Genomic DNA, 57,671 nt, shown 5'->3' with positions numbered 1-57,671 from the left:
GGTAAGCGTCACGCTCACACCCGCCACCAGCCCGCCCTGAAGGAACGAGCGCCGGGATATTTCACGGTTGGACATGGATCATCCTCTGGGCGGTTATGGGTCCGCCCTTCTGGTTATGTTCTGGGGATCTCGAGTCTTGCAGAAGCCCTTTTTGACGAGGCAAAGGGCTGTGTTGACAGTGCAAAGCTGACCGAAAGGTTAACTTTATAGATTTATGCGCTTTTAGAAAACAACGGGTAACAAAAATCTGACCAAAGAATCAAAAAGCCGCCGCTTTTCGACGGAGCAAATCGATGAACAAACCCAACTCTCGGCTGATGTGTTCGCCCTTGCGCAGCAGCAATCCGAACGGCGCCAGCTTCACATCCAGCTCTACGGGAAGCGCCACCACCAGACCCATTTTCAGGTAGTCGCGCAACGCGGTTTCCGAGAGCACCATGATTGCGTCGGTCAGTTGAATCAGTTGCTGCATGGAATACACCGAGCTGCATTCGATGATGTCGGCGGGCGTCGGCAAGGCCAGTCGTTGCAAGGCTTGATCCAGCCCGATGCGCGCCGGACTGGTTTCCGGCTGCAGGATCCACGGCCAGCCGCTGACCAGTTCCGAGAGTTCGAGTGTTTCCCGTTGCACCAAGGGATGACCGGCGTGAACGACAACCAACAACCGTTCGTTGCCCAGCTGTTCGAACTCGTAATGTTCGCTGTCGGTGGCGGCGTTGCGACGGGCAATGGCGAGGTCGATGCGGCCCTGTTCCAGGAGCTGGATCACCTGGTCGCTGGTGTCGCCCATGATGCGGATGCGCAACTGCGGATTGAGCGCCTTGATTTCAGCGATCGAGTCCATCACCAGGTCCGGCGCAGCGCCCATGATGGTGCCGATGGACAGATACCCGTAACCGCCCTGCTGCCGCGCGATCAGGTCTTCGGCGCAGCGGTCGAGGCCGCTGATGGCGGATTCGGCGAAGCGAATCAACTCACTGCCCAGCGCCGTCGGCCGCATGCCGCGCGGCAGGCGCTCGAACAGGTCGCAGCCGAACATGTCTTCAATCTCATGCAGCATCCGGGTCGCCGCCGGTTGCGACATGTTCAGGCTTTGCGAGGCGCGGTGCAGATTCTGACTGCTGCTGAGCGTCACCAGCATGTGCAAATGCTTGTAGCGCAGGCGGTTGAGCAGGCTGCGGGAGATGATCGGCGTGGTCATGACGGGCCTTTTGTATCGATACCTTGAAGGTATCAGTTGTGAGCTAGATTCGATTTGTAACGCATCGATCCACGGCCGTACAGTCTTTCCCATAAGAACAAATGCCCTACCAAAGGAAAACTGCGATGAAGACTCTACCCGCGCCTCTGCTCGCCAAAATTTCCTGGCGGCTGCTCCCGTTTCTGCTGCTGATGTACATCATGGCCTTCCTCGACCGCGCCAACGTCGGGTTCGCCAAGCAAGCCTTTCAAGCTGACACCGGTATCGGTGACGCCGCCTTCGCCTTCGGCGCCGGGGTGTTCTTCGTCGGTTACGCGCTGCTTGAAGTGCCGAGCAATCTGATCCTGCACCGCGTCGGCGCCCGTCTGTGGATGTGTCGGATCATGGTCACCTGGGGCCTGGTCTCCGCCGCCATGGTCTTCGCCCACAACGAAACCACTTTCTACGTCCTGCGCTTTTTGCTGGGCGTAGCCGAAGCCGGTTTCTTCCCCGGGGTCATCCTCTACCTCACTTATTGGTTCCCCAGCGCCGCTCGCGGCAAAGCCATGGGCTTCTTTTACTTCGGCGCGCCGCTGGCGTTCATCTTCGGCAGCCCGTTGTCCGGCCTGCTGCTGGAAATGGATGGCTTTGCCGGTTTCCACGGCTGGCAGTGGCTGTTTGCGGTGGAAGGCTTGATGGCGACGGTGGTGGGCGTCTGGGCCTATTGGTATCTGGACAATCGCCCGGCCGACGCGAAGTGGCTGACGGTTGAAGAACGCCAGCAAGTGCAAGGCATCCTCGATCAAGAAGACAGCCACAAACAGAATCACGGCCGCAGCCTGCTTAACGTTCTGTGCCAACCCTCAGTCCTGTACTTGTGCCTGATTTATCTGCTGATTCAGGCCAGCGTCTACGGCGTGGTGTTCTATCTGCCCACCCAGGTCGGCGGACTACTGGGCACCAAAGTCGGGTTCATGGTCGGACTGGTCACGGCGATTCCATGGATCTGCGCGATAGTCGCGGCGTACCTGATCCCCGGCTACAGCGACCGCACCGGCGAACGTCGCCGCACCGCCTGCCTGACTTTGCTGATGTCGGCAGCCGGGATCGCCTGCTCGGTGACCTTCGCCAGCCCGTTCCTCGGCATCGTCGCCCTGTGCTTTGCCGCGTCCGGCTTCATCGCCGTGCAACCGGTGTTCTGGACCTTCCCTTCCAGCTACCTCGCCGGCAGTGCCGCTGCAGCCGGGATTGCGTTGATCAACTCCTTCGGCGCCCTCGGCGGCTTCATCGCCCCGGTCCTGAAAAACTGGGCCGAAGGCGCCTTCCATTCACCGGCCGCCGGTTTATACGTGCTGGCCGGCACCACCGTCATCGCCGCGTTGCTGGTGCTGGGCATCCGTTCACCCGTCCAGAAGCCTTCCAACACACCGGCCACCGTTTAACCTGAGGAGTCACACCATGGGCATTCCAACCATCAAACACGTCCGCGCCTTCACGTTGAGAGGCGGCGGCGCGGATTACCACGATCAGGCGGACGGCCACTGGATCGACGATCACATTGCTACGCCAATGAGCAAATACCCCGAGTACCGCCAGAGCCGCCGCACCTTCGGCATCAACGTGCTCGGGACCCTGGTGGTCGAGATCGAAGCCAGCGACGGCACGGTCGGTTTTGCCGTCACCACCGGTGGCGAGCCTGCCGCGTACATTGTCGAAAAACACTTGGCGCGTTTCCTCGAAGGCGCTCGGGTGACCGACATCGAGAAAATCTGGGACCAGATGTACCAATCGACCCTGTATTACGGCCGCAAAGGGATCGTGATCAACACGATCTCCGGCGTCGATCTGGCGTTGTGGGACTTGCTCGGCAAGATCCGCAAAGAGCCGGTGCATCAATTGCTCGGCGGTGCGGTGCGCGACGAGTTGCAGTTCTACGCCACCGGCGCCCGTCCGGACCTGGCGCAGAAAATGGGTTTCATAGGCGGCAAGATGCCCTTGCACCACGGCCCGGCCGAAGGCGAGGAAGGCCTGCGCAAGAACCTCGAAGAACTGGCGACCATGCGCGAACGGGTCGGCCCGGACTTCTGGCTGATGCTCGATTGCTGGATGAGCCTGGACCTCAACTACGCCACCAAGCTTGCGGTCGGCGCCCACGAATATGGCTTGAAATGGATCGAAGAAGCCCTGCCGCCGGACGATTACTGGGGTTACGCGGCCCTGCGCAATAACGTGCCCAAAGGCATGTTGGTGACCACCGGCGAACACGAAGCGACCCGATGGGGTTTCCGCATGCTCCTGGAAATGGGTTGCTGCGACATCATCCAGCCGGACGTCGGCTGGTGCGGCGGGATCACCGAACTGGTGAAGATTTCCGCCCTGGCCGACGCCCACAACACCCTGGTCATCCCACATGGATCGTCGGTCTACAGCTACCACTTCGTCGCCACCCGGCATAACAGCCCGTTCGCCGAGTTCCTGATGATGGCGCCAAAGGCCGACGAAGTGGTGCCCATGTTCCACCCGCAATTGCTTGGCGAACCGGTGCCGGTGAATGGCCGCATGCGCCTGTCGGCACTCGACCAGCCAGGTTTCGGCGTGACCCTCAACCCAAAATGCCAACTGCATCGGCCGTATAACCGCTGAGAAAGGACACCGCCATGAACATGCCTCACAACGCTTTCAAGGCCGCGTTGAAAAACCCGGCGACCCAGTACGGTATCTGGGCCGGTTTCGCCACCGGCTACGCCGCCGAAATCGTCGCCACCACCGGTTATGACTGGATGCTGATCGACGGTGAACACGCGCCAAACACTGTGCCCGGCGTACTCGCGCAATTGCAGGCGGTGGCGCCCTACTCCACGGCGCCAGTGGTGCGTGCGGTGACGGGCGATGCCAATCTGATCAAGCAACTGTTGGATATCGGTGCGCAGACGCTGATGATCCCGATGGTCGAAACCGCCGAACAAGCGGAGGCGCTCGTCCGCGCCATGCGTTACCCGCCCCATGGCATTCGCGGGGTCGGCGGCGGCTTGACCCGCGCCACGCGCTGGGACGGCGTGCCGGACTACCTGAACACCGCCCATGAGCAGTTGTGCCTGATTGTTCAGGTGGAATCGCGAATTGGCGTGGAAAACGTTGAAGCGATCGCCGCCGTCGATGGCGTCGACGCGGTGTTTATCGGCCCGGCGGATTTGTCTATCGGCCTCGGCCATGCCGGCAACCCGGGACATCCTGAAGTTCAGGAACGCATTCAGCACGCAGTGAAAGCAACGCTCGCAGCCGGCAAGGCTTGCGGCATCCTCGCGCCGAACGAAGAAGACGCGCGCCGCTATCAAAGCTGGGGCTGCCAGTTCATTGCCGTGGCCATCGACATCAGCCTGCTGCGCCAAAGCGCCACGGCCACCCTCGCCCGTTACCGCGCACCGGCCACCGAACACGCGCCGTCGCGCACTTACTGATCAGCCAAGGAGTCGCCCCAATGTCGTCCGTGCCTGTGTACGAAAACTTCATCAACGGCCAGTTCGTGGCCAGCGCTGCCCATCTCGATGTGATCAACCCGGCCACCGGTGTCGTGCTGTCGAAAGTCCCGGCCTCGACGGCCGAAGATGTCGACCGCGCCCTTGCCGCCGCGCGCGCCGCGCAAAAAGACTGGTCGCGCAAACCGGCGATTGAACGCGCCGGGCATCTGCGCCGGATCGCCGCCAAGCTGCGGGAGAACGTCCAGCACTTGGCACGCACCATCACGCTGGAACAAGGCAAGATCAGCAGTCTGGCGGAGGTCGAGGTCAACTTCACCGCTGATTACCTCGACTACATGGCCGAATGGGCCCGGCGTATCGAAGGCGAGATCATCACCAGCGACCGTCAGAACGAAAACATCTTTCTGTTTCGCAAACCACTGGGCGTGGTCGCCGGGATTCTGCCGTGGAACTTCCCGTTTTTCCTGATCGCCCGCAAGATGGCGCCGGCCCTGCTGACCGGCAATACCATCGTGATCAAACCCAGTGAAGAAACCCCGAACAACTGCTTCGAATTCGCCCGGCTTTTGGCCGAAACCGATCTGCCGCCCGGCGTATTCAACGTGGTCTGCGGCGATGGTCGAGTGGGCGCGGCGCTCAGTGCGCACAAGGGCGTGGACATGATCAGCTTCACCGGCAGCGTCGACACCGGTTCGAGAATCATGGCCGCCGCGGCACCGAACATCACCAAACTCAATCTGGAACTGGGCGGCAAGGCGCCGGCCATTGTGCTGGCGGATGCCGACCTTGATCTGGCAGTAAAAGCCATTCGCGATTCGCGGATCATCAACAGCGGCCAGGTGTGCAATTGCGCCGAGCGGGTGTACGTCGAACGCAAGGTCGCCGATCAGTTTATTGAACGCATCGCAGCGGCAATGAGCGCCACCCGCTACGGTGATCCGATTGCCCAGCCAGAGGTGGAAATGGGGCCGCTGATCAACCGTCAGGGCCTGGACAGCGTCAACCGCAAAGTACGCACAGCGTTGAGCCAGGGCGCGAGCCTGATCAGCGGAGGGCAGATTGCCGACCTACCGAACGGCTTTCACTTCCAGCCCACGGTATTGGCCGGTTGCAGCGCTGACATGGAAATCATGCGCGAAGAGATTTTCGGCCCGGTGCTGCCGATCCAGATTATCGACGACCTCGACGAAGCCATCGCCCTGGCCAACGATTGCGATTATGGCCTGACCTCGTCGATCTACACTCGCGACCTGAGTAAAACGATGCAGGCGATGCGCGAGCTGGATTTTGGCGAGACTTACGTCAACCGGGAGAACTTCGAGGCCATGCAGGGCTTTCATGCCGGGGTACGTAAATCCGGGATTGGTGGGGCGGATGGCAAGCATGGGTTGTATGAGTACACCCATACCCATGCGGTTTACTTGCAAGGCTGAGTCTTGCATTGAACCTGTGGCGAGGGAGCTTGCTCCCGTCTGGGTGCGAAGCACCCCCTAAGGGGCCTGCTGCGCAGTCCAGCGGGAGCAAGCTCCCTCGCCACAAGTTGCTCTGCGCTTAAAAGTCGACCGTTGCCGAAAGCAGGTAGGTCCGCGGCGTCGAAAGCGTCAACCCAGGCTCGCTGTCATCCGACGCACCGGCCGAACTCCAGTAGCGTTTGTCGGCCACGTTCTCGATGTTGGCGCGCAATGTGATGTTCTTTTCCTCGACCTTGAACGCGTAGCGTGCGCCCACGTCGAATCGCTCCCACGAGTCGATCTCCTTGTTGTTCGACTGATCCAGGTATTGCGAACTGGAATAGATGCCGCGGCTGGTGAGGGTCAGGCCCTGCACGGTCGGCACGTCCCACTCGGCGCCCAGGTTGACGTTGTATTTCGGCGTGGCCGGCGCCCGGTTGCCGTCGAAGGTGCCATTGGTGGTGCTGGTCAACTCGCTGTCGATGTACATGACACCGCCAAGCAGGCGGAAACCCTCGAGCGGTTCACCGAACACGCTCAGCTCCACACCCGTGTTCTCACGCTTGCCGTTCGGACCGAAGACCCGCGTTGTGGCGTTGGTCTCGTAGGCCGGCTGCTTGATCCGGAACACCGCCGCGGTGAGGGCAAACGCGCCAGCGTCATACTTGGCGCCGACCTCGACCTGGCGGCTGATGAACGGCGGGAAAATCTCGTCTTCGTTGATAGAGGTCGACGGCGCGATTTTGCCCTGGCTCAGGCCTTCCATGTAGTTGGCGTACAGCGACAGCTTATCGGTGGCCTTGAACAGGATGCCGCCCGAGGGTGAGACCTTTTCCTCGTCGTAGGCGGTGTCGCCTTTGACGTTATCCGACCAGTCGTCAACCTTCACCCGCTGCCAGCGCGCGCCGAGAGTCAGCAGCAGCCGGTCATCGAAGAACCCCAGGGTGTCGGACAACGCCACGCCGCTGAAGCGGTTTTCGGTATAGACCTTCGGATCCTGTCGCGTCGGCCTCACCGGCGTCGGTGTTTCCACGGGGTTGTAGAGGTTGCTGGGGGCCGCCGCGTAACGTGCGCCGCCATTCTCGAAGTCCATGTAGAAATAGCTGGCCGCCAGGTTGACCTCATGGCTCACCGGGCCGGTATGAAACCAGTTACGCACTCCAGCCGTGGCCGTCCGGACGTTTTCGTCGCGGGTGAAATCACGGGGTTGAACGCTGAAATCGCCCTTGTCGTTGGTGACCGCCACGGCATGCCGGAGGAAGTCATGATTGCTTTTACGCGCGCCCACACCGCCATACAACATGACGGAATCGCTGACATCGAATTCGCCGTTCACCGTGCCGAAGGTGTCGTTGGTGCTCGCCTTGCTCCACGGCTGCGCATAGTTGTTGCGCACATCACTGGCACGCGGAACCTGCGCGTTGGCGTTGACCTGCACGCGTTCCTGCGGCGCATCGGTATCACGCTCGGTGCGGCCGATGTCCGTCGAGAGACGCAGGCGTTCACCGCGAAAGTCCAGGCCCAGCACGGCCATCTCGCGGTCGACATTCTGCTGATCCCATTCGGTGTCGCCGGACTGCTTCACGCCGTTGAAGCGAATGCCGAATTTGTTGTCTTCACCAAAGCGCCGGCCGACATCCACGGCACCGCCGACCTGGCTGTCGGAAGCGTACATACCGGTAAACGAAGTGATGGGCTTGTCGGTGGCGCGCTTGGGCACCACATTGATCCCGCCACCCACGCTGCCCCGCGGCGAGATGCCGTTAATCAGCTGGCTCGGACCTTTGAGGACATCGACACGATCGGCCATCTCCATGTCGATCGTATAAGTCGGCAACACGCCGTAGAGACCGTTGTAGGCAACATCACTGTTGAACAGGCTGAGCCCGCGAATGGTGAACTGCTCGTAGCGCCCACCCGCCGGGTTGGTGGCGCGAACCGACGGATCGTTGGCGATCAGGTCGCCCAAGGTCCGCGCCTGTTGGTTCTTGACCACCTCGCTGGTGTAGGTGGTCATGCTGAACGGCGTTTCCATGAAATCCTTGGAGCCCAGCAAGCCTTGCGAACCGCGACGCGCGACCTGGCCGCCGGCATACGGATCGCCATCCACCGGGTCGATGGACCCGAGAATCGAGGTCGCGCCGAGTTGCAGACCGCTGCCTTCGGGTGCCGGGGTCAGGATGTAGGCCTGCTCGCCCACCGGTTGCAATTGCAGGCCGGAACCCTGCAACAGCCGGGCAAAGCCCTCCTCCACGGCGAATTCGCCGGACAGACCAGGGCTGTTACGACCGCTCACCAGCGCCGGGTCAACCGAAAGGTTGACGCCGGCCAGACCGGCAAAACGGGTCAGTGCTGCACTGAGGCTGCCTGCCGGCACCTGATAACTGCGTCGTGGCGCGTCTTCGGCCCAACCAGCGGTGATGAACAACGGACAGGCACTGAGGCTCAGCAACAGACTCAAGTGCATTAACGGGCGCAGGCGGGATGAAGCCAGACGCGGACTCGATGGGAACACTGCGGGCATTGAAGAAGCTCTCTTATTTCGTTCACTTGCCTTGAATGACAAGCGACGCGAAAAAAGGGGACACACTTCAAACACTATTTTTGCGCGGCAGCAGCGTGACCCAATAACGAGTACGCGAATGCACCTCCAGCGGCAAGCTGGCCGCCAGCAGCGCCAGGATACGATCAGTGTCTTCCAGGCGAAAACTGCCGGTGACGCGCAGGGATTCCAGTTCTGGCTCCCAGCGCAGCACGCCCGGGCGATAGGTGCTGAGTTCGCGCAAAAAATCCCCCAGCGGTTGGTTCTGTGCCATCAACACACCGTCTCGCCAGCCTGGAGCAAGCACGTCGAAGGGTTCCACAGCGCCGGCACCTGCCGCCTGAAGGCTGACTTGCTGGCCTGCGCGCAATGAAAAGACCGATCCGCGCAAAGGCTGCAACTGCACCGCGCCGTTGAGTACCGACACCCGGCAACCCGTCTGCCACTGGCGAACACACACTTCGCTTTGACTGACGACCACCTGGCCGAAGTGGGTCTGGATTGTCAGCGGCGACGTACCGGGGACTTTCAGGGCTATTTCGCCCTCCAAGAGCTTCATTAGCCGGGCGTTCAGATCGATATCGACGGCGCTCGCGGTGTTCATTTGCAGCGAGCTGCCATCGGCCAACCGGACCTTCTTGCCCTCCCCGGTCGCCGTCCTGAGGTCGGCGCCCCAGACATCCAAAGGCAACTGCCGACTGATCAGCCAAGCGGTCGGCACCAACGCCACCGCTCCCACGGCGCGCTTGAGCACCGTGCGCCGGCTCGGCTGCGGCCGATCCAGACTGGCCATCGCCAATGCTGACGGCAGGTCGGCGAAGCGTTGACGCAAGAGTTGCGCTTTCTGCCAGGCTTGTTCGTGGCTGCAATGGGTGTCGCGCCAACTCTGCAACTCGGCACGGTCCCGCTCATTGGCAGTACCCGACTCCATGAGCGCCAGCCATTGCGCGGCAGCCCGTATGACTTGGCTAGCGTCGGCCGACAGTGCGGAACGGCTCATAGCGCCACCAACAGGCAGTGCTCGTAGGCTTGGGCCATGTAGCGCTTGATCGTGCGCTCCGAGACTTGCAGGCGTTCGGCGATCGCCTGGTAACCCAGGCCTTCCAGTTGGCTCCAGAGAAACGCTCGTCGAACCGGGGTCGGCAACCCATCGAGCAATTCGTCGAGGGCCTGCAGGGTTTCCAGCAGGATCCAGCGCTGCTCGGGGGATGGCACGCAGTCTTCAGGCAGCAACGCCAGTGCATTGAGGTAAGCCTGTTCGAGGCTGCGGCGCTTGTAGAAGTTGGTCAGCAGCCGTTTGCCCACGGTCGCCAGGTAGGCGCGGGGCTCTTGCAGATCAGCAATGTGCTGGGAACTGGCGAGCACGCGCACAAACGTATCCTGGCTCAGGTCCGCGGCATCGTGACCATTGCTCATGCGCTGTCTCAACCAGCTTTCGAGCCAGCCGCGATGGTCGCGGTACAAGTCATGGAAGGTTTGCTCCTCCGGCATCGCTGCATCGCTCATGTCAAGAAGCCCTGTGCCAAGGAGTTATCGTAAATGAGAGTGATTCTAATTAATGTCGGACGTGTGAAGGAAGCCCTTTATGCATCGGCTGAGCAGAAAGGTTTGATTGGGGGGGCATGGAGGGAGGAAAAGCCAAATCGCAGACACAAAAAACCCCGGTCTTTCGACCAGGGTCTTTGCTATCGACTCGAAGATTGCCAGCGGCTTTCTTCGTAGCTCCAAGGCGTTCAGTGGGCCTTGGGGCAGATATGGCGCAGCGGACGGGACTCGAACCCGCGACCCCCGGCGTGACAGGCCGGTATTCTAACCGACTGAACTACCGCTGCGTATCGCTTTGAGCTGACGCTCAATTAACTCGTCTGATTGAAAGCTCCGAGACTTTTCAATCTCTCTTTCAATCTCGAATCAGGGCAAGCCTGACTCGGAAAATATGGCGCAGCGGACGGGACTCGAACCCGCGACCCCCGGCGTGACAGGCCGGTATTCTAACCGACTGAACTACCGCTGCGCGTCGGTGGAGGCTTTTAAAGGCTTCCATCTTGCTTTCGCAAGACTCTCGGATTTGGTGGGTGATGACGGGATCGAACCGCCGACATTCTGCTTGTAAGGCAGACGCTCTCCCAGCTGAGCTAATCACCCGTTTGCATCTCCGAGGCCGCGAAATTTACGCAGGTAGCGAACCTAAGTCAATAGCAGGATTGAAGTTTTTCTGAAAAAGACAGAATCGTGTCATTCGGCACCGGTGTTGCAAACCGTCAGGCCGCCTGCTCGCGAAGGCAGCGGCACACTCAACCTCAATGCCGAAGACAGCCCCTGCCCCGTTACTTGCTGTAAATCATCTTCTTGGTCATGCCGCCATCGACCACAAACTCCTGGCCCGTGACGAAACCGGCATTCTTCGACAGCAGCCACGCCACCATCGCCGCAACGTCTTCGACAGTCCCTACCCTGCCCGCCGGATGCTGGGCATGGTCGGCATCGGTCAGGGGTTCGGCACGCCGTGCCGCCGGGTCACGCGCATCGATCCAACCGGGGCTGACCGCGTTAACGCGAATTTCCGGCCCAAGGCTGATGGCCAACGCGTGAGTCAGGGCCAACAGGCCGCCCTTACTTGCCGCGTAAGCCTCTGTGTCCGGCTCGGACTGCCCGGCACGGGTCGAGGCCAGGTTGACGATCGCACCGCTGTGAGCGCGCAGATACGGTGCACAGTGTTTGGCCAACAGCATCGGCCCACTGAGATTGACCGCCAACACCCGGTTCCAGTAAGCCAGATCGAGGCTTTCCAGGGTGATGTTGTGTGGGTCGGCCACCGCTGCGTTACACACCAGCGCATCCAGGCGCCCGAATTGCCCCAGCACCTCGGCGACGCCCAGCGCCACTTGCCCCTCGTTCGAGACGTCCATGGCGATGAACCAGGCGTTTGCGCCCAGCACTTTAGTCACTTTCGAACCACGCTCTCGATCAAGGTCGGTCAGCACCACCTGCCAGCCTTCGCTGATCAGCCAGGCCGCGATCCCCAACCCGATGCCGCGAGCGGCACCGGTGACCAGTGCAACGCGGCCATGGGTGCCGGTACCCGGCGTCGCCAACTCGATCACAAGGCCGCCAACCCGCGTGCCAGATCGGCTTGCAGGTCAGCGACATCTTCCAGACCGACCGCGATGCGGATCAGGCTGTCACGAATGCCCGCCGCTTCACGTTCTTGCGGCGCCAGTCGGCCGTGGGAGGTGGTGCTCGGGTGCGTGATCGTGGTTTTGCTGTCGCCCAGGTTGGCGGTGATCGAAATCAGACGGGTCGCATCGATAAAGCGCCAGGCGCCCTCTTTACCACCCTTGACCTCGAAACTCACCACGGCACCGAAACCTTTCTGCTGGCGCAGGGCCAGCTCATGTTGCGGATGGCTCTTGAGGCCGGCGTAATGGACTTTCTCGATGCCGTCCTGCTGCTCCAGCCACTCGGCCAGTTGCTGAGCGTTGGCGCAATGCGCCTTCATGCGCAGGCTCAGGGTTTCGAGCCCCTTGAGGAAGATCCAGGCGTTGAACGGGCTCAGGGTCGGCCCGGCGGTGCGCAGAAAGCCCACCACTTCTTTCATCTGCTCACTGCGACCGGCGACAACGCCACCCATGCAACGGCCCTGGCCGTCGATGAACTTGGTCGCCGAGTGCACGACGATGTCCGCGCCCATCTTCAGCGGTTGCTGCAACGCAGGGGTGCAGAAGCAGTTGTCGACCACCAGCATCGCGCCTTTGGCGTGAGCGATTTTCGCCAGCTCGGCGATGTCCACCAGCTCTGCCAATGGATTGGACGGCGACTCGACGAACAGCAATTTGGTGTTGGCCTTGATCGCCGTGTCCCAGCCGGACAAGTCCGCCAAAGGCACGTAATCAACTTCGATGCCGAAGCGCTTGAAGTATTTTTCGAACAGGCTGATGGTCGAGCCGAACACGCTGCGCGACACCAATACGTGATCGCCGGCGCTGCACAGGCTCATGACCACTGCCATGATCGCCGCCATGCCGGTGGCCGTGGCTACCGCCTGCTCGGCGCTTTCCAGCGCGGCAATCCGCTCTTCGAACGCGCGCACGGTCGGGTTGGTGTAGCGCGAGTAAACGTTGCCCGGCACTTCACCGGCAAAGCGCGCGGCCGCGTCGGCGGCAGTACGGAATACGTAGCTGGAAGTGAAGAACATCGGATCACCGTGTTCGCCTTCCGGCGTGCGGTGCTGACCGGCGCGAACGGCCAGGGTATCGAACGCTACGCCTTCGAGGTCGCTGTCCAGCCGACCGGCATCCCAATCCTGACTCATGCTGTCACTCCTTGCCTTGCTCGGTAGTAGATACAAAACCGGCCTTGAGGCAGGACACCATTGTAGGAGCGAGGCTTGCCCGCGAAGGGGTCGTCACATTCAACATTATTGTTGCCTATGACACCGCCTTCGCGGGCAAGCCTCGCTCCTACAGTACAGGCCGGTTCTTACTCAGTTGTTATACAGATCGATGATCGCGCTGACTGCCTGCGTCTTGACCTTGGAGGCATCGTTACGGGCCTGCTCGATCTTGTTCAGGTAAGCCTCGTCGACGTCGCCGGTGACGTACTTGCCGTCAAACACCGCGCAATCGAAGTTTTCGATCTTGATCTTGCCGCCACCGACCGCTTCGATCAAGTCAGGCAAGTCCTGATAGATCAACCAGTCAGCGCCAATCAGATCAGCAACGTCCTGGGTCGAACGGTTGTGGGCGATCAGCTCGTGAGCGCTCGGCATGTCGATGCCGTAGACGTTCGGGTAGCGAACGGCCGGGGCTGCAGAGCAGAAGTAGACGTTTTTCGCGCCGGCTTCACGGGCCATCTGGATGATCTGCTTGCAGGTGGTGCCGCGAACGATCGAGTCGTCCACCAGCATCACGTTCTTGCCGCGGAATTCCAGTTCGATGGCGTTGAGCTTCTGGCGCACGGATTTTTTCCGCGCCGCCTGGCCCGGCATGATGAAGGTCCGGCCGATGTAGCGGTTCTTCACGAAGCCTTCGCGGAACTTGACGCCCAGGTGGTTCGCCAACTCCAGCGCTGCGGTGCGGCTGGTGTCCGGGATCGGGATGACCACGTCGATGTCGTGTTCCGGACGCTCGCGCAGGATCTTCTCGGCGAGTTTCTCACCCATGCGCAGACGGGCCTTGTAAACCGACACGCCGTCGATGATCGAGTCCGGACGCGCCAGGTAGACGTGTTCGAAGATGCACGGGGTCAGGGACGGGTTGGTCGCGCACTGACGGGTGTGCAGCTTGCCGTCTTCAGTGATGTAGACCGCTTCGCCCGGTGCCAGGTCGCGAATCAGGGTGAAACCGAGCACGTCCAGGGAGACGCTTTCAGAGGCGATCATGTACTCGACGCCTTCGTCGGTGTGACGCTGGCCGAAGACGATCGGGCGAATGCCGTGCGGGTCGCGGAAACCGACGATGCCGTAACCGGTCACCATCGCCACGACCGCATAACCACCGACGCAACGGTTGTGCACGTCAGTCACCGCGGCGAACACGTCTTCTTCGGTAGGCTGCAACTTGCCGCGCTGGGCCAGTTCGTGCGCGAACACGTTGAGCAGCACTTCCGAATCGGAGTTGGTGTTGACGTGGCGCAGGTCAGATTCGTAAATCTCCTTGGCCAGCTGTTCAACGTTGGTCAGATTACCGTTGTGCGCCAGGGTGATGCCGTAAGGCGAGTTGACGTAAAACGGTTGAGCTTCGGCCGAGGTCGAGCTGCCCGCGGTCGGGTAACGCACATGGCCAATGCCCATGTGACCGACCAGGCGCTGCATGTGACGCTGATGGAACACGTCACGCACCAGGCCATTGTCCTTGCGCAGGAATAACCGGCCATCATGGCTGGTCACGATACCGGCAGCGTCCTGGCCGCGGTGCTGGAGGACGGTTAGCGCGTCATACAGCGCCTGATTGACGTTCGACTTACCGACGATACCGACGATGCCACACATGCGACGCAACCCCTACTTAATGGATCTGAACTGAACACAACTCACTGAGGCGTTTTGGCCGTCGGCAAGAGGTGCTCCTTGAACGGTATCTCAGCGGGTACGCTGATACCGCTGGCAAGCCACTGACTGCTCCACCCGAGGATCAGGTTTTTGGACCAGTCTGCGACCAATAGAAATTTTGGCACGAGCTGTGACTGTTGCCACCACCCGTCCTGCTGTACCGGCCCCAGGCTCAACAGCCCGACCGCCACGACCACCAGCAGCACGCCACGTGCGGCGCCGAAGGCCATGCCGAGGAATCGATCGGTCCCGGACAACCCGGTGACGCGAACCAACTCGCCGATAAGATAATTGATCATTGCGCCCACGATTAAGGTGGCGACAAACATGATGGCACAGCCCGTGATCACACGAGCCGATGGCGTTTCGATGTATCCGGCGAGGTACTCGGACAATGAACCACCGAACATCCAGGCGACGACTCCTGCGATGATCCAGGTCACCAGCGATAATGCTTCTTTGACGAAGCCGCGGCTCAGACTGATCAATGCGGAGATGGCGACGATTGCAACGATCGCCCAGTCAACCCAGGTAAATGGCACAGTGCAGCCTACAGACGGATAAGGCGGCGCATTTTAGCAGAGCGCATGGCTGTCGGTAAGCTGCGATTGTCAGTGCATTTCAAATCGGGGCGATAGTTTTACGCCTATCGAAGCTGCACCCGCCCCTGTAGCAGCTGGCGAAGCCTGCGTCCGGCCGCGTAGCGGCCGTAAAATCAGACAATTCGGTCTATCCGGCACACCGTGCAAGCAGGGTTTGCGGCCGCTTCGCAGCCGGACGCAGCCTCGCGGGCTCGGCAGCTGCTACACGGCGCCGATTGATTCGTTAGTTGCGCTCAGGCTGGAAACGCACCACAAACCCCTTGAGGTTCTTCTGGCGGCCCAACAAGTCGCGCAGACGATCGGCTTCGGCGCGCTCGATCAGCGGTCCGACAAACACCCGATTCTTGCCATCGGCTGTGCGGATATAGGCGTTATAGCCCTCACTGCGCAGGGTTTTCTGCAGGCTTTCGGCACTTGCACGGCTCGACAGGCTGGCCAGTTGCACTGACCAACTGACCGACAGGCCATTGGCATCGACGCGGCTTTGAGTCGTGTCCGGTTTGCCCGGTGCAGCCGCAATTGGCTGGGCAGGCGGCGTAGTCGGTGTGGCAGGCTTGGCGACAGGTGCGGGAGCGACCGGCTTGGCAGCAGGAACAGGCACAGGCACCACTGGCGCACTCGGTGCAATCGGCGTGGACGGCGCGGCTTCTTGCTGAGCGATTTCATCATCACTCGGCACAGGTTCCTGAGGCAGCGCTTGTGGCTCGGGCACCACCACTGGCTCGACCTGCACTGGCGGCACCGAGGGTGCTTGCGGCGCAGCCGGCGCTTCGACCGTCACCTGACGCTGCTCATCCTGACGGGAAAACAGCATCGGCAGGAAAATAACCGCCAGCGCCACCAGAACCAGGGCGCCAACCATGCGCTGTTTGTATGCCTTATCCAGCAATGCCATTTGCCGCTTCCTCCGTGGAGCGCCGGGCCAGCCATTCAAGGGCCTCGGCGACACAATAAAATGATCCGAACAACAGAATCTCGTCGTCGCTCGTCGCCAGTGCGCACTGCCCTTCCAGGGCAGCGGCCACACTGTCATAGGACGTTACCGCAGCGCCAAGGTTCTGCAGCGCCGCCTGCAAATCGGCCACCGGGCGCGCACGTGGTGAATCCAGCGGCGCGACAGCCCATTGCTGGACACTAGCATTCAACTCACTGACAACACCATCCAGATCCTTGTCCGCCAACAATCCAAACACTGCCAGACGCTTGCCGACCGGCGGACGGCTGGCCAGACGGCGTGCCAGATACTCGGCCGCATGCGGGTTATGACCCACATCCAGCAACAAGTTCAGACGTTTGCCCTGCCAGTCGAACTGACGGCGATCAAGACGACCGACCACCCGCGTTGCTGTCAGCGCATTAACAACTTGCGTATCGACCCACGGCAAACCGAGCAACAAGTAAGCCTGCAAGGCCAGTGCGGCGTTTTCCATCGGCAGATCGAGCAACGGCAAATCGTGCAGCTCGACCACACGCCCTTGAGCGTCCACACCACGCCATTGCCAATGGTGATCGGTCACACCGAGGTCAAAATCGCGCCCACGCAGGAAGAACGGGCAATTGAGCTCGCGGGCTTTATCCAGCAGAGGTTGCGGAGGATTCAGGTCACCACAGAGCGCAGGCGCGCCCTGGCGGAAGATGCCGGCTTTCTCAAAGGCCACGGATTCGCGGGTATCGCCCAGGTAATCGGCGTGATCGACGCCAATACTGGTGACCAGCGCCATGTCGGCATCGACCACGTTGACCGTGTCCAGACGCCCGCCCAGGCCGACTTCCAGCACCACGGCATCGAGCCCTGCCTGTTGAAACAGCCAGAACGCCGCCAGGGTGCCCATTTCGAAGTACGTCAGGGAAGTATCGCCACGGCCCGCCTCGACCGCAGCAAAGGCTTCGCACAACTCGGCATCAGTCGCTTCGACGCCGTTGACCTGCACCCGTTCGTTGTAACGCAGCAGGTGAGGAGAATTGTAGACACCAACGCTCAGGCCCTGCGCCCGCAGCAACGAAGCCACGAATGCACAGGTAGATCCCTTGCCGTTGGTGCCGGTGACCGTGATCACCCGAGGCGCCGGCTTGCCCAGTCCCATGCGGGACGCTACCTGTTGCGAGCGCTCCAGGCCCATGTCGATGGCCGAAGGGTGCAACTGCTCAAGGTAGGCGAGCCACTCGCCAAGGGTACGTTCGGTCATAGGTTGGCAGGTACCGGTGGAACCACGATCGGCTCGATGGGTGCGGCAACGAATTTCGGCGTCGGCAGGCCCATCATTTGTGCCAGCAGGTTACCCAGGCGCGGACGCAGTTCCTGACGGTGAATAATCATGTCGATTGCACCGTGTTCCAACAGGAACTCGCTGCGCTGGAAGCCTTCCGGCAGCTTTTCACGCACGGTCTGTTCGATCACGCGTGGACCGGCGAAGCCGATCAGGGCTTTCGGCTCACCGACGATCACGTCGCCGAGCATGGCCAGACTGGCGGAAACGCCGCCGTAGACCGGATCGGTCAGCACGGAGATGAACGGAATGCCTTCTTCACGCAGACGCGCCAGTACCGCAGAAGTCTTGGCCATTTGCATCAGGGAGATCAGGGCTTCCTGCATCCGCGCACCACCGGAAGCGGCGAAGCAGATCATCGGGCAACGGTTTTCCAGCGCGTAGTTGGCGGCGCGGACAAAACGCTCACCCACGATGGCGCCCATCGAACCACCCATGAAGGAGAATTCGAAGGCCGACACCACCACCGGCATACCCAGCAGGGTACCGCTCATGGAGATCAGCGCGTCTTTTTCGCCGGTCTGCTTCTGGGCAGCGGTCAGGCGATCCTTGTACTTCTTGCCGTCGCGGAATTTCAGACGGTCAACCGGCTCCAGGTCCGCGCCCAGTTCGGCACGGCCATCGGCGTCGAGGAAGATGTCGATGCGCGCACGGGCGCCGATACGCATGTGGTGGTTGCACTTGGGGCAAACGTCCAGGGTCTTTTCCAGTTCCGGACGATACAGCACAGCCTCGCAAGACGGGCATTTGTGCCACAGACCTTCAGGCACCGAGCTCTTCTTGACCTCGGAACGCATGATCGAAGGGATCAGTTTGTCTACTAACCAGTTGCTCATGCTTTCTTTCTCCAGTACCGGCGGCCCGAACGCTCTGGTTCGCAGCCCCGCGTATGCCCTTGAGCTAAATTCATGTGTGTGGCGATGATCGGTGGATGGCCGGGTCAGTGAACGTGACCTGCGTACAACCCCTCGATCCTCAGCCGTGCCTGCTTTGTGCAGCGCAGTGCATTTTGGGACGGCGGCAGTCTGCCAGCCGTCACATCAACTACGTGCTACTACGTACCGCCTTGATGAATGCCTGAATCTTTGCGTGATCCTTGATGCCCTTGCTCGCCTCTACCCCGCCGCTGACGTCCACCGCGTAAGGCCGAACCCGGGCGATTGCCTCAGCCACGTTATCCGGCGTAAGGCCGCCGGCGAGGATGATCGGTTTGCTCAAGCCTTGCGGTATCAGAGACCAGTCGAACGCCTCACCGGTTCCGCCGGGAACACCTTCGACATAGGCATCGAGCAGGATACCGCTGGCACTTGGAAAAGCATCGCAGGCTGCCGCGATGTCGTCGCCGGCCTTGACCCGCAGCGCCTTGATGTACGGGCGGTGCCAGCCTTCACAATCGGCTGCGGTTTCGTCGCCATGGAACTGCAACAGGTCCAGCGGCACGGCGTCGAGCAGTTCGCCCAACTCGCAGCGGCTGCTGTTGACGAACAACCCCACGGTGGTCACGAACGGCGGCAGCAACTTGATAATGTCGCGCGCCTGCTGGAACGTCACCGCCCGCGGACTCTTGGCGTAAAACACAAACCCGATGGCATCCGCCCCGGCCTCGACCGCCACCAACGCATCTTCTATGCGGGTAATCCCACAAATCTTGCTGCGAACGGCTGACATGTCGATAAAACCTCAGGGCAAATCCGAGAAAGTCCCGGATGGTAACAAATGCGTTCGAGGGCGTCAGCCGTCAAGTTCAGAGAAGCCGGTGAGGAAGTGTGGGCCGATGTAACGCTCGGGCAATTGAAACTCGTCGCGATACTCGACCTGCACCAGGTACAGGCCGAACGGGTGCGCCGTCACCCCTCCAGAACGACGGATCCGGCTCTCCAGCACTTCTTTCATCCATTCCACCGGGCGCTCGCCGGCACCGATGGTCATCAAGACACCGGCGATATTGCGCACCATGTGGTGCAGGAAGGCACTGGCGCGGATATCCAGCACGATCATCTTGCCGTGACGCGTGACACGCAGGTGATGCAATTCCTTGATCGGCGACTTGGCCTGGCACTGACCGGCGCGGAAAGCGCTGAAATCGTGCGTGCCGACCAGATACTGGGCAGCCTCGGCCATGCGTTCGACGTCGAGCGGACGGTGATTCCAGGTGATTTCTTCGTTGAGGTGCGCCGGGCGGATCTGATCGTTGTAGATCACGTAGCGATAACGGCGGGCGATGGCCTTGAAACGCGCATGAAAATGCGCCGGCATGACCTTGGCCCAACTGACGCTAACGTCGTGGGGCAAGTTGATGTTGGCCCCCATGACCCAGGCCTTCATCGAACGCTCGACCGGCGTATCGAAATGCACCACTTGGCCGCAGGCATGCACGCCCGCGTCAGTGCGCCCGGCGCAGAGCAGCGACACCGGTGAATCGGCGACTTTGGACAAGGCCTTTTCGAGAGTTTCCTGCACGGTGAGCACACCGGAGGCCTGGCGCTGCCAGCCGCGGTAACGCGAACCTTTGTATTCAACGCCCAACGCGATCCGGAAAAAGCCGTCGGCCACCATTTCGGCGGCCGGGTTATCTATATTTGCCAAGGAGTCACAGCCTGCTGATGTGCGCAAAGGCGGGCATTATAAGGCCGCCGCAACGGGACGCCAGTGCAACAGTCGATACGGTGCTGAATGTGACGCCCCATCGCACACCCAGAAAAAAAACGGCAGCCTCACCGGGCTGCCGTTCTGTTTATTGCCTACCGATCACTCAAGCCAGATGCGAAAGCATCTCCTTGGCTTCACTCTTCTGGCCCGCATTCCCCTCGGACACCACCTCGTTGAGGATGTCCCGAGCGCCATCGTTGTCGCCCATGTCGATGTAGGCCTGGGCCAGATCGAGTTTGGTGGCGACTTCGTCGGTGCCGGAGAGGAAGTCGAAGTCCGGCTCGTCCGCTGCAGAAGCCATAGCGTCTTCCGCAGTGAAGGTCGGCTCACTCATGCTCTGGGACAGACGATCCAGCTCGGCGTTGACGTCATCCAGCTCAGCGGCAAAGGCGTCCTTGACCTCAGGTTCGGCCGGGGTGGCATCCATTTCATCGGCCAGCGACAAGTCGAAATCCGCGGGCAACTCCAGGTCGTCCTGCGGAGCTTCAGGTTTCACAGGCTCAACAGGCAAGTCCTTCACGCCTTCGTCGAGATCCAGCAGGAAGTCATCTTCCGCGAGCATCGCCGGTGACGGGTCTGCCCCCAGATCCATGTCCAGGTCGAAGTCCGACAGGTCGTCGAGGTTTTCCTTGATTTCGGTCTGCTCTTTCAACACCGATTCGAAGCTCAGGTCGTCGTCCAGCGGGAATTCTTCAAGGTCAGCGACAGATTCCGGTTCTGTTGACACCACCGCCGGAGAAGCATTTTCCAGATCATCCAGGCTCAGGTCGAAGGCACTGTCCAAGTCATCGGCCGGTGCTTGCGGCTCGTCCAGCAGCAAGTCTTTGACATATTGCGCGTCAAGCTCGGCAGCGATGGCGGCAGCAGCAAGACCACCGGCAGCCGCGACAGCCATTGCAGGGAAGCGGGTTTTCAGCTTTTCGACCTGGGCGAAGTTATCACCGTTGGCGACCAACTGACGCTCCTGGGCAACAAATGCATCGCGATCGCCCTGCTGACCGTAGACTTCCATCAGCTTCAGGCGCAGGTCGCTGCGTTGTGGCTCTTGTTTGATGCCGTCTTCGAGCAGCGCAGCCGCCTGGTTCAGACGACCGGCGGTGATGTGCGACTGAGCCTTGGTCAGTACGTCGTCATCGCGCTCGGCAGCTGGCGATACCAGCGGCGCGGCGATTGGCGTCGTCATTACATCCGGAACTGGAGCTGGAGCTGGGGCTGGGGCAGGCGCAGGGGGTGGCGTTGGTATCGGCGCGGTGGCGAGCTTCACACTCGGCGGCGGCACTTCCAAACCTTCGAAGCTGCTTTCCGGCAGGTCCTGCTCAGCGGAGAATTCCTTCTCTTCTTCCAGGGCTCGCGCCATGCGCAGGTGTTTCTCGGCTTCTTGCTGGGCCTTGCGGCGACGCGCCAGCAACAGCAGCAAGAGCAGCAGAACCACCGCACCACCGCCTACCAGGCCCAGCAGGACCGGATTAGTCAGCAGTTCATTGAATTTCTGATCGTCAGCGGCGACTGGCGTCGGCTCGACTGCCGGCTCGGCAGGCACGGGTGCCGGAGCGGCTTCAGGTGCCGCCGCCTCGGGCGCAGGCGCTGCCGGAGCAGGAACCACTTCAGTCGGTGCCGCCGCAGGGTTGGCGGCCAGTTCAGCAGAGATTGCCGGAGCGGTCGCTGCTGGAGTCGAAGCCGGTGCTCCCGCTGCGCCTTCAGCCTGCAACTTGGCCAGTTGATTATTCTTCAGCTCGATCAGGCGTTGCAGCTTATCCAGCTGACTTTGCAGATCGGTCATGCGGCTTTTCAGTTCGGCGTTGTCACGACGGGTCGTGTCGAGGCTTTCCTGGGTGACTGCCAGCTTGTTGTTCAAGGCCTTGGCATCACCTGCCGCACCTTTGCTACCGCCTTTACCGGTTTCGGCAGAGACCAGGCTCAGGTTGTCTTTCGCCGCTTGCGACGGCGCGGCGTCAGCGCGGCCACGCTTGGTGGCATCGAGTTGCTGCTGCCCGGTGCCGGGCTTCGCCACATAACGACGACCCTGGCGCCATGCGGTGTTCTGCGCAGCGACTTCAGCGATTGCCTTGGGTTGCGGCAGGTTGGTGCTCTGCGCCTGATCCGGCATGCGCAGCACCTGACCGGTTTTCAGCCGGTTGATGTTGCCGTCGATGAAAGCATCCGGGTTCAGCGCCTGGATGGCCAGCATGGTTTGCTGGACCGACCCGCCATTACGCGCCTTCTCGGCGATTTCCCACAGGGTATCGCGCGGCGTGGTGGTGTATTGGGACGGCTTGGCGGCACCGGTCACCGGCGCAGTGACCGTTTGGGTCGGTGCAGGCTGCGCAGCCGCTTCAGCGGTCTGCGGGGAGAATTTGGACGGATCGAGCAGCACGCTGTAATCGCGCAGCAGACGACCGTTGGGCCACATCACCTGAACCAGGAATTTCACCATGGGTTCGGACAGTGGTTTGCTGGACGTTACACGCAGGATGCTTTTGCCGCTGGCGTTGAGCACGGGCGTGAAGGTCAGGTCGTTGAGAAACGCCTGGCGATCGACACCGGCCTTGGCGAAATCTTCGGGCGAAGCCAGGCTCGGGACCACTTCTGCGGCGGTGAGGTCCTTGACGTCGAGCAGCTCGATTTCCGCCACCAAAGGTTGGTTCAGCGTCGACTTCAGGGTCAATTCCCCGAGCCCGAGGGCATGCGCCATACCGGAGGAAAGCGCCGAGGCGGCCGCTATTGCTAACACCAGTTTGCGAACTTGAACCATAGCCTCATCCTTTGTTTGAACATTCCTCGGCCAGCGAGAAGGTGTTGATAGCCGCTGCCGTAAGGCATTGCGCGCGGCGACGAAGGGTCGTCACGCGCGATCATTTCATTGATGCCCCGGAAAGCCCCGAAGGGTGGCTCACCATCAGCAATCCGGCCAAGCATAGCGCTCGACCGGACTCATTCGAAAAATTGTTGCCAAGTATCTTTTACAGCAGGTCTTTTATCAACAATTCAGCCACCTGCACAGCATTGAGCGCGGCGCCTTTACGCACGTTATCTGACGTCAGCCACAAATTAAGTTCCGACGGGTCGTCTATTCCGGCGCGAACCCGACCAACGTAGACCACGTCCTGCCCTACCGCATCGCCTACCGCCGTCGGGTAATCGCCGGCTTCCACCAGTTCGATACCCGGTGCGTCTTCCAGCGCCGCGTTGACTTTCGCCAGGTCCACAGCGCTCGCCGACTGCAAGGTCACGCTAAAGCTATCGCCAAAAAACACCGGGGCTTGAATGCAAGTGACCGAAATCTTTAATAAAGGCAGCGCCATGACCTGACGCAGCTCACGCACCAGGCGTTTTTCCAGCAGCGTATGACCCTGCTCATCAGGCTTGCCGACCTGAGCCAACAGGTTGAAGGCCATCTGCCGATCGAAGAAGGTCGGCTCCAGCGGACGCACGTTGAGCAGCTCGGCGGTTTGCCGAGCCAGTTCGGTCACGGCTTCTCGGCCCTGAGCGGAGACGGCCAGGCTGGCGGTCAGGTTGATGCGTTGCAGGTCGAGCAAACCGAGCAACGGCGCCAATACCACGGCCAGCGTTGTGGCCGACGGGCTTGGGCTGCTGACCTGGAATGGTTTTTTCAAACCGGCCAAAACGTCGGCGTTGGCTTCCGGCACCACTTGGGGCGCCTGATCGGCCGGCAAGGCGCCGGACAGGTCGATCAGCGAGCACCCGGCGGCGGTGGCGCGCGAGGCGAAACTCAAAGTCACTGCCGGACCGGCAGCGAAGAACACCAGCTGAACCTTGCTGAAATCGAATTCGTCGACTTCACGCACCCGCACGTTCTTGCCGCGAAACGGCACCGAATGCCCGGCGGATTCGCTGCTGGCCAACAGGTGCAGGTTGCCGACCGGAAAGTCGCGTTCTTCGAGAATCTGCACGAGCGTTTCGCCGACAGTACCGGTGGCGCCGATCACGGCAATATCAAAGGACTGGCTCATGGTTCTACCTCTGGCGAAACGGGGGGGAGCGGCACTTTACCGGGTGGTGGGCATGCAGGCAATTCGGCCGGGATTTGGGGCGCCTGTGCCGGCCTCTTCGCGGGCAAGCCTCGCGCCTAAGGGTTTTGTGTCGGTCGCGAAATTTTGAAACAACCGCGATACCTGTAGGAGCAAGGCTTGCCCGCGAAGAGGCCCTTCCTGACAACACACCGGGCATAAAAAAACCCGCACCTCTTTCAAGGCACGGGTTCTTTCATCGCTTCAATCGATCAACGCTCAAGCAGGATCCGCAGCATGCGACGCAGCGGCTCGGCCGCGCCCCACAACAGTTGGTCGCCGACAGTGAACGCGCCGACGTACTGCGTGCCCATGTTCAGCTTGCGCAGACGGCCAACCGGTACGTTCAGGGTGCCGGTGACTTTCGTCGGGCTCAGTTCCTGAATGCTGGCTTCGCGGTTATTCGGCACCAGCTTGACCCAAGGGTTGTGCTGGCTGATCAGCCCTTCGATGTCGGCAATCGGCACGTCTTTGTTCAGCTTGATGGTCAGCGCCTGGCTGTGGCAGCGCATGGCGCCGATGCGCACGCAGATGCCATCGACCGGGATCGGGCTCTTGAAGCGACCGAGGATCTTGTTGGTCTCGGCCTGGGCCTTCCACTCTTCGCGGCTCTGACCGTTCGGCAGTTCCTTGTCGATCCACGGGATCAGGCTGCCGGCCAACGGTACGCCGAAGTTTTCGGTCGGGTACGCGTCGCTGCGCATGGCTTCGGCCACACGACGGTCGATGTCGAGTATGGCGCTGGCCGGGTCGGCCAGTTGATCGGCGACAGCGGCGTGAGTCGCGCCCATTTGCTTGATCAGTTCACGCATGTTCTGCGCGCCGGCACCGGAGGCCGCCTGATAAGTCATGGCGCTCATCCACTCGACCAGACCGGCTTCGAACAGACCGCCCAGGCCCATCAGCATCAGGCTGACGGTGCAGTTGCCGCCGATGTAGTTCTTGGTGCCCGCGTCGAGCTGCTGGTCGATGACCTTGCGGTTCACCGGGTCCAGCACGATCACCGCGTCATCCTGCATGCGCAGGCTGGAAGCGGCGTCGATCCAGTAACCCTGCCAGCCGGCTTCGCGCAGTTTCGGGAAGACTTCGCTGGTGTAGTCGCCACCCTGGCAGGTCAGAATCACGTCGAGGGTTTTCAGCTCTTCAATGCTGTAAGCGTCCTTGAGCGGAGCAATGTCCTTGCCCACCGACGGGCCTTGGCCACCGACATTGGAAGTGGTGAAAAACACCGGCTCAATAAGATCGAAATCCTGCTCTTCCAGCATCCGCTGCATGAGCACGGAACCGACCATACCGCGCCAACCGATCAGACCTACACGTTTCATCGCAACTACACCTTCTTTAAAAAGTGGGCCGCTGCTTTCAAGAGTGAAAGTTGCAGCGGGCCGGAGAGATTACAGATTCCGCAGCGCGGCGACTACTGCATCGCCCATTTCCTGCGTACCGACTTTAGTGCAACCGGCCGACCAGATGTCGCCCGTGCGCAGGCCCTGGTCCAATACCAGACTGACGGCCTTCTCGATGGCATCGGCCGCATCCTGCAGGTTGAAGCTGTAACGCAGCATCATCGACACCGACAAAATGGTCGCCAACGGATTGGCAATGCCTTTGCCAGCGATGTCCGGCGCCGAACCGTGGCACGGCTCGTACATGCCCTTGTTATTGGTATCCAGGGATGCCGACGGCAGCATGCCGATGGAACCGGTGAGCATCGATGCCTGGTCAGACAGAATGTCGCCGAACAGGTTGTCGGTGACGATCACGTCGAATTGCTTCGGTGCACGCACCAACTGCATGGCGGCGTTGTCGACGTACATGTGGCTCAGTTCGACTTCAGGGTAATCCTTGGCCACTTGCTCGACGATTTCACGCCACAGTTGGCTGGACGCCAGGACATTGGCCTTGTCCACCGAGCACAGCTTCTTGCCGCGCACCATGGCCATGTCGAAACCGACACGGGCGATGCGGCGGATTTCGCTCTCGCTGTACGGCAGCGTGTCGTAGGCCTGACGCTCGCCGTTTTCCAGGGTGCGGGTGCCGCGTGGTGTACCGAAATAGATGCCGCCGGTCAGCTCACGGACGATCAGGATGTCCAGGCCCGAAACGATTTCAGGCTTCAGGCTCGACGCCTCAGCCAGCTGCGGGTAGAGGATCGCCGGGCGCAGGTTGCCGAACAGGCCCAGTTGCGCACGAATCTTCAGCAGGCCGCGCTCTGGGCGGATGTCACGCTCGATGGTGTCCCATTTCGGGCCGCCCACGGCGCCCAGCAGCACAGCGTCGGCTGCGCGCGCACGGTCGAGGGTTTCGTCCGCCAATGGCACGCCGTGCTTGTCGATGGCGGCGCCGCCGATCACGTCGTGGCTCAGTTCGAAGCCCAGGCTGTACTTGTCGTTGGCCAGTTCCAGAACCTTGACGGCTTCGGCCATGATTTCCGGGCCAATACCGTCACCTGGGAGAATCAGAATCTGCTTGCTCATGCTTTCCTCATGTCATCAGTCGGTGCGCCCAAGGGCGCACCCGGGAAAATTCTATCGTCCGGAGCCTATCTTTCTGCAATCAGCACCAGCACATCGGTACTGAACGAACCATCGGCCTCAATCTCAAAATATTCGCGCACTTCATTGCCCATCGATTGCTGCAACTCGCGGATCGCCGCGCGCATCACTTCTGGCGTGCGCATGCGCTCGACCCAGGAGTTGTACTCCAGCCGCAAACGTTGACGGGTGGTGCTGCGGGTATGCAACCCCGCTTCGCTGACCTGACGCAACCACTCGCCGGCGGAATAATCGCGCACATGGCTGGTGTCGCGCAGCACTTCGACGCTTTGCAGGTAAGTGTCAAACAACGGACTGCCCGGTGACAACACGTCAATGAACGCCGCCACCCCACCCGGTTTCAGTACCCGGCGAACTTCGCGTAAGGCCAGGCCGAGATCGCTCCAATGGTGCGCAGAATAACGACTGAAGACGAAGTTGAACTCACCATCGGCAAACGGCAGGCGCTCGGCGGCACCGTTGACCGTGGTCACATTGCTCAAACCACGGTCGACAGCGGCGGCGGTGACCACGTCGAGCATCTGCTGGGACAGGTCGTAGGCCACCACTTCCTTGACCAGCGACGCCACGTGAAAACTGACGTGACCGGCGCCACAACCCAGGTCCAGCACCCGTGCATCGCCCTGCCCGGCCAGTTCGGCCTGTAGCAGCGCGAATTCGGTGCCTTGAGCGTGTACGGCGCTGCTCAGATAGGCCGAGGCCTGTTCACCGAATTGCTTTTGGACGACCTGGCTGTGCTGGGCGGTGCGGGTCATGGGGACTTCCTTTTTGGGGTGAGTCTTGGGGTGTATGGGCGGGCCTCTTCGCGGGCAAGCCTCGCTCCTACAGGGGGTCGCATTTCAACCGTAGGAGCGAGGCTTGCCCGCGAAGGCGTCATCACGCCTTACGCAAACTTACGCATCGCGAAACAACCACGGCTGGCTCGCCCGATGCTTGGCTTCAAACGTCGCAATCGCCTCATGGTCCATCAACGTCAGGCCGATATCGTCCAGTCCGTTGAGCAGGCAATGCTTACGGAAGGCGTCGATTTCAAAGCTCAATACCTTGCCATCCGGACGGGTCACGGTCTGGGCTTGCAGATCAACCTGCAACTGATAACCCGGGGTCGCTTCCACCTGCTGAAACAGCTCATCCACTTCAGCGTCGCTCAAGATGATCGGCAGCAAGCCATTCTTGAAGCTGTTGTTGAAGAAGATATCGGCGTAGCTCGGCGCGATGATGCTACGGAAACCGTATTCTTCCAGCGCCCACGGCGCGTGTTCACGGCTGGAACCGCAACCGAAGTTTTCTCGGGCCAGCAATACGCTGGCGCCTTGATAACGCTCGGCGTTGAGGACGAAGTCCTTGTTCAACGGGCGCTTGGAGTTGTCCTGATACGGCTGCCCGACATCGAGGTAGCGCCACTCATCGAACAGGTTCGGGCCGAAACCCGTGCGTTTGATCGACTTCAAGAACTGCTTCGGGATGATCTGGTCGGTGTCGACGTTGGCACGATCCAGAGGCGCGACAAGACCAGTGTGCTGGGTAAAAGCTTTCATGCTGCGCTCCTTTAGATCAATTCACGGACGTCGACGAAACGACCGTTCACCGCAGCGGCGGCGGCCATGGCCGGGCTCACGAGGTGGGTACGACCACCGGCGCCCTGACGGCCTTCGAAGTTGCGGTTGGAGGTCGAGGCGCAATGCTCGCCCGACTCCAAACGGTCCGGGTTCATCGCCAGGCACATCGAGCAACCCGGCTCACGCCATTCGAAACCGGCGTCGAGGAAAATCTTGTCCAGGCCTTCCGATTCAGCCTGGGCCTTCACCAGACCCGAGCCCGGCACCACGATGGCCTGCTTGATGGTCGAAGCGACTTTGCGGCCTTTGGCGATTACTGCCGCAGCACGCAAATCTTCGATCCGCGAGTTGGTGCAGGAACCGATGAATACGCGGTCCAGCTGGATATCGGTGATCGCCTGATTGGCGGTCAAACCCATATATTTCAAGGCGCGTTCGATGGAACCACGCTTGACCAGGTCCATTTCCTTCGCAGGGTCCGGCACGTTCTGATCCACGGCCAACACCATCTCGGGCGAAGTGCCCCAGCTGACTTGCGGCTTGATCTGGGTGGCGTCGAGTTCGACGACGGTGTCGAACGTAGCGTCTTCATCAGTCACCAGATCTTTCCAGGCTTCGACGGCCAAGTCCCATTCCGCGCCTTTCGGAGCGAACGGACGGCCCTTCACGTAGGCCACGGTTTTTTCGTCAGCGGCCACCAGGCCTACGCGAGCGCCAGCCTCGATGGACATGTTGCAAATGGTCATGCGGCCTTCGACCGACAGATCACGAATCGCGCTACCGGCGAACTCGATGGCATGGCCGTTACCGCCAGCAGTGCCGATCTTGCCGATCACGGCCAGGACGATGTCCTTGGCGGTCACGCCGAACGGCAATTTGCCTTCGACCGACACCCGCATATTCTTCATTTTTTTGGCGACCAGGCACTGAGTAGCGAGCACGTGCTCGACCTCGGACGTACCGATACCGTGAGCCAACGCGCCAAACGCGCCGTGGGTCGAGGTGTGGGAGTCGCCGCAGACCACAGTCATACCCGGCAAGGTCGCGCCCTGCTCCGGGCCGATGACGTGGACGATGCCTTGGCGAACGTCGTTCATCTTGAATTCGACAATGCCGTATTCGTCACAGTTGTCGTCGAGGGTCTGAACCTGCAAACGCGAGACCTGGTCGGCAATGGCTTCGATGCCGCCCTTGCGTTCCGGGGTGGTCGGTACGTTGTGGTCCGGGGTCGCGATGTTGGCATCGATGCGCCAAGGCTTGCGCCCGGCCAGACGCAGGCCTTCAAAGGCTTGCGGCGACGTCACTTCGTGAATGATGTGACGATCGATGTAAATCAGCGCGGAGCCATCGTCGCGCTGTTTGACCAAGTGCGAATCCCAGAGCTTGTCGTAGAGCGTTTTGCCGGCCATCAGACGGTTTCCTCATCAGCTTGTTTCTATGCCCCGGGCCGTTTGCATAACCCTTTGGCTTGTGAGGTCGATCCTAGGGGGTTACATTAAATAACTCAAATTCATATTTTTCATGCTTTGGATAACCAACTGGAATACCGCAATGGACCTCGCCAACCTCAATGCTTTCATCGCCATTGCAGAGACCGGAAGCTTCTCCGGCGCGGGAGAACGCCTGCACCTGACGCAACCGGCGATCAGCAAGCGCATCGCCGGGCTGGAGCAGCAATTGAAGGTCCGGCTGTTCGATCGCCTGGGCCGTGAAGTTGGCCTGACCGAAGCCGGTCGCGCCCTGTTGCCACGGGCCTATCAGATTCTCAATGTGCTGGATGACACCCGCCGCGCCTTGACCAACCTGACCGGCGAAGTGACTGGGCGCCTGACCCTGGCCACCAGTCACCACATTGGCCTGCACCGTTTACCGCCCTTATTAAGGGAGTTCACCCGACGCTACCCACAAGTTGCGCTGGATATTCAGTTTCTCGATTCGGAAGTGGCCTACGAAGAAATCCTCCATGGCCGCGCGGAACTGGCGGTGATCACCCTCGCCCCGGAACCTCATTCCTTGGTCAAAGCCACGCCGGTGTGGGACGACCCCCTGGATTTCGTGGTCGCCCCGGAGCATTCGCTGATCAGCAACGGCCCGGTCAACCTGGCGGACATTGCCCTGCATCCGGCGGTGTTCCCCGGAGGCAACACGTTCACTCATCACATCGTTCAGCGCCTGTTCGAGGCTCAGGGACTGACGCCGAACATCGCCATGAGCACGAATTATCTGGAAACCATCAAGATGATGGTCTCGATCGGCCTGGCCTGGAGCGTTTTGCCGCGAACGATGCTCGATGATCAAGTTGCGCGAATACCCTTGCCGGGCATACAACTGACTCGCCAGCTAGGCTATATCCTGCACACCGAACGGACGCTGTCGAATGCGGCACGGGCCTTCATGGCCTTGCTGGATGCGCAAATCGATCTGCCAGGGACTCTCGGCTAAGCTGTGCTACTTCTATAGAGCCTCGAGTCACTAAATCTGACACCTCACTCAGCCAAGGCTTGCCAATGCCGAAATCTGTTGACCGTATTCCGCCGATGCCACGTATACAGGCGCTTGACCCGAAACGGTCCGAGCAGAGCTGGGAAAGCGCGCCGCAGTTGCTGGCAGCCCTTAACGGCGCGCGTCTGGGCGCCTGGTATTGGGACATTGAGCGCGGGCAGATCAGCTGGTCGCGGGGTACTCAGGCGTTGTTCGGCTTCGATCCCCGGCAACCGCTGCCGGCGGATCTGGAATACCTCGACTTGCTGCCGCCAGAGGATCGGGCGAAAACCATTCGCGCCTTCGACGCGGTGATCGCCGGCGCCCCGCTCGAACAGGCGATGCACCACCGCATCCGCTGGCCCGACGGCAGCCTGCACTGGCTGGAGATCAACGGCAGCCTGCTGCCGGATAAAGACGGCCGGCCACGGATGATTGGGGTCATTCGCGAAATCACCCATCAGCGCCAGCGCGAACAGGCGCTGAGCAGCTCGGAAAAGCGCTTTGCCACGCTGTTTCACTTGTGCCCGAACATGGTGCTCCTGACCCGCCAGGAAGATGGCCTGATTACCGAAGCCAATCAGTATTTCGAAAGCCTGTTCGGCTGGCCGGTGCAGGACGCGATTGGCCGAACCACCGTCGAACTGGGCCTCTGGGTGCACCCGGAACAACGGGACGTGCTGGTCAAGGCGACCAAGGCCAAGGGCGAACTGATCAGCATGGAGGTGCAGTTTCGCGCCAGCAATGGCCAGATCCACGACGGCATCCTCAGCGCACAAAAGGTCGAACTCGAAGGCCAGCCGTACCTGCTGAGCACTTTCCTCGACACCACGGAACGCAAAGCCGCCGAACACGCGCTGAAAGACAGCCAGGAACGCCTCGACCTGGCGCTGGATTCGGCGCAACTCGGCACCTGGGACTGGCACATTCCCAGCGGCATGCTTTACGGCTCGGCGCGGGCCGCGCAGTTGCACGGACTGGAAGCCAAACCCTTCCATGAGTCCTTCGACGCGTTTTTCGAAGGTGTGCCCGACGAAGAGCGCGGCAGCATGCGTGACGCTTACCGCAGCCTGCGCGAAGGGCCCGCCGGCAATTATCAGCTGACCTATCGCGTGCAGCTACCGGACGGCAGTTCACGCTACCTGGAAAGCCGTGCCCGCCTCTACCGAGATGAAAACGGCACGCCGCTGCGCATGGCCGGCACCTTGCTGGACATCACCGATCAAGTGGAGCGCGAACAACGGCTGGTGGCCTCCGAGGAGAAATTCGCCACGCTGTTTCAGGTCAGTCCTGACCCGATTTGCGTCACGCGCCAGGACACTGGCCAGTTCATCGAGATCAACTCCAGCTTTACCCAGACCTTTGGTTGGACCGCCGCCGAAGTGATTGACCGCAGCGCCGACGAAATCGGCCTGTGGGACGCGTCGGCGAAAAGCCAGCAACGGATCGAACAGGTCATCCGCGAACAGGGGCTGAGCAATGTCGCGATCGTCGCCCAGCACAAAGACGGGCAGTCTCTGACCTGCGTGATTTCCAGCCGGCAGATCAGTGTCGGCGACGAGCCGTGCATCGTCACGACCCTGCGCGACATTACCCAGCAGCAACGCTCCGAAGCGGCACTCAAGGCCAGCGAAGAGAAATTTGCCAAGGCGTTCCACTCAAGCCCCGATGCGATCACCATCACCGAGCGTGACACCGGGCGCTACCTGGAGGTCAACGATGGTTTCTGCCGCCTGACCGGCTACCGCGCCGACGAAGTGGTGGGCCGCACGGTGTATCAGGTCGGCATCTGGGCTGAAGAAAAACAACGCTCGGCGCTGTTGGCCGAGTTGCAACTCAAGGGCCGGGTGCACCATCAGGAGATGCTCGGCCGCAATAAGCGCGGCGAACTGCTGACCGTCGAAGTCTCCGTGGAGCCGATTACCCTCAACGAGACCGCGTGCCTGCTGCTGACCGCCCGGGACGTCAGTCTGCTGAAAAATGCCGAAGCGCAGATCCGTCATCTGGCCTACCACGACCCGCTGACCAACCTGCCGAACCGCGCGCTGTTGATGGATCGCCTGAGCCAGCAGATCGCCCTGCTCAAGCGCCACAACCTGCGCGGTGCGCTGCTGTTCCTGGACCTCGATCACTTCAAGCACATCAACGATTCCCTCGGTCACCCGGTGGGCGACACGGTGCTGAAAATCATCACGGCGCGCCTTGAAGCCAGCGTGCGCATGGAAGACACCGTCGCGCGCCTGGGTGGCGATGAGTTTGTGGTATTGCTCAGCGGCCTTGAGGGCTCGCGTAACGAAGTCAGCGCCCAGGTTCGAGAGTTGGCGGACACGTTGCGTGAACTGTTGTCGGAGCCGATGTTCCTCGACGGCCAGCGCCTGCAAGTGACGCCGAGCATCGGCATCGCGCTTATTCCCGACCACGGCTCGACGCCGACCGACCTGCTCAAACGCGCCGACATCGCGCTTTACCGCGCCAAGGACTCGGGCCGCAACACCACGCAGATGTATCACAACACAATGCAGAAGGCCGCCAGCGAACGCTTGCGCATGGAAACCGATCTGCGCCTGGCCCTTTCCCGCGGCGAGTTTCATGTGCATTACCAACCCCAGGTCGACGCCCGGGGCAACCGCATTGTCGGCGCCGAAGCACTGGTGCGCTGGAACCACCCGGAACTCGGCCCGCAATCGCCCACCGAGTTCATCAAGGTGCTGGAGGACAGCGGGCTGATTCTGGAAGTGGGCACCTGGATCATCGACGAAGCCTGTGGGGCCTTCAAAAAACTGGTTGCCAAGGGCCTGGTGAACCCGCTCAGCTTCAGTCTCTGCGTCAACATAAGCCCGAGGCAATTTCGTCAAAACGATTTCGTCGAACGCATCGAACACAGCCTCAGTAGCCACGGCCTGCCCTGCTCGCTGCTGAAACTGGAAATCACCGAAGGCATCGTCATCCAGAACCTGGAAGACACCATCAGCAAAATGCGTCGCCTGAAGAAACTCGGTGTGAGCTTTGCGATGGACGACTTCGGCACCGGTTACTCCTCGCTGACCTACCTCAAGCGCCTGCCGGTCGACACGCTGAAAATCGACCAGTCGTTCATCCGCGATGCCACCACCGACCCCAACGACGCCGAAATCATCCGCGCCATCGTCGCCATGGCCCGCAGCCTGGAACTGAAAGTGATCGCCGAAGGGGTGGAAACGCCGGAGCAGCTGGAGTTTTTACAGGGGCTGGGGTGCCATTTTTATCAGGGGTATTTGCACAGTCGGCCGTTGCCGGTGGAGGAGTTTCAGAAACTCCTCAAATAGCGGGTACAAAAAAGGGCACCGAATGGCGCCCTTCTCATGGCCCTGACTCGTTACTGCAGAGCGGGTTTTTGCGTCCCGTTGATCGGGATGCGTTTGGCTTTTGCCTCTTCCGGCACGATGCGTAGCAGGTCGATACTCAACAGACCGTTACGCAAGTCAGCGGCCTTGATCTCGATGTGATCGGCCAGGCGGAACGAAAGCTTGAACGCACGCTGGGCGATGCCTTGATGCAGGAAGGTCACACCTTCGGTGGCGTCGCGTTTGCCGCCACTGATGGTCAGCACACCCTTCTCGACTTGCAGGTCCAGGTCTTCTTCCTGGAAACCGGCTGCCGCCACGACGATGCGGTATTGGTCATCACCGTGCTTTTCAACGTTGTAGGGTGGGTAGGTGCTGCCAGGCTCGTTGCGCAGGGCAGTTTCGAACAGGTCGTTGAAACGGTCGAAGCCAACCGAGGAACGGAACAGTGGGGCCAGGGAAAATGCAGTAGTCATGGTTCAAATCTCCTGAAAACAATCAGCAAGGTTTTTTGTCTCCGCGACCCGAATTCGGCATCGCGTAATCCCTAGATAGGGATCGCCGATTGCATTTCAAGAGATTATTTTCAGATTTTTTTCAGGCCGCTTCCGACACCTGCAATCCCAGCAAACGGGAAACCTGATCCAGTTCGGTCTCTCGACGCAACACGGTAAATAGCTCCACCGCCTCAGGATAATTGCGGGTCAGCATCGCCAGCCATTGCTTCAAACGACCCGGCGATTGGCGTGCTGTCATCTGCGCCTTGGCTTGCAGCCAGAAGTCCTGAATCAATGGCAGCAACTCGGCCCACGTCATCTCGACCACTGCTTCACCGGCCCGCGCAGCTGCGATTTGCCGAGCCAGGTCCGGACGCGACACCAGGCCGCGACCGAGCATGATGTCTTCCACGCCGCTGATCTCGCGGCAACGGCGCCAGTCTTCAACGCTCCAGATGTCGCCATTGGCGAACACCGGAACCTTGACCACTTCCTGCACGCGGGGGATCCATTCCCAATGAGCAGGTGGCTTGTAACCGTCGGTTTTGGTCCGCGCGTGCACCACGATGTGCGCCGCGCCGCCCTCGGCCAGCGCTGTTGCGCAGACCAGCGAACCGTCCGGACTGTCGAAGCCCAGGCGCATTTTCGCGGTGACCGGAATGTGCGCCGGCACCGCGCGGCGGACGTGCTCAACGATTTCGTTGAGCAGCTCGGGTTCTTTAAGCAGGACGGCGCCGCCACGGGACTTGTTGACCGTCTTGGCCGGGCAGCCGAAGTTCAGGTCGATGACTTCGGAACCTAGCTCGCAGGCCAGCGCGGCGTTTTCTGCCAGGCACACCGGATCGGAGCCGAGCAACTGCACCCGCAGCGGTACGCCGGATGCAGTGCGGGCGCCGGTCAGCAATTCCGGGCCGAACTTGTGGTAATAGGCAGGCGTGAGCAGTTGATCGTTGATCCGAATGAACTCGGTCACGCACCAATCGATACCGCCCACACGAGTCAGCACGTCCCGCAGGATGTTGTCGACCAACCCCTCCATGGGCGCCAAAGCAATTTGCATGAAAAACACACTCGACGAAAAACGTGCGGCAGTTTACTGGATTCTCTGTCGAAAGACTTGCATCTGCCTCTGTGGCGAGGGAGCTTGCTCCCGTTAGAGTGCGTAGCACTCTACATTGCAAGGGACCGCTTCGCACTCCAGCGGGAGCAAGCTCCCTCGCCACAGGATCGCGTCAACTTGGAACTTGCAACGCCGGGCCGTAGCCTTCAATGAACTCGGCCGGCATGCGCTTGGGCTTGCCCGTGGACAGTTCGATGCAGACGAAGGTGGTTTGCGCACGCAGCAACGTGGTGTTGTCGCTGGGGCGCTTCAACTGGAAGTGGCGGGTCATTTTCAGGCGCTGATCCCAATCGACAATCCAGGTCGCCAATTGCAATTCATCGCCCTCATAGGCGGCGGCCAGGTAATCGATCTCGTGCCGCACCACCGCCATCGCCCGATCCAGCCGACGATATTCGACCAGGTCCAGGCCAAGCCGTTGCGAGTGGCGCCAGGCACAGCGTTCGAGCCAGGTCACGTACACCGCGTTGTTTGCGTGCCCCAGCCCGTCGATGTCCTCGGCGCCGACTTCCAGATCAATGATAAATGGCGTTGCCCGATCCCAGCCCATGCTCACTCCCGGTCAGATGATGTCGACCGGGGCAGTGTAACGGATGCTCAGGCCGATTGGCGCGATTGCAGGCTGCGACCGGCCAGCAGTGATAACACGCCATCAATCACCCGAGGATCGGCCAGCACCCGCTGATGACCGCCCCTCTCCAGGCGCAACAAACGGCTGTCGAACCAGGCTTCGTTGATCAGCTGCGATTCCTTGACCGGGACATAGCAGTCATCTTCGGCGTGGACGATCAGCCCCGGCATGTCGAGCTGATAGTGCGCGACATCCAGCGTTGCAGCGCGCATGCCGACGTCTTTCTCGACCTGGCGAATAAACGCGGAACGCGCTTTGGGCGGCAGCCGCACGTAGCGGGCAAAACCGCGCAACACCCCGAGAATCCGCGCCGGTGCAGCGATGGTAACCAGGGTTTCGGTGCGCAAGCCCAACTGAACGGCGAGCATCGCACTGGCACCGCCCATGGAGTGGCCAATGACGGCTTGCAGCGGCGGCAACTCGGCGGCCGCTTCGAGCATGGCCCGGGCAAACAGCACGACATTCGCTTCGCTGCCCGGTGAGCGACCATGAGCAGGACCGTCCAGCGCTACGACGGTGTAGCCGGCATCGACCAGCGCCGTGATGAGACTCGCAAACTGCGTCGGCCGCCCTTCCCAACCGTGCATCAGCAGCACGGCCGGACCTTGCCCCCAGCGCAGCGCCGAGAGGCCGAAGCGCAAGGTGATCCGTTCGGATTTCGCCAGCAGCGGCAATTCCCAGTCACGCGGTGGTAGCTCTCGCGGCGTCATGAACGCCAATCGCATTTTGCTCGCGACCAGTTTCGGTGCGAACCAGCCCAAGGTGCCATTAACGCCACGAACCCACTTCAACGTGCTCATCGCTCTCACTCCTCAGGCCAATGCCTTCAGGTCATAGCACCGCCGACTTGGCAGCGCGCAGCAATCGATCGGACAACTCTCCTGGCCCCAGCGCCCGCGCCAGAGCCAGACCACCGACCATCAAGGCCATGTCGGCCAAGGCTTTGTCGGTGTCTTCCGGGCTGGCCGCCAACTGCGCGACCATCATTTCCACATGCTCATTCAACGCCACGCGAAACGCGTCCGGCAGGCGCCCCAACTCACCGACAGACGCCGGGATCGGGCACGCTGAATCCGAGGAATCACGGTGTTTGCGTGACAGGTAAAACGCAGCCACCAACGCACGACGCTCTTCGCCGGTCAATTCGGCGTCCATGTCGGCGATCAAGCCACGGCGGTGACCGAGCAGTTGCTTGAACGCTTCCAGCATCATGGCGTCCTTGCTTTCGAAGTGCGCATAGAAGCCGCCAACCGTCAGGCCGGCTGCGCCCATCACTTCGCCCACGCTCGGTTCGGCCGGGCCGCGCTGAATCAGCGCTGCGCTGGCGGCCTTGAGAATGCGTTCACGGGTTTGAGCTTTTTTATCGTTCATCGTTGCCTCCGAATATTACGACTAGAATATTATTCTCATAATAATTTTACGCAAGTCGTGGACGTGACCGCTGGTCTGAAGAACAGTTTGAAAGAATTAGGGGATTTGGCCAAACGCCAGACAAACAAAAGGGCCATTCAATAATTGAATGACCCCTATAAAATCCCGCAGAGCGGGTAATCGTGGCGTCCCCTAGGGGACTCGAACCCCTGTTACCGCCGTGAAAGGGCGGTGTCCTAGGCCACTAGACGAAGGGGACGCAAAACCTTCTATACAACTGATCAGTGCTGAGAGCTGATCGATTCAAGGCCGGTGTGGCCAGACCTTGAACTGTAAAATTGGTGGAGCTAAGCGGGATCGAACCGCTGACCTCCTGCATGCCATGCAGGCGCTCTCCCAGCTGAGCTATAGCCCCGGATTTTTCGCCTCGCGGCGGAGCGACATCTTGCAACATCGCTTCTGTAAAACTGGCGTCCCCTAGGGGACTCGAACCCCTGTTACCGCCGTGAAAGGGCGGTGTCCTAGGCCACTAGACGAAGGGGACGCAAACCCTTCTATACAACAGATCAACGCTGAGTGTTGATCGCTTCAAGGCCGGTGTGGCCAGACCTTGAAGTGTAAATTGGTGGAGCTAGACGGGATCGAACCGTCGACCTCTTGCATGCCATGCAAGCGCTCTCCCAGCTGAGCTATAGCCCCTCATCGCTGAGGACGGGGCGAATCTTAATGGCGCTTCGGAAAGCTGTCAAACTTATTTTTAAAATATTTCAAAGTTTTTTGCCGACATAACAATCACTTACCGCCAAACCCCGTAAATCCGAGGCCGTATCCGTTCCTGTAGCAGCTGCCGCAGGCTGCGTTCGAGTGCGCAGCACTCGCGATTCAGCCACCCCGCCCTTTCAGACAGATTGTGTTGCTGCCATAAGGGGCTGCTGCGCAGCCCAACGCAGCCTTCGGCAGCTGCTACAGAGAACAGTGGGAATCAGGCGATATTGCCCAGGAGTTTTTCCCACTCCTTGTTTTCCTTCTTCGACACACCGCCCAGCAGGTCAATGGCCTGACGCAGACGGAAACGCGTCAGGTCCGGACCGAGGATCTCCATCGCATCCAGCACAGACACCGAGCTGGCCTGGCCAGTGATCGCAGCAAACATCAGCGGCATGGCGTCACGCAGCTTCAACTCAAGGGATTCGACCACGGCTTGAATCGTCGCAGTGATGCTGTCTTTCTCCCACTGACGCAGGCTTTCCAGCTTCCACAGAATCAGTTGCATCAGCTGACGCACCTGATCGCCCGAGAGTTTCTTCGACTCGAACAGCTTTGCGTCCGGGTTCACGCCACCGGCGAAGAAGAAACCGGCCAGCGGTGCAACCTGGCTGAAAGTTTCGACGCGGCCCTGCACATGCGGGGCGATCTTCATCATGTATTCAGGATTGAGGGCCCAGGTTTGCAGGCGCGAAGCGAACTCTTCCACCGGCAAATCACGCAGCCATTGGCCATTGAGCCAAGACAGTTTTTCGATGTCGAAAATCGGCCCGCCGAGGGACACGCGGCTCAGGTCAAAGTGATCGACCATTTCCTGCAGCGAGAACTTCTCGCGCTCGTCCGGCATCGACCAGCCCATGCGGCCGAGGTAGTTGAGCATCGCTTCCGGCATGAAACCCATGCGCTCGTAGAACGTCACCGAGGTCGGGTTCTTGCGCTTGGACAGCTTGCTCTTGTCCGGGTTACGCAGCAGCGGCATGTAGCACAGCTCCGGTTGTTCCCAGCCGAAGTATTCATAAAGCAGGATCAGTTTCGGCGCCGATGGCAGCCACTCTTCACCGCGCAGAACGTGGGTGATGCCCATCAAGTGGTCGTCGACCACGTTGGCCAGGAAGTACGTCGGCAGGCCGTCGGTCTTCATCAACACTTGCATATCCATGCGATCCCACGGGATCTCCACGTCGCCACGCAGCATGTCCGGCACTACGCAAACGCCTTCACTCGGCACTTTCATGCGGATCACGTGCGGTTCGCCGGCGGCCAGGCGGCGCGCGACTTCATCCGCAGACAGCAACAGCGCACGACCGTCATAACGCGGGGTTTCGCCACGAGCCATTTGCTCGGCGCGCATCTGGTCCAGCTCTTCGGCGGTGCAGAAGCACGGGAAGGCGTGGCCCATCTCGACCAACTGCTGGCAGTACTTCTGGTAGATGTCGCCGCGTTCGCTTTGACGATACGGGCCGTGCGGGCCGCCAACGTCCGGACCTTCGCTCCAGTTGATACCCAACCAGCGCAAGGCGTCGAAAATCTGCTGTTCGGATTCCCGGGTCGAACGCAACTGGTCGGTGTCTTCGATCCGCAGGATGAACTCACCGCCATGCTGCTTGGCAAAGCAGTAGTTGAACAAAGCGATGTAAGCGGTACCTACGTGGGGGTCCCCGGTAGGCGATGGCGCGATGCGCGTGCGGACGGTGGTCATGGCAAGTCTCGAAATGAAGATAAAACAAAGGGCGAATGGTAACAGGCGACACCCGCCCGGCTCCAGTCAGCAGGGCATTTAAGCCAAGGTTGCGCCTACAACGGGCCTGAGCCGCGATGAATCACGGATTATCAGCCGATGGCATTTACCCACCATGGACTGTATGCCAGATTCATCTGCTGATAACTTTCCTTACAATTTCTCGACTACAGTCTGCCCCATGCCTGCCCAACTCAAGCGACGCCTGTTTATTTTCCTGCTGATCGTCCTGCTGATTGCCGGGGGGGTCTTTGCCCAATGGTTCTTCAAGGGGCGGTTTTATGAAAGCACCGACAACGCCTATGTCCAGGGCGAGATCACCCGTGTCTCAAGCCAATTGGGCGCGCGCATCGATCAGGTGCTGGTGCAGGACAATCAGCACGTCGAGAAAGGTCAGTTGTTGATCAAGCTCGAAGGCGATGACTTCCACCTCGCCGTCGACCGCGCCAATGCCACCCTCGCTACCCGACAAGCCGAACGTTTGCAGGCACAAAGCAAGCTGACCCAGCAAGCCAGCCTGATCGCCGCCAGCGAGGCGCAAGTCGCCTCCAGCCAGGCGAGCCTTGGGCGTTCGCAGATCGACTTGTCCCGCGCGCAAACACTGCGCAAACCCGGTTACGTCTCGGAAGAGCGGGTGACCACCCTCTCCGCCGACAACCACATAGCCCGCTCGCAAGTGACCAAGGCCCAGGCCGACGCACAAAGTCAGCGCCAACAAGTCAACTCCCTGAGCGCCGAAATCAAGCGTCTCGATGCCATGATCGCCAACGCCAAAACCGACCTCGCCCAGGCCGAACTGAACCTGACACGCAGCGAAATCCACGCCCCCATCAGCGGCCTGATCGGCCAGCGCGCCGCTCGCCAAGGCCAATACGTGCAGGCCGGCGCTTATCTACTGTCGATCGTCCCGGACCAGGACATCTGGATTCAGGCCAACTTCAAGGAAACCCAGATCGGCCACATGCAGCCCGGCCAGAAAGCCACGCTGACCTTCGACGCCTACAGCGACACACCGATCAATGCACGGGTCGACAGCCTGTTCGCCGCCTCGGGCGCGCAGTTCAGCCTGCTGCCGCCGGACAATGCCACGGGCAACTTCACCAAAGTCGTACAACGGATTCCAGTCAAACTGACCTTCGCCGCGGACAACCCGCTGCACGGCAAGATTCGCCCAGGGATGTCGGTCACCGCCAAAGTGAACATCAAAGACGCCCCTGACGATGGCCGGTGACCAACTGATCCGCCCGATTGGCGAACCGACCCGACGCGACTGGATTGCGGTGATGAGCGTGATGCTCGGCGCCTTTATGGCCGTGCTGGATATCCAGATCACCAACTCGTCGCTCAAGGACATTCAGGGCGCATTGTCGGCGACCCTGGAAGAAGGCTCGTGGATTTCCACCTCCTACCTGGTGGCGGAAATCATCATGATCCCGCTGACCGCGTGGCTGGTGCAGCTGCTGTCGGCGCGACGCCTGGCAGTCTGGGTTTCATTGGGATTTCTCGCCGCCTCCCTGCTCTGCTCCATGGCCTGGAGCCTGGAGAGCATGATCATTTTCCGCGCGTTACAGGGCTTCACCGGCGGCGCACTGATTCCGCTGGCATTTACCCTCACCCTGATCAAACTCCCGGAACACCACCGCGCCAAAGGCATGGCGATGTTCGCCATGACCGCGACGTTCGCGCCCTCGATCGGCCCGACGCTGGGCGGCTGGCTGACGGAAAACTGGGGCTGGGAGTACATTTTCTACATCAACATACCGCCAGGCCTGATCATGATCGCCGGCCTGATGTATGGCCTGGAGAAGAAAGAAGCGCACTGGGAATTGCTGAAAAGTACTGACTACATGGGCATCCTCACGCTCGGCGTCGGCCTCGGTTGCTTGCAGGTATTCCTGGAGGAAGGCCATCGCAAGGACTGGCTCGAGTCGAACCTGATCGTGACCCTGGGCAGCATCGCGCTGGTCAGTTTGATCACCTTTGTGATCGTGCAGTTTTCCAAGCCCAATCCGCTGATCAACCTCAGCATCCTGGGTAATCGCAACTTCGGTTTATCGAGTATTTCCAGCCTCGGGATGGGCGTCGGCTTGTACGGCTCGATCTTCCTGCTGCCGCTGTACCTGGCGCAGATCCAGAACTACAACGCCCTGCAAATCGGCGAAGTGATCATGTGGATGGGCGTGCCGCAGCTGTTCCTGATTCCGCTGGTGCCAAAGCTGATGAAATACGTGTCGCCGAAATGGCTGTGCACGCTGGGCTTCGGGCTGTTCGGGTTGGCGAGTTTTTCTTCGGGAGTGCTGAACCCGGACTTTGCCGGGCCGCAGTTCAATCAGATCCAGATCATCCGGGCGCTGGGCCAGCCGCTGATCATGGTGACCATCTCGCTGATCGCCACCGCTTACATCCTGCCGCAGGACGCGGGGTCGGCGTCGAGTCTGTTCAACATCCTGCGCAACCTCGGCGGCGCGATCGGCATCGCCCTCCTCGCCACGTTGCTGGATGCACGGACAAAGACCTATTTTGACTACTTGCGCGAATCCATCGTGCCGAGCAATCCGCAGGTGGCGGAGCGAATGGCGTCGATGACGGACCGGTTTGGCAGTGAGACGGCGGCGCTGGGCAAGCTGAGCGAGATTGCGCATCAGCAGGCCTCGATCATGGCGTACAACGATGCGTTTCATTTTGTCGGGATTGCGCTGGGAATCAGCATGATTGCGGTGTTGTTGACCAAGGCGTTGCCGGCTGGGCTCAAGGCTGGCGAGGCGCACTAGCCCCGATTGCGGTGGTGATCTTTCGGTCGCCTTCGCGGGCAAGCCTTGCTCCTACAAGGTTTGTGGCGCGCCCGCGAAATGTGAACGACGCAAAACCTGTAGGAGCGAGGCTTACCCGCGAAGAAGCCCGCACACTCACTGCAAATCTCAGACAGTAATCAACCGATCCCGCAACTTGCCAATCTCATCGCGCATCTGCGCCGCTGCTTCAAACTCCAGATCCCGCGCCAGCGCGTACATCTTCTCTTCCAGGGCTTTAATGCGCTTGGCGATCTCGCCCGGCGAGCGCAATTCGGCTTCGTACTTGGCGCTTTCCTCGGCGGCCTTGGCCATGCCTTTGCGCTTCTTGCTGCGCGAACCCGGCACGGTGGCGCCTTCCATGATGTCGGCCACGTCCTTGAACACGCCTTTGGGCGTGATGCCGTTGGCCAGGTTGAAGGCGATCTGCTTGTCGCGACGCCGCTCGGTTTCACCAATCGCCCGCTCCATGGAACCGGTGATGCGATCCGCATAGAGAATCGCTCGACCATTGAGGTTGCGCGCCGCCCGGCCAATGGTCTGGATCAACGAGCGCTCGGAGCGCAGGAAGCCTTCCTTGTCCGCATCGAGGATCGCCACCAGCGACACCTCCGGCATGTCAAGGCCTTCACGCAGCAGGTTGATCCCCACCAGCACATCGAACGTGCCCAGACGCAGGTCGCGAATGATTTCGACCCGCTCCACCGTGTCGATGTCCGAGTGCAAGTAACGCACCCGCACGCCGTGGTCGGCCAGGTAATCGGTCAAGTCTTCGGACATGCGTTTGGTCAGGGTCGTGACCAGCACCCGCTCCTCCAACGCCACGCGCTTGCCGATCTCCGAGAGCAAATCGTCGACCTGGGTCAGCGCCGGGCGGATTTCGATTTGCGGGTCCACCAGGCCGGTTGGGCGCACCAGTTGCTCGACCACGCGACCGGCGTGTTCCGCCTCATAGTTGCCCGGTGTGGCTGAGACAAAAATGGTCTGCGGGCTGATGTTTTCGAACTCGTCGAAACGCATCGGCCGGTTATCCAGCGCTGACGGCAGGCGGAAGCCGTATTCCACCAGTGTCTCTTTACGGGAACGGTCGCCCTTATACATCGCGCCAACCTGCGGCACGCTGACGTGGGATTCGTCGATCACCAGCAAGGCGTCGGCCGGCAGGTAGTCGAACAACGTCGGCGGCGCCTGGCCGGAATCACGACCCGACAGGTAGCGCGAGTAGTTTTCGATACCGTTGCAATAACCCAGCTCGAGGATCATTTCCAGGTCGAAACGGGTGCGCTGCTCCAGGCGCTGGGCCTCAACAAGTTTATTGTTGGAACGCAGGTAATCCAGGCGCTCCTGCAATTCGACCTTGATTCCTTCGACGGCGCCCAGCAGGGTTTCCCGTGGCGTCACATAGTGGCTTTTCGGGTAGAAGGTGAAACGCGGCAACTTGCGGATCACTTCGCCGGTCAGCGGATCGAAGGCCGACAGGCTCTCGACTTCGTCATCGAACAGTTCGATGCGGATCGCTTCGAAGTCGGATTCCGCCGGGTGGATATCGATCACATCGCCGCGCACCCGGAAGGTCGCCCGGGCAAAATCCATGTCGTTGCGGGTGTATTGCAGGTCCGCTAGGCGACGCAACAACGCGCGCTGATCGAGCTTGTCGCCGCGATCCACGTGCAGCACCATCTTCAAATAGGTTTCCGGACTGCCCAAACCGTAGATGCACGACACCGTGGTGACGATGATCGCGTCCTTGCGTTCCAGCAGCGCCTTGGTCGCGGACAGCCGCATCTGCTCGATGTGGTCGTTGATCGAGGCGTCTTTCTCGATGAAGGTGTCCGACGACGGCACATAGGCTTCGGGCTGGTAGTAGTCGTAGTAGGAAACGAAGTATTCGACGGCGTTGTTCGGGAAAAACGCCTTGAACTCACCGTACAACTGCGCGGCCAGGGTCTTGTTCGGCGCCAGCACCAGAGTCGGGCGCTGCACCTGGGCAATCACGTTGGCGATGCTGAAGGTCTTGCCCGAGCCGGTCACACCGAGCAACGTCTGGTGCGCCAGCCCGGCTTCGATGCCCTCGACCATCAGGCGGATGGCTTCCGGCTGATCGCCGGCGGGCTCGAAGCGGGTGACTAGCTGGAATTCAGACATGTATACCTCTGATATCGCGCCAGCGCGGTCAAACCGGCAGCAACGAGAAAGGCCGCAAACGACTGACGTCGCCCGAGGAAAAAACTGGATTGTGCTCAATGTGGAGCCGATTGCCTGCGCTTTCAAGGCAAACGTCCTACATCCCTTGAAGTCTTTGATGCCGACATTCGACTAACGGTCGAAAAATAATCGAAAAAACTTCACCTAAAAGCCGAATCGTCTGTCGCCATCAATCGCAGATGGCCTCTATACTAGCTCCCCGTTTGTGCACCGCTCTAGTGCATTCGGCTGGAGCGCGACACGTCCCTCCACACTCCATTCAGAGCCGCCGCAAAAATGAGCCTGTTCTCCGCTGTCGAAATGGCACCACGCGATCCAATCCTGGGCCTCAACGAAGCATTCAACGCCGATCCACGTACCACCAAGGTCAACCTGGGGGTCGGTGTTTATTGCAACGAGGAGGGGCGAATTCCACTCCTGCGCGCCGTTGTCGAAGCCGAGACGATTCGCGTCGCTCAACACGCGTCCCGTGGCTACTTGCCGATCGACGGCATTGCTGCCTACGACCAGGCCGTACAGAAACTGCTGTTTGGCAATGACTCGCCACTGATCGCCGCTGGCCGCGTCATCACCACCCAAGCCGTTGGCGGCACGGGCGCCCTGAAAATCGGTGCCGACTTCCTCAAGCAACTGCTGCCGAACGCCGTCGTGGCAATCAGCGACCCGAGCTGGGAAAACCACCGCGCCCTGTTCGAAACCGCCGGTTTCCCGGTGCAGAACTACCGCTATTACGACGCCGCGACCCACGACGTCAATCGTGCCGGCCTGCTCGAAGACCTGAACGCCCTGCCGTCTGGCTCCATCGTTGTGCTGCACGCCTGCTGCCACAACCCGACCGGCGTGGACCTGAGCCCGGCGGACTGGAACAACGTCCTGGACGTGGTGAAAGCCAAAGGTCACGTGCCGTTCCTCGACATGGCCTACCAGGGTTTTGGCGATGGCATCGACGAAGACGCCGCTGCCGTGCGCCTGTTCGCTGAATCGGGCCTAACGTTCTTCGTTTCCAGCTCGTTCTCAAAATCCTTCTCGCTGTACGGCGAGCGCGTTGGCGCCCTGTCGATTGTCAGCGAATCGAAAGAAGAAAGCGCGCGCGTGCTGTCGCAAGTCAAACGCGTGATCCGCACCAACTACTCCAACCCGCCCACCCACGGTGCAAGCATCGTCGCCGCCGTGCTGAACAGCCCGGAACTGCGTGCTCAGTGGGAAGAAGAACTGGCGGAAATGCGCCTGCGGATTCGCGGCATGCGCATTCAGATGGTGGACTTGCTGGCGAAAAACGCACCACAGCGTGATTTCAGCTTCGTCGGTCGTCAGCGCGGCATGTTCTCCTACTCCGGCCTGACGGTTGAGCAAGTCACTCGTCTACGCAGCGAGTTCGGCATCTACGCCCTGGATACTGGCCGCATCTGCGTGGCGGCGTTGAACCAAAGCAACATTGATGCAGTGACCAAGGCCATCGTTGCGGTGATCTGAGTCTCGCGCGGTATGAAAAACGGGAAGCCTTGGGGCTTCCCGTTTTTTTATTTGTCGCTGATAAGTGTCAAAGCGCTATCGGCGCCCTCTAAACTCCACACAACGATGCACCTGTAGAAGCGAGGCTTGCCCGCGAAGCTTTTAGCGTCAGTGATGACGCCTTCGCGGGCAAGCCTCGCTCCTACAGATTATGTGTACACCCGAGAATTCTGAAGAGAGCCCACATGAAAAACGATGACCTACGCGCCGACCGTGACGAGCTGGACCATTTCGTCCCTCGCACACCGGCCAAACGCGGTAACAACCTGGTGCTGCAAGTGGCCGCTGGCGTATTTCTCGGCGGCCTGGCCTTGTGGCTGGTGCAACTGGCCGCCACGATGCTGTACGCCAAGCTGATGCTCGCCACGGTCACCTTCGGCGGTTAAGCCAGTTCGGTCGCACGCTGACTGGCGGCATCGTCATAGGCGACGTAGAGCGATTCAGCGACCTGACTCTTGATCGCTTTGGCGCTTTCCAGACCAAGAACAAAGCCTTCAGCCTTGCCGCCCGCGCGGTTCAAGTCATCAGCGGTGCTGGCCTGAGTGATTGCGTCAAACAGCTTCTCGGCGTGCGGGCCGACACCTTTGGGCAAGCTGATCTGAGCGATGCTCATGCGAACACCCCGTTGTTTGGAGAGGTGAGGACTGGGTGATTCATGGCACGTACCTTTTCGGCGAATGGCCGGCAGCGCGTGTAACCACTTCCGGGCGGCCATGGTAGACCTCTGAGGCGATTCTGGTAACCGCCCGGGGTCGATAAACCACCGTCCGTCCCCATGAATTCATCAAGTTGCCAAGGGATGCTTGACTTCTCTTTTTGAATCAGTAACATACACGCCATTCCGCGATAGCTCAGTTGGTAGAGCAAGTGACTGTTAATCACTGGGTCCCTGGTTCGAGTCCAGGTCGTGGAGCCAGACAGCAATATCAAAAAGCCCCTGAATCGAAAGGTTCAGGGGCTTTTTTGTGGGTGGTGGAAAAGCAAAAGGCCGATCTGCCTATTCAACAGATCGGCCTTTTTAGCAGGTGAGGCCGTTAAACATGCTCACTGCTTTTGGCGTGAGCCGCTCGATGCTCACCCGAATCATGCGCCGCTTCCACCACCGGAATCTCGTTCCCGTCGCAGTCACGCAGTTTGCCTTCGCTGAAGTAATCCCCTTCACGCAAGGCCGCCAGATCCTGGTAACGCAGAACCCGCTCGGTACCGGCCGCAAACACCGATTGCTGATCCGAGTTACCGGCAGTGAGGTGGTTGAAAGTCAGGTTGAGCACGATGGCCATGATCGCCGAGGAGCTGATGCCCGAGTGGAAGATGGTCGCGAACCAGCTGGGGAATTGGTCGTAGAAGTTGGGTGCGGCGATCGGGATCATGCCGAAACCGATGGAGGTGGCGACGATGATCAGGTTGACGTTGTTGCGGTAATCAACCTTGGACAGCGTGCGGATGCCGCTGGCGGCCACGGTGCCAAACAGCACGATGCCGGCGCCACCCAGTACCGAGGTGGGTACCGCAGCGATGACCCGGCCCATGAACGGCAGCAAACCGAGTATCACCAGGAACAAGCCGCCGGTGGCGACCACGAAACGACTCTTGATGCCGGTCACGGCCACCAGCCCGACGTTCTGGGCGAAGGCGCTTTGGGTGAAGGAGCCGAAGATCGGCGCGATCATGCTCGACAGCATGTCTGCGCGCAGGCCGTTGCCCAGGCGTTTGGAGTCGACCTTGGTGTCGATGATTTCACCGACGGCGAGGATGTCGGCCGAGGTTTCCACCAGGGTCACCATCACCACGATGCACATCGACAGGATCGCGGCAAAGTGGAACGTCGGCATGCCAAAGTGGAACGGCGTCGGGAAGCCGAACATCGGGCCTTGCGTGACCGACGAGAAGTCCGCCATGCCGAGGAACACCGCGATGATCGTGCCGATCACCATGGCCAGCAGGATCGACAAGCGGGAGATGGTCGCGCTGCCGACCTTGCTCAGCAGCAGCACCAGCACCAGCGTCACCGCGGCCAGACCGATGTTGGCCATGCTGCCGAAGTCCGGGGCGTGGCTGTTGCCGCCCATGGCCCAGCGCGCGGCCACTGGCATCAACGTCAGGCCAATGGTGGTGATCACGATGCCGGTTACCAACGGCGGGAAGAACTTGGTGATTCGCGAGAACACCGGCGTGATCAGCAAACCGATCAACGATGCGGCAATCACCGCCCCGAGAATCGACTGAAAGCCGCCCTCCCCGCCGCTGCTGACAATCGCCACCATCGTCGCGACACCGGAGAAAGACACACCCTGTACCAGCGGCAACTGACACCCGAAAAACGGTAAACCGAGGGTTTGCAGTAATGTCGCCAAGCCCCCCGCAAACAATGAAGCAGCAATCAACAAACCGATGTCCGCCGGCGACAGCCCGGCCGCCTGGCCAATGATCAAAGGCACCGCGACGATGCCGCCGTACATGGTCAGAACATGTTGCAGGCCGTAAGCCATATTCGCGCCGACCCCGAGGTTTTCGTCCTCAGGCCGTTGGTGTGAAACATGGGGCGTTTTCATGGTTGGGGGGTTCCCTGGTTTTTGTTATGCGCACACTGTATGCAAGACTCAGGACAAATGTCTATAGAGTTGTATACAACTAATCAGTCAGATAATGGACATATGTCCATAGCGCCCTTTTGCTGCGCGGGTTCCCCCCCTAAAAAATCTTGAAATACATCTACTTTCGACATGCATATTAAAGATGCATAGCTGCGCCTTTCGACATCTTGTCTCGAGGCCGTACCGATGAAAGACCAATACGATTTCAGTACCTCCGAACTGGATCACCGGTCTATTGGCAGGATTGGCGATTGCCGGCCTCGCCTGTCTTCACCCAAAGCTGCGACTGCTCTGGTATTTCTGGATGGTCGATGGGGCGCTGGTCGGACTGCTTACTCACTGGGCCTGGCGGGCAAACGCAACAGAGCAAACTGACGAACTCAACCTGCGCCAGACATCGTCACCGCCCTGAAAACAATCGAGCAACTCACGTTTCACCCTGCATTGAGGGCAAGATGCCGACACGGGTATCTCAGCCTTCAGTCTGGCTCAATCAACCGCCCAAGCACCTGCCTCAACCCCGCATGCTCCGGCACCCGAATCCCGAACTCACGCGTCAGCAACCCAATCAATTCCTCCACCTCCGTCACTTGCTGCCGTTCGCTCTCGGCGCCCACCCGGTGAATTGCAAAACTGCCGTTGTTCAACGTGCGCCTCCAGCCATCACCGGTGCGCGCGACCATCAGTTGCTTGGTAAACGACGATTCGGGATGGGTCGAGACGTACCAGTTACCAACGGTGTAATCGATGTCTTCCTGGCGTTGCAGGTCGAAGATGTACATCGGCCGCCACTCGCCGCTGACGTTGGCACGCAAGGTGTAGCCGTCTGCATGGCGCTCGATGCGATACGGCTCGTGAGGAGTGCGCTGGGCAACATCGGTGTCGAGCATCAACGGAGCGGTGGGCACCATGCCGCCGAAGCCGACGTCGGTGATGTAGCGCACGCCGTCCAGCGTGACCAGGCTCAAGCGGTGCGTGCGGGCAGTCCAGGCGCCTTCGGGCTGACCCATAACGACTCGGCCGGTAATGCCGCGTGCGTCAAAACCCAATTCCTGAAGCAAGGCTAGAAACGCGTAGTTGAGCTCGTAGCAATAACCGCCGCGCCCTTCGTGCAGGATTTTCTGTTCGATGGATGGCAGGTCGATGCGTACCGGTTCGCCAGAGAGCGTGTTGAGGTTTTCAAACGGGAAGGCCCCGGTGTGGCGCAGCTGAAGTTGGCGCAAGGTGTCCAGGGTCGGCGCCGGGGGCGCGTCGAAACCCAGGCGTTGCAGGTATAACGCACGGTTCGTCAGGCGTGGCTCGCTCATTGCTCGGTCCTTCTGCAGGGGGCCGCGGATCTCTCCGCCGATGGGCGCCATGTATAAGGGATAAAGCGGTTCGACTGACAATTGATTTAGCCAATCGCTCACCCTCTGAACATCAACGCCGTTTGCGCGAACTCAAGCGAATCCACGTCGGCGCATGGTCACTGGCGTGCGGTTCGTTGCGCACCCAGGCATCGACCCCGGCCTCGTGCAGATAGGGGCTCAGCGCCGGGTTGAGTAGCAGGTGATCGATGCGCAACCCCGAGTTCTTCTGCCAGTGCTGCCGAAAATAATCCCAGAAAGTGTAGAGCCGATCCTCCGGGTACAGATGACGCAGGGAATCGGTCCAGCCCTGATCCAGCAAGCGCTGGAAACACTCGCGACTTTCTGGTTGCAGCAACGCGTCCTTGAGCCACGAGCGCGGGTTGTAGATGTCCAGGTCGGTGGGCACCACGTTGTAGTCGCCGGCCAGCACCACCGGGTGTTCGCTGTTTTGCAGGTCCTTGGCATAAACAATAAGCCGCTCGAACCACGCCAGTTTGTAGTCGAACTTCGGCCCGGGTTGCGGATTGCCGTTGGGTAAATACAGGCAGCCCACCAGAATCCCGTGCACCGCAGCTTCCAGGTAGCGACTGTGCGTGTCGGCGTCATCTCCCGGCAGACCTCGCCGACTCTCCAAAGGTTGCGCATCACGAGCCAGAATCGCCACCCCGTTCCACGACGACTGGCCTTGCCAGATGGCGCCATAGCCAATGGCCTCAAGCTCGGCGGCCGGGAATGCGCTGTCGACCGACTTGAGCTCCTGCAAACAGGCAATGTCCGGTTTTTCTCGCTCAAGCCAGGCCAGCAGATTCGGCAGCCGGGCACGCATGCCGTTGACGTTGAAAGTGGCGATTTTCAGGTTTTTCATAGGCCGGGGCTCGCAACGGATGGACGATATCCAGTTGTGACCGGAGCGCGCCATGGCAGTTGCGACGACAACCGACACAGGCGACTAAAGGTCCCCCTTACAACGGATGCTCGTCACGCGATGCCTTGAGCAATGGCAGCAGCGCCTGGTTTTCCATCGGCCGGCTGAGGTAGAAACCCTGCACCTCATGGCACTCGTCCGAGATCAGGAAGTCCAGTTGCTCCAGGGTCTCGACGCCCTCTGCGGTCACCGTCAGCCCCATGGCCTTGCCCAGGTTGATGATCGCCTGCACCACCGCACGGTCGTTACCGGTGCCGCTCATGGACGAGATGAAGCGCTTGTCGATCTTGATCCCGTCGAACGGATACGTGCGCAGGTAACCCAGCGACGAATAACCGGTGCCGAAGTCGTCCATGTTCAGGCGCACACCCAGCTCCTTCAGCGAGTTCATGGTCGCGAGAGCGCCGTCGACATCGTTGAGCATCACGTTTTCAGTGATCTCCAGCTCCAGTCGACTGGCCGGCAAACGGCTCTGGATCAACGCTTCCCTGACATCCTCGACCACGTCACTGCGGACAAACTGCACGGGCGACAGGTTGACCGACACCATCAGCTCACCCGGCCAGGTCAGTGCCGTCTCGCACGCTTCACGTAAAACCCAGCGCCCCAAGGGCACGATCAGATCGGTCTGCTCGGCCAACGGAATAAACGCATCGGGGCCCAGCAACCCCTGCACCGGATGCTGCCAGCGCAGCAACGCTTCGACCGAGACAATCTGCTTGCCATCGACGTGATAACGCGGCTGATAGTGCATCACGAACTCGTTGTTCTTGATCGCCTGGCGCAGGTCGTTTTCGAGTCTGCGGCGATGCTGGATCTGATCGTTCATGTGCGGCTCAAAGTAGCACCAGGTTTTCTTGCCGTCGGATTTGGCCTGATACAGCGCGATATCGGCACACCGGATCAGCTCCTCCGGCCTGTGCCCCTGACGCCGGCTCAAGGCGATGCCGATGCTCGCACCGATGTGCAGCGTGTGATGGTCATAGTGGATCGGCTGGTGCAGGCTTTCGAGGATACGTTCGCATATCCGGTCGATTTCCGTGTGGATGTCCATGCCATTGAGCACCAGCACAAACTCGTCGCCACCCAGTCGTGCGACCAGGTCAATGTCCCGTGTGCACTCACGCAAACGGGTGGCCACCTCCAGCAATACCGCATCGCCGGCCGGGTGGCCGAGGGAGTCATTGATCGGCTTGAAGTTGTCCAGGTCGATCATCAACAACGTCAGCGGCGCCGAATGCTCCTTCAGCACCAAAGCGTCTTCGAGGTAACGCGCCAGTTTGTTGCGATTGGGCAGGCCGGTCAGCGCGTCGTGCAATGACAGATGCTGGATCTGCGCATGGGCGGCGACTTCATCGGTGATGTCACTGGCCGTGCCGCGGTAACCCAGCACCGCGCCTTTGCTGTGGATCGGCCGCGCCGACACCCGGCAGACACGTTGCTGCCCCGACTGGTCGCGATAGGAACAACGCAGGTGACTGACGCTGTACTCCTCGTCGAGCTTGTTCAGCCACTGCGACAACGGCGTAGTGTCGCAATACAACAATTGCTCGATGTCCTGCCCCAGCCATTGCTGATCGGAAAAACCGGTGACGGTGCCGAAACGCCCCGACAGGTACGTGATGCGATGCTGGTCATCGATTTCCCAGATCCAGTCGGAAGCGGCCTCGGCCACTGCACGAAAACGTTCTTCACTGGCCTCCAGTGCCTGGTTCGATAAATCGAGATTGATGTAACTGGCATCCACGTGCCCCGACGTGCGTAACACATAACGAAAGAAGTAAGCCGTCAACAACGCGAGAATCAATAGCGCGCCGCCTAGTGGCGGCAGCAGTGACCAAAGCAGCTGATGGCCTGGCTGCTCGAGCCGCGACACCAGGCTATAACCGGTGCCCGTGAGTGCCACCGCGGGCTGACCGGGAGCAAGGGTGTTGTCAGGTGCGAGGCTCAAGTCATGCAAACCGTAGTCGGCACTCAAGGCGTTGAGCTTCTCCGGACTCAGTTGATCGACGAACACCAGCACTGACGTGCTTTGGGGATCGACCGCCGGCCTTTCGTCATTGGGCTCGATCGCCGCCGCCGTCAACAGCGCGGGCTGGCCCTCGAAGAGCGTGAACCGGCTGATGGGGACAAGCAGGCTTTCCTGGCCCTGCACTTCCTTGATCAGTGCCGCCATCGCTATTGACAGCCGGGCCGCTGCGTCGTCCTGGACCTGAAGGCCGCGCACCACGGCGTATTTGGTTCGCTGATGGTCGACCACAAAAACGCCGTCGTAATGATCCATGGTGAACAGGGTTTTACCCAAGTTCTGCTCAGCGTAAGCCCACCGCGCATCGACTTCGCCATTCAAATGATCGTAGGCGGTCGTCCAGGTTGCATAACTGGCGACGTAGTTTTTCGAGGCTGAGATGCGGTTTTCCAGCGCACGCTGGGTGTAGAACGTGGTCTTGGCCAGGTCCTGGGCATCGAGCCGGCCAGCAATGTTGAACAAGGCAACCAGGGCAATCAGCACCCCCAATACAAATACCAGCCCGACGGACCAGACCAGGTTCCGTGTGATCGGCGTATGGCGCGCTGGTGCGGCAGTGGTCGTGGCGGTCAATTCCATGCATGGGATCCTGTCAATCGATTGCCTGCGTCCATTGACCATAGCAGCCAGGGTCCAACATCGCGCCACGACTATTGCCAATCGGCAGCCGCTACCCTGTAATGGCGCGCATCACCCGCGAACCTTTTTATGCCGAGAACCTCTCGCTCATGGACACCCTGGACGGTCAACGAATCACCCTGCGCGCCCTGCAACCCAGCGACGCCGATGCGCTGGTCAACGCCGCCCGGGATGGCGAATTGTGGAACCTGACGGTCACCGTCGTGCCCTCCCCGACCACCATCGACAGCTACCTGAAAAAGGCCCTCGACGGTCGCGAGGCGGGAACGGTCCTGCCCTTCGTCATCGTGCTCAAGGACACGGGCGAGGTGATTGGTTCGACACGTTTCTGGAAAATCGACCGCCTCAACCGCAAGCTTGAAATCGGCAGTAGCTGGATCTCTGCGCGCTGGCAGAAAACGTTCGTCAACACCGAGGCCAAATACCTGATGTTGCGTTACGCCTTCGACGAACTGGACTGCGTGCGGGTGCAATTCACCACCGATGAAAACAACCAGAAATCGCGCAACGCGATCTTGCGACTCGGCGCGCAACAGGAAGGCATCGTGCGCCACGAACGGATCATGCCGGATGGCCGCAAACGCAACTCGGTGCGGTTCAGCATCATTGATGAGGAATGGCCGTTGGTGCGGGAGAATCTTGAGAAGAAACTGGCCGAATACAACCTTCGCTGACACCTTAAACCACTGAGGGAGCGGGCTTGCTCGCGAAGAGGGAGCATCATTCAATATTCATGTCGCTTGGTATACCGCTTTCGCGAGCAAGCCCGCTCCCACAGTGATTGATGTTGCACGCACTTTCAGTGATCGGCGCACCAACCCTAAGATCAACGCATCGACCATTCGTCATCCCGCCAACACCCATCGCCCTCCTCATCACACCATCTTCAGGTAACGACTCATTTTTGGAGACGTGCGCTGATGAACATCAAAATCACCACGCTGTTGTTGCTCGGTTTGCTGGCCGCGGCAATAGGCACCACTTTCGCAGCCTCCGGCGATAACGCTGACGCGACAGAGACCAGATTCTGGTATGGCGGAGGCTCAAACATGGCGCCCGACAACTATCCCGACCAACCCTCGCACCGATATACCCCCGATCGGGGCAAAGGCGGATATGGTTCATCGAGAGAGGGCAATGGTGGAAATGCCGGAAACAGTGGCTCGGGTGCGGGCGGTGGCACGGGCGCTGCCGGTGGGGGCACCGGCGGTGCAGGAGGCGGGACCGGCAGCTGGACACGTAGAAGCAGCCAATGAGGTGAAATCGTCAGCAGTTTTCTATTGAGTGCACTTAACGTAATTGCCCTGAACGCCGATGGTATCGGCGCTCATCGACCCGCCGTGACCACAGGAGCATGGATGGCAACCGGCCCGGCTTTTTTGCCGATCTGAGACAACCGCGTCACGGTGTAGCCCGCCTGAATCCTGTTCACCGTCGCATAGTCCACTGCCCCGCTGACCTCAGTCCTACCAATGATCCAGACGAAGGACGCAGGCGCCGGCAATTGACTCAAGCCCGCCGGCACCGTTCCGGTCCATCCCGGTGGTGTCACCAGAAACTCACCGGCCTTTGTGCCCGTCGCATACCCACCCGGCGAGACGAGAACATCGCTCCACATGTCGAGCATCGGCAACACGTAAAAACGCCCGGCGGTGTCTGGCGCGGTAATCACCAGTGGCTCCTTGGTCAAATCGAGCCAGGCAATGGAATACAACGAGTCGACGTTCGACTGCACCACGTCTTTGAAATCTTCGGAGGGGTACTGCGGCACAGTCACAAAGGCGTTGGCTTCTTGCGGTGTGGCTGCCGATTGAGCCTGGCTGGCCTGCGGCAAAACAATGGAAACAGCGAGGGTTAGAGCAACGGCTGTCAATGCTTGAGGTATCAACATTTTGGCGATCGTCCGTGCTGTGGGGAGCCCCGTCGGGTTCGACAGGGCTATCGGAACTCTAGACGATGAAAACAGAAGGATCTCGCAGGTAGACAGACGGACAAGCGACTGTTGCAAGGCTGAAACAACGGCACAAATCGTCTCAACGATCTGAGCGCATCAACGCCTCCACGCCGCCCTCCAGCGACAACACGGCTGCACGGTTTCGACCGGAGTGCTTGGCCTGATACAACGCCGCGTCCGCTCGCTCGATGAACACTTCGATGCTGTCGCGCCCGGTCGGCACAAATGCGTAACAGCCAAGACTGACCGTCACATAACCCGTGGGTGAACCGCTGTGGGTGATGTTCTTGTCCATGACGCTACGGCGGATCTGTTCGGCAATCACCAACGCACCGTGAAGGTCGGTGTCAGGCAGCAATACCGCAAACTCCTCACCGCCATAACGCACCGCCAGGTCGGATTTGCGGTGACAGCAACTCTTGATTGCCCGTGCCACTTCAGCCAGGCAGTGGTCACCTGCCACGTGGCCGTAGGCATCGTTGTAGCGTTTGAAGTAATCGATATCAAGCATGATCAGGCTCAGCGAACTCGACTGCCGGGCGCCTCGGCCAAACTCGATGTCCAGCGCCTGCTCGAACAGTCGGCGATTGGCCAGGCCCGTCAGGCTGTCGTGAGTCGCGATCAGCTTCAGGGCTTCCTTGGCCTTGCGCAAATCGGCCTCGACCCGCTCACCGACGCGCACCTGGCGAACAAACACCCAACCGAACAGGCCCACACCCAACACCACCAGGGCAACGATGACGCTGGATTGAAACGCGGTGCCGTACCAATCCTTGAGAATAGATTCCCTGGACGATGCCGCCGAGACCACCAGCGGATAGGCATCGAGTTGACGGTAGCCATACAAACGCACAACGCCATCGATCACCGAGCTGATCATCGCGTTGCCGGCGGGCGCGTTGGGCAAGAATTTCTGAAAGATTTCGCCCTTGGCCAGGGACGTGCCGATCAGCGACTCCACGAAAGGCCTTCGCGCGAGCAACGTGCCGTCGGTCAACGCCAAAAACATCGAACCGTTGTCATCGATGCTGAAGCTTTTGAAGAACTGATCGAAATAGGCCATTTTGATTCCGGCCAACACCACGCCCTGGAAGTTGCCGTTCTTGTCGTTCACCCGTTTGGACACCGGAATGATCCACTCGCCATTCTCCCGACTGCGAATTGCCGGCCCGATGTGCGCGAGGGTGGACGCGTTCTGCTGGTGGAACGTGAAGTACTCTCGATCCGACACGCCCGGACTGCGGGTCAAATCATCGAACGAAGTCACGACCCACTGCCCTTGCTTGTCGAACAGAAAGATCCCGTGCAACTGCTCCAGCGCCTGAACCCGCCTGGCAAAGGTTTTCTGCAAGCGTGGCTTTTGTGCCGGGCCGTAGCCATCAACCTGA

At 60.3% G+C, this 57,671-nt stretch carries 47 protein-coding genes and 8 tRNA genes (2 of these 55 running past the window's edge); 13 read left to right on the top strand and 42 right to left on the bottom strand.

Annotated elements, in window-relative coordinates; genetic code table 11:
* Together ACA068_RS11335 and ACA068_RS11330 are read right to left on the bottom strand one after the other, a co-directional pair.
* A protein-coding gene (locus ACA068_RS11335; protein ID WP_497309819.1) for a xanthine dehydrogenase family protein molybdopterin-binding subunit crosses the window boundary here: on the bottom strand, window positions 1-75 show its beginning. Its footprint begins 2,757 nt before the window's first position; 75 of the gene's 2,832 nt are visible here — the first part of the coding sequence; it begins with the start codon at window positions 73-75; the stop codon falls past the left edge of the window.
* A gap of 184 nt (window positions 76-259) precedes the next feature.
* On the bottom strand, window positions 260-1,201 hold the full coding sequence (locus ACA068_RS11330; RefSeq protein WP_497309818.1) for a LysR family transcriptional regulator: 942 nt from the start codon (window positions 1,199-1,201) through the stop codon (window positions 260-262).
* Window positions 1,202-1,326: 125 nt separating this feature from the next.
* On the opposite strand from ACA068_RS11330, the gene ACA068_RS11325 reads away from it, so the two are divergent.
* From ACA068_RS11325 to aldA, 4 genes are read left to right on the top strand one after another with little or no spacing between them, the layout of a single operon-like run.
* Complete coding sequence (locus ACA068_RS11325) at window positions 1,327-2,622, top strand: MFS transporter (protein WP_497309816.1); 1,296 nt, start codon at window positions 1,327-1,329, stop codon at window positions 2,620-2,622.
* A 16-nt stretch (window positions 2,623-2,638) separates the two neighbouring features.
* Entirely contained in the window at window positions 2,639-3,823 is a 1,185-nt protein-coding gene (gene rhmD, locus ACA068_RS11320) for an L-rhamnonate dehydratase (protein WP_497309814.1), read from the top strand.
* 14 nt (window positions 3,824-3,837) lie between these two features.
* Window positions 3,838-4,638 (top strand): aldolase/citrate lyase family protein, encoded by an 801-nt coding sequence (locus tag ACA068_RS11315; protein ID WP_497309812.1) that lies wholly within the window; start codon window positions 3,838-3,840, stop codon window positions 4,636-4,638.
* A 20-nt stretch (window positions 4,639-4,658) separates the two neighbouring features.
* Window positions 4,659-6,092 (top strand): aldehyde dehydrogenase, encoded by a 1,434-nt coding sequence (aldA, locus tag ACA068_RS11310; RefSeq protein ID WP_497309810.1) that lies wholly within the window; start codon window positions 4,659-4,661, stop codon window positions 6,090-6,092.
* Between the two features lie 118 nt (window positions 6,093-6,210).
* On the opposite strand, the gene ACA068_RS11305 is transcribed toward aldA, so the two are convergent.
* The 22 genes from ACA068_RS11305 to leuC form a co-directional block, all read right to left on the bottom strand.
* On the bottom strand, window positions 6,211-8,634 hold the full coding sequence (locus ACA068_RS11305; protein ID WP_497309808.1) for a TonB-dependent siderophore receptor: 2,424 nt from the start codon (window positions 8,632-8,634) through the stop codon (window positions 6,211-6,213).
* A gap of 67 nt (window positions 8,635-8,701) precedes the next feature.
* Window positions 8,702-9,652 (bottom strand): FecR domain-containing protein, encoded by a 951-nt coding sequence (locus ACA068_RS11300; protein ID WP_497309806.1) that lies wholly within the window; start codon window positions 9,650-9,652, stop codon window positions 8,702-8,704.
* The gene (locus ACA068_RS11295; RefSeq protein ID WP_497309805.1) at window positions 9,649-10,158 is read right to left on the bottom strand and encodes a sigma-70 family RNA polymerase sigma factor; all 510 of its coding nucleotides are present in this window, start codon (window positions 10,156-10,158) and stop codon (window positions 9,649-9,651) included. The genes ACA068_RS11300 and ACA068_RS11295 overlap by 4 nt, the downstream gene beginning before the upstream one ends.
* A 249-nt stretch (window positions 10,159-10,407) precedes the next feature.
* Window positions 10,408-10,484 (bottom strand) — tRNA-Asp (locus tag ACA068_RS11290).
* Window positions 10,485-10,589: 105 nt separating this feature from the next.
* Window positions 10,590-10,666: transfer RNA gene (locus ACA068_RS11285), tRNA-Asp, on the bottom strand.
* Window positions 10,667-10,721: 55 nt separating this feature from the next.
* A tRNA-Val gene (locus ACA068_RS11280) sits at window positions 10,722-10,797 on the bottom strand.
* Between the two features lie 182 nt (window positions 10,798-10,979).
* Entirely contained in the window at window positions 10,980-11,756 is a 777-nt protein-coding gene (locus ACA068_RS11275; RefSeq protein WP_497309803.1) for an SDR family oxidoreductase, read from the bottom strand.
* On the bottom strand, window positions 11,753-12,964 hold the full coding sequence (locus tag ACA068_RS11270) for an O-succinylhomoserine sulfhydrylase (RefSeq protein WP_497309801.1): 1,212 nt from the start codon (window positions 12,962-12,964) through the stop codon (window positions 11,753-11,755). Before ACA068_RS11270 ends, ACA068_RS11275 begins: the two co-directional genes overlap by 4 nt.
* Window positions 12,965-13,135: 171 nt before the next feature.
* Window positions 13,136-14,641, bottom strand: a complete 1,506-nt coding sequence (purF, locus tag ACA068_RS11265; RefSeq protein WP_123425738.1) for an amidophosphoribosyltransferase — start codon at window positions 14,639-14,641, stop codon at window positions 13,136-13,138.
* 41 nt (window positions 14,642-14,682) lie between these two features.
* Entirely contained in the window at window positions 14,683-15,243 is a 561-nt protein-coding gene (locus tag ACA068_RS11260) for a CvpA family protein (protein WP_219095883.1), read from the bottom strand.
* Window positions 15,244-15,526: 283 nt separating this feature from the next.
* Window positions 15,527-16,198 (bottom strand): SPOR domain-containing protein, encoded by a 672-nt coding sequence (locus ACA068_RS11255; protein ID WP_497309800.1) that lies wholly within the window; start codon window positions 16,196-16,198, stop codon window positions 15,527-15,529.
* Window positions 16,182-17,489 carry a bifunctional tetrahydrofolate synthase/dihydrofolate synthase gene (gene folC / locus ACA068_RS11250; protein WP_497309798.1) on the bottom strand — a complete coding sequence of 436 codons (1,308 nt, stop codon included), beginning with the start codon at window positions 17,487-17,489 and terminating at the stop codon, window positions 16,182-16,184. The genes ACA068_RS11255 and folC overlap by 17 nt, the downstream gene beginning before the upstream one ends.
* Window positions 17,486-18,406, bottom strand: a complete 921-nt coding sequence (gene accD / locus ACA068_RS11245; protein WP_038980081.1) for an acetyl-CoA carboxylase, carboxyltransferase subunit beta — start codon at window positions 18,404-18,406, stop codon at window positions 17,486-17,488. Before accD ends, folC begins: the two co-directional genes overlap by 4 nt.
* Before the next feature lie 208 nt (window positions 18,407-18,614).
* The gene (locus tag ACA068_RS11240; protein ID WP_497309795.1) at window positions 18,615-19,238 is read right to left on the bottom strand and encodes a phosphoribosylanthranilate isomerase; all 624 of its coding nucleotides are present in this window, start codon (window positions 19,236-19,238) and stop codon (window positions 18,615-18,617) included.
* A 63-nt stretch (window positions 19,239-19,301) separates the two neighbouring features.
* Window positions 19,302-20,126 (bottom strand): tRNA pseudouridine(38-40) synthase TruA, encoded by an 825-nt coding sequence (gene truA / locus ACA068_RS11235; RefSeq protein WP_497310574.1) that lies wholly within the window; start codon window positions 20,124-20,126, stop codon window positions 19,302-19,304.
* Between the two features lie 196 nt (window positions 20,127-20,322).
* A complete protein-coding gene (locus tag ACA068_RS11230; protein ID WP_497309794.1) occupies window positions 20,323-22,971 on the bottom strand; it encodes a FimV/HubP family polar landmark protein in 2,649 nt (882 codons plus the stop codon).
* A 208-nt stretch (window positions 22,972-23,179) separates the two neighbouring features.
* Window positions 23,180-24,190: an aspartate-semialdehyde dehydrogenase gene (locus ACA068_RS11225; RefSeq protein WP_497309792.1), complete on the bottom strand. Its 1,011-nt coding sequence runs from the start codon at window positions 24,188-24,190 to the stop codon at window positions 23,180-23,182.
* Window positions 24,191-24,459: 269 nt separating this feature from the next.
* Complete coding sequence (asd, locus tag ACA068_RS11220; protein ID WP_054052925.1) at window positions 24,460-25,572, bottom strand: aspartate-semialdehyde dehydrogenase; 1,113 nt, start codon at window positions 25,570-25,572, stop codon at window positions 24,460-24,462.
* 69 nt (window positions 25,573-25,641) lie between these two features.
* Window positions 25,642-26,724 carry a 3-isopropylmalate dehydrogenase gene (leuB, locus tag ACA068_RS11215; protein WP_497309790.1) on the bottom strand — a complete coding sequence of 361 codons (1,083 nt, stop codon included), beginning with the start codon at window positions 26,722-26,724 and terminating at the stop codon, window positions 25,642-25,644.
* 65 nt (window positions 26,725-26,789) lie between these two features.
* Window positions 26,790-27,557, bottom strand: coding sequence for a class I SAM-dependent methyltransferase (locus ACA068_RS11210; RefSeq protein ID WP_497309788.1), 768 nt, complete (start codon window positions 27,555-27,557; stop codon window positions 26,790-26,792).
* 138 nt (window positions 27,558-27,695) lie between these two features.
* Window positions 27,696-28,340: a 3-isopropylmalate dehydratase small subunit gene (leuD, locus tag ACA068_RS11205; protein ID WP_219095872.1), complete on the bottom strand. Its 645-nt coding sequence runs from the start codon at window positions 28,338-28,340 to the stop codon at window positions 27,696-27,698.
* An 11-nt stretch (window positions 28,341-28,351) separates the two neighbouring features.
* Window positions 28,352-29,770: a 3-isopropylmalate dehydratase large subunit gene (leuC, locus tag ACA068_RS11200; protein WP_010456043.1), complete on the bottom strand. Its 1,419-nt coding sequence runs from the start codon at window positions 29,768-29,770 to the stop codon at window positions 28,352-28,354.
* A gap of 142 nt (window positions 29,771-29,912) precedes the next feature.
* Here leuC and ACA068_RS11195 point away from each other — a divergent pair, with 142 nt between their 5' ends.
* A complete protein-coding gene (locus tag ACA068_RS11195; protein WP_497309786.1) occupies window positions 29,913-30,803 on the top strand; it encodes a LysR family transcriptional regulator in 891 nt (296 codons plus the stop codon).
* A 65-nt stretch (window positions 30,804-30,868) separates the two neighbouring features.
* Window positions 30,869-34,147: a PAS domain S-box protein gene (locus ACA068_RS11190; RefSeq protein ID WP_497309784.1), complete on the top strand. Its 3,279-nt coding sequence runs from the start codon at window positions 30,869-30,871 to the stop codon at window positions 34,145-34,147.
* 50 nt (window positions 34,148-34,197) lie between these two features.
* Here ACA068_RS11190 and ACA068_RS11185 read toward each other — a convergent pair whose 3' ends face one another.
* From ACA068_RS11185 to gltX, 10 genes are all read right to left on the bottom strand, one after another.
* Entirely contained in the window at window positions 34,198-34,641 is a 444-nt protein-coding gene (locus ACA068_RS11185) for an Hsp20 family protein (RefSeq protein WP_131059532.1), read from the bottom strand.
* Between the two features lie 121 nt (window positions 34,642-34,762).
* On the bottom strand, window positions 34,763-35,722 hold the full coding sequence (locus ACA068_RS11180) for a tRNA dihydrouridine synthase (protein WP_219095870.1): 960 nt from the start codon (window positions 35,720-35,722) through the stop codon (window positions 34,763-34,765).
* Window positions 35,723-35,894: 172 nt separating this feature from the next.
* Window positions 35,895-36,332, bottom strand: a complete 438-nt coding sequence (locus tag ACA068_RS11175) for an acyl-CoA thioesterase (RefSeq protein WP_017337624.1) — start codon at window positions 36,330-36,332, stop codon at window positions 35,895-35,897.
* A gap of 47 nt (window positions 36,333-36,379) precedes the next feature.
* Window positions 36,380-37,213: an alpha/beta fold hydrolase gene (locus ACA068_RS11170; RefSeq protein ID WP_497309782.1), complete on the bottom strand. Its 834-nt coding sequence runs from the start codon at window positions 37,211-37,213 to the stop codon at window positions 36,380-36,382.
* 31 nt (window positions 37,214-37,244) lie between these two features.
* Complete coding sequence (locus ACA068_RS11165; RefSeq protein ID WP_008151286.1) at window positions 37,245-37,784, bottom strand: TetR/AcrR family transcriptional regulator; 540 nt, start codon at window positions 37,782-37,784, stop codon at window positions 37,245-37,247.
* 183 nt (window positions 37,785-37,967) lie between these two features.
* Window positions 37,968-38,043, bottom strand: a tRNA-Glu gene (locus tag ACA068_RS11160).
* Between the two features lie 80 nt (window positions 38,044-38,123).
* Window positions 38,124-38,199, bottom strand: a tRNA-Ala gene (locus ACA068_RS11155).
* Between the two features lie 53 nt (window positions 38,200-38,252).
* Window positions 38,253-38,328, bottom strand: a tRNA-Glu gene (locus ACA068_RS11150).
* A gap of 79 nt (window positions 38,329-38,407) precedes the next feature.
* A tRNA-Ala gene (locus ACA068_RS11145) sits at window positions 38,408-38,483 on the bottom strand.
* A gap of 283 nt (window positions 38,484-38,766) precedes the next feature.
* Window positions 38,767-40,248 (bottom strand): glutamate--tRNA ligase, encoded by a 1,482-nt coding sequence (gene gltX, locus ACA068_RS11140; RefSeq protein WP_497309780.1) that lies wholly within the window; start codon window positions 40,246-40,248, stop codon window positions 38,767-38,769.
* Between the two features lie 220 nt (window positions 40,249-40,468).
* Between gltX and ACA068_RS11135 the strand changes: the two genes are divergently transcribed.
* Window positions 40,469-41,518 (top strand): HlyD family secretion protein, encoded by a 1,050-nt coding sequence (locus ACA068_RS11135; protein WP_497309778.1) that lies wholly within the window; start codon window positions 40,469-40,471, stop codon window positions 41,516-41,518.
* A complete protein-coding gene (locus ACA068_RS11130) occupies window positions 41,508-43,058 on the top strand; it encodes an MDR family MFS transporter (RefSeq protein ID WP_497309776.1) in 1,551 nt (516 codons plus the stop codon). The genes ACA068_RS11135 and ACA068_RS11130 overlap by 11 nt, the downstream gene beginning before the upstream one ends.
* A 147-nt stretch (window positions 43,059-43,205) precedes the next feature.
* Here ACA068_RS11130 and uvrB read toward each other — a convergent pair whose 3' ends face one another.
* Window positions 43,206-45,221 (bottom strand): excinuclease ABC subunit UvrB, encoded by a 2,016-nt coding sequence (uvrB, locus tag ACA068_RS11125; RefSeq protein WP_497309774.1) that lies wholly within the window; start codon window positions 45,219-45,221, stop codon window positions 43,206-43,208.
* Window positions 45,222-45,557: 336 nt separating this feature from the next.
* Here uvrB and ACA068_RS11120 point away from each other — a divergent pair, with 336 nt between their 5' ends.
* Together ACA068_RS11120 and ACA068_RS11115 are read left to right on the top strand one after the other, a co-directional pair.
* Window positions 45,558-46,754 carry an amino acid aminotransferase gene (locus tag ACA068_RS11120; RefSeq protein WP_497309772.1) on the top strand — a complete coding sequence of 399 codons (1,197 nt, stop codon included), beginning with the start codon at window positions 45,558-45,560 and terminating at the stop codon, window positions 46,752-46,754.
* A 224-nt stretch (window positions 46,755-46,978) separates the two neighbouring features.
* Window positions 46,979-47,179 (top strand): hypothetical protein, encoded by a 201-nt coding sequence (locus tag ACA068_RS11115; RefSeq protein ID WP_010456060.1) that lies wholly within the window; start codon window positions 46,979-46,981, stop codon window positions 47,177-47,179.
* Here the strand turns inward: ACA068_RS11115 and ACA068_RS11110 are convergent.
* Window positions 47,176-47,406 (bottom strand): hypothetical protein, encoded by a 231-nt coding sequence (locus tag ACA068_RS11110; RefSeq protein WP_010456061.1) that lies wholly within the window; start codon window positions 47,404-47,406, stop codon window positions 47,176-47,178. The genes ACA068_RS11115 and ACA068_RS11110 overlap by 4 nt on opposite strands.
* 227 nt (window positions 47,407-47,633) lie before the next feature.
* Between ACA068_RS11110 and ACA068_RS11105 the strand changes: the two genes are divergently transcribed.
* A tRNA-Asn gene (locus ACA068_RS11105) sits at window positions 47,634-47,709 on the top strand.
* A 118-nt stretch (window positions 47,710-47,827) separates the two neighbouring features.
* Here the strand turns inward: ACA068_RS11105 and ACA068_RS11100 are convergent.
* From ACA068_RS11100 to ACA068_RS11085, 4 genes are all read right to left on the bottom strand, one after another.
* Window positions 47,828-49,345 carry a nucleobase:cation symporter-2 family protein gene (locus tag ACA068_RS11100; protein ID WP_497309770.1) on the bottom strand — a complete coding sequence of 506 codons (1,518 nt, stop codon included), beginning with the start codon at window positions 49,343-49,345 and terminating at the stop codon, window positions 47,828-47,830.
* 521 nt (window positions 49,346-49,866) lie between these two features.
* Window positions 49,867-50,694 (bottom strand): arylamine N-acetyltransferase family protein, encoded by an 828-nt coding sequence (locus ACA068_RS11095; RefSeq protein ID WP_497309768.1) that lies wholly within the window; start codon window positions 50,692-50,694, stop codon window positions 49,867-49,869.
* A 112-nt stretch (window positions 50,695-50,806) separates the two neighbouring features.
* The gene (locus ACA068_RS11090) at window positions 50,807-51,601 is read right to left on the bottom strand and encodes an exodeoxyribonuclease III (RefSeq protein WP_497309766.1); all 795 of its coding nucleotides are present in this window, start codon (window positions 51,599-51,601) and stop codon (window positions 50,807-50,809) included.
* 97 nt (window positions 51,602-51,698) lie between these two features.
* Window positions 51,699-54,269 carry a bifunctional diguanylate cyclase/phosphodiesterase gene (locus ACA068_RS11085; RefSeq protein ID WP_497309764.1) on the bottom strand — a complete coding sequence of 857 codons (2,571 nt, stop codon included), beginning with the start codon at window positions 54,267-54,269 and terminating at the stop codon, window positions 51,699-51,701.
* 149 nt (window positions 54,270-54,418) lie between these two features.
* Here ACA068_RS11085 and ACA068_RS11080 point away from each other — a divergent pair, with 149 nt between their 5' ends.
* Entirely contained in the window at window positions 54,419-55,003 is a 585-nt protein-coding gene (locus ACA068_RS11080; protein WP_497310573.1) for a GNAT family N-acetyltransferase, read from the top strand.
* Between the two features lie 243 nt (window positions 55,004-55,246).
* Window positions 55,247-55,585: a hypothetical protein gene (locus ACA068_RS11075; protein WP_497310572.1), complete on the top strand. Its 339-nt coding sequence runs from the start codon at window positions 55,247-55,249 to the stop codon at window positions 55,583-55,585.
* A gap of 71 nt (window positions 55,586-55,656) precedes the next feature.
* Here the strand turns inward: ACA068_RS11075 and ACA068_RS11070 are convergent, their stop codons facing one another.
* On the bottom strand, window positions 55,657-56,220 hold the full coding sequence (locus tag ACA068_RS11070; protein ID WP_497309762.1) for a DUF1254 domain-containing protein: 564 nt from the start codon (window positions 56,218-56,220) through the stop codon (window positions 55,657-55,659).
* Between the two features lie 142 nt (window positions 56,221-56,362).
* Window positions 56,363-57,671, bottom strand: the 3' portion of a protein-coding gene (locus tag ACA068_RS11065) for a diguanylate cyclase (protein ID WP_497309761.1). It continues 263 nt past the right edge of the window; only the last 1,309 of its 1,572 coding nucleotides appear in the window; the start codon falls outside the window, past its right edge — the gene reads right to left on this strand; it ends in the stop codon at window positions 56,363-56,365.

This window comes from Pseudomonas sp. LBUM1660 (assembly GCF_059695935.1).
The sequence above is the reverse complement of the archived record's forward strand: the minus strand, read 5'-3'. Positions and strand labels throughout refer to the sequence as shown.

What these genes read in the sequence shown, in the direction of transcription:
- ACA068_RS11330 (WP_497309818.1), bottom strand. Translation starts at nt 1,201, where the DNA reads ATGACCACGCCGATCATCTCCCGCAGCCTGCTCAACCGCCTGCGCTAC.
- ACA068_RS11325 (WP_497309816.1), top strand. Translation starts at nt 1,327, where the DNA reads ATGAAGACTCTACCCGCGCCTCTGCTCGCCAAAATTTCCTGGCGGCTG.
- rhmD (WP_497309814.1), top strand. Translation starts at nt 2,639, where the DNA reads ATGGGCATTCCAACCATCAAACACGTCCGCGCCTTCACGTTGAGAGGC.
- ACA068_RS11315 (WP_497309812.1), top strand. Translation starts at nt 3,838, where the DNA reads ATGAACATGCCTCACAACGCTTTCAAGGCCGCGTTGAAAAACCCGGCG.
- aldA (WP_497309810.1), top strand. Translation starts at nt 4,659, where the DNA reads ATGTCGTCCGTGCCTGTGTACGAAAACTTCATCAACGGCCAGTTCGTG.
- ACA068_RS11305 (WP_497309808.1), bottom strand. Translation starts at nt 8,634, where the DNA reads ATGCCCGCAGTGTTCCCATCGAGTCCGCGTCTGGCTTCATCCCGCCTG.
- ACA068_RS11300 (WP_497309806.1), bottom strand. Translation starts at nt 9,652, where the DNA reads ATGAGCCGTTCCGCACTGTCGGCCGACGCTAGCCAAGTCATACGGGCT.
- ACA068_RS11295 (WP_497309805.1), bottom strand. Translation starts at nt 10,158, where the DNA reads ATGAGCGATGCAGCGATGCCGGAGGAGCAAACCTTCCATGACTTGTAC.
- ACA068_RS11270 (WP_497309801.1), bottom strand. Translation starts at nt 12,964, where the DNA reads ATGAGTCAGGATTGGGATGCCGGTCGGCTGGACAGCGACCTCGAAGGC.
- purF (WP_123425738.1), bottom strand. Translation starts at nt 14,641, where the DNA reads ATGTGTGGCATCGTCGGTATCGTCGGTAAGTCGAACGTCAATCAGGCG.
- ACA068_RS11255 (WP_497309800.1), bottom strand. Translation starts at nt 16,198, where the DNA reads ATGGCATTGCTGGATAAGGCATACAAACAGCGCATGGTTGGCGCCCTG.
- folC (WP_497309798.1), bottom strand. Translation starts at nt 17,489, where the DNA reads ATGACCGAACGTACCCTTGGCGAGTGGCTCGCCTACCTTGAGCAGTTG.
- accD (WP_038980081.1), bottom strand. Translation starts at nt 18,406, where the DNA reads ATGAGCAACTGGTTAGTAGACAAACTGATCCCTTCGATCATGCGTTCC.
- ACA068_RS11240 (WP_497309795.1), bottom strand. Translation starts at nt 19,238, where the DNA reads ATGTCAGCCGTTCGCAGCAAGATTTGTGGGATTACCCGCATAGAAGAT.
- truA (WP_497310574.1), bottom strand. Translation starts at nt 20,126, where the DNA reads ATGGTGGCCGACGGCTTTTTCCGGATCGCGTTGGGCGTTGAATACAAA.
- ACA068_RS11230 (WP_497309794.1), bottom strand. Translation starts at nt 22,971, where the DNA reads ATGGTTCAAGTTCGCAAACTGGTGTTAGCAATAGCGGCCGCCTCGGCG.
- ACA068_RS11225 (WP_497309792.1), bottom strand. Translation starts at nt 24,190, where the DNA reads ATGAGCCAGTCCTTTGATATTGCCGTGATCGGCGCCACCGGTACTGTC.
- asd (WP_054052925.1), bottom strand. Translation starts at nt 25,572, where the DNA reads ATGAAACGTGTAGGTCTGATCGGTTGGCGCGGTATGGTCGGTTCCGTG.
- leuB (WP_497309790.1), bottom strand. Translation starts at nt 26,724, where the DNA reads ATGAGCAAGCAGATTCTGATTCTCCCAGGTGACGGTATTGGCCCGGAA.
- ACA068_RS11210 (WP_497309788.1), bottom strand. Translation starts at nt 27,557, where the DNA reads ATGACCCGCACCGCCCAGCACAGCCAGGTCGTCCAAAAGCAATTCGGT.
- leuD (WP_219095872.1), bottom strand. Translation starts at nt 28,340, where the DNA reads ATGAAAGCTTTTACCCAGCACACTGGTCTTGTCGCGCCTCTGGATCGT.
- leuC (WP_010456043.1), bottom strand. Translation starts at nt 29,770, where the DNA reads ATGGCCGGCAAAACGCTCTACGACAAGCTCTGGGATTCGCACTTGGTC.
- ACA068_RS11195 (WP_497309786.1), top strand. Translation starts at nt 29,913, where the DNA reads ATGGACCTCGCCAACCTCAATGCTTTCATCGCCATTGCAGAGACCGGA.
- ACA068_RS11190 (WP_497309784.1), top strand. Translation starts at nt 30,869, where the DNA reads ATGCCGAAATCTGTTGACCGTATTCCGCCGATGCCACGTATACAGGCG.
- ACA068_RS11185 (WP_131059532.1), bottom strand. Translation starts at nt 34,641, where the DNA reads ATGACTACTGCATTTTCCCTGGCCCCACTGTTCCGTTCCTCGGTTGGC.
- ACA068_RS11180 (WP_219095870.1), bottom strand. Translation starts at nt 35,722, where the DNA reads ATGCAAATTGCTTTGGCGCCCATGGAGGGGTTGGTCGACAACATCCTG.
- ACA068_RS11175 (WP_017337624.1), bottom strand. Translation starts at nt 36,332, where the DNA reads ATGGGCTGGGATCGGGCAACGCCATTTATCATTGATCTGGAAGTCGGC.
- ACA068_RS11170 (WP_497309782.1), bottom strand. Translation starts at nt 37,213, where the DNA reads ATGAGCACGTTGAAGTGGGTTCGTGGCGTTAATGGCACCTTGGGCTGG.
- ACA068_RS11165 (WP_008151286.1), bottom strand. Translation starts at nt 37,784, where the DNA reads ATGAACGATAAAAAAGCTCAAACCCGTGAACGCATTCTCAAGGCCGCC.
- gltX (WP_497309780.1), bottom strand. Translation starts at nt 40,248, where the DNA reads ATGACCACCGTCCGCACGCGCATCGCGCCATCGCCTACCGGGGACCCC.
- ACA068_RS11135 (WP_497309778.1), top strand. Translation starts at nt 40,469, where the DNA reads ATGCCTGCCCAACTCAAGCGACGCCTGTTTATTTTCCTGCTGATCGTC.
- ACA068_RS11130 (WP_497309776.1), top strand. Translation starts at nt 41,508, where the DNA reads ATGGCCGGTGACCAACTGATCCGCCCGATTGGCGAACCGACCCGACGC.
- uvrB (WP_497309774.1), bottom strand. Translation starts at nt 45,221, where the DNA reads ATGTCTGAATTCCAGCTAGTCACCCGCTTCGAGCCCGCCGGCGATCAG.
- ACA068_RS11120 (WP_497309772.1), top strand. Translation starts at nt 45,558, where the DNA reads ATGAGCCTGTTCTCCGCTGTCGAAATGGCACCACGCGATCCAATCCTG.
- ACA068_RS11115 (WP_010456060.1), top strand. Translation starts at nt 46,979, where the DNA reads ATGAAAAACGATGACCTACGCGCCGACCGTGACGAGCTGGACCATTTC.
- ACA068_RS11110 (WP_010456061.1), bottom strand. Translation starts at nt 47,406, where the DNA reads ATGAGCATCGCTCAGATCAGCTTGCCCAAAGGTGTCGGCCCGCACGCC.
- ACA068_RS11100 (WP_497309770.1), bottom strand. Translation starts at nt 49,345, where the DNA reads ATGAAAACGCCCCATGTTTCACACCAACGGCCTGAGGACGAAAACCTC.
- ACA068_RS11095 (WP_497309768.1), bottom strand. Translation starts at nt 50,694, where the DNA reads ATGAGCGAGCCACGCCTGACGAACCGTGCGTTATACCTGCAACGCCTG.
- ACA068_RS11090 (WP_497309766.1), bottom strand. Translation starts at nt 51,601, where the DNA reads ATGAAAAACCTGAAAATCGCCACTTTCAACGTCAACGGCATGCGTGCC.
- ACA068_RS11085 (WP_497309764.1), bottom strand. Translation starts at nt 54,269, where the DNA reads ATGGAATTGACCGCCACGACCACTGCCGCACCAGCGCGCCATACGCCG.
- ACA068_RS11080 (WP_497310573.1), top strand. Translation starts at nt 54,419, where the DNA reads ATGGACACCCTGGACGGTCAACGAATCACCCTGCGCGCCCTGCAACCC.
- ACA068_RS11070 (WP_497309762.1), bottom strand. Translation starts at nt 56,220, where the DNA reads ATGTTGATACCTCAAGCATTGACAGCCGTTGCTCTAACCCTCGCTGTT.